The sequence below is a fragment of the Bradyrhizobium oligotrophicum genome (assembly GCF_051168495.1).
Classification (GTDB): domain Bacteria; phylum Pseudomonadota; class Alphaproteobacteria; order Rhizobiales; family Xanthobacteraceae; genus Bradyrhizobium; species Bradyrhizobium oligotrophicum_A.
The window spans coordinates 1-56819 of the sequence record NZ_JBNPVB010000006.1 but is presented as its reverse complement, the minus strand read 5'-3'; the positions used below and the strand labels follow the sequence as shown (position 1 = coordinate 56819).

52 protein-coding genes and 1 tRNA gene (1 of these 53 running past the window's edge) are annotated in these 56819 nt (G+C 66.1%); 34 read left to right on the top strand and 19 right to left on the bottom strand.

What is annotated here, in order from left to right; genetic code table 11:
* The 6 genes from ACQR1B_RS13795 to ACQR1B_RS13770 all read left to right on the top strand — a co-directional run.
* Positions 1-691: the 3' portion of an ROK family protein gene (locus ACQR1B_RS13795; protein WP_434832949.1), read on the top strand. The gene continues 443 nt to the left of window position 1, outside the view; only the last 691 of its 1134 coding nucleotides appear in the window; its start codon lies off the left edge, out of view; its stop codon occupies positions 689-691.
* Between the two features lie 456 nt (positions 692-1147).
* Positions 1148-1237, top strand: a tRNA-Ser gene (locus tag ACQR1B_RS13790).
* 84 nt (positions 1238-1321) lie between these two features.
* Entirely contained in the window at positions 1322-1600 is a 279-nt protein-coding gene (locus tag ACQR1B_RS13785) for a hypothetical protein (protein WP_434832948.1), read from the top strand.
* 10 nt (positions 1601-1610) lie between these two features.
* Entirely contained in the window at positions 1611-2354 is a 744-nt protein-coding gene (locus ACQR1B_RS13780; RefSeq protein ID WP_434832947.1) for a DUF7168 domain-containing protein, read from the top strand.
* A gap of 419 nt (positions 2355-2773) precedes the next feature.
* On the top strand, positions 2774-3223 hold the full coding sequence (locus tag ACQR1B_RS13775) for a hypothetical protein (protein WP_434832946.1): 450 nt from the start codon (positions 2774-2776) through the stop codon (positions 3221-3223).
* A 55-nt stretch (positions 3224-3278) separates the two neighbouring features.
* Positions 3279-4229, top strand: a complete 951-nt coding sequence (locus tag ACQR1B_RS13770; protein ID WP_434832945.1) for a hypothetical protein — start codon at positions 3279-3281, stop codon at positions 4227-4229.
* A gap of 246 nt (positions 4230-4475) precedes the next feature.
* On the opposite strand, the gene ACQR1B_RS13765 is transcribed toward ACQR1B_RS13770, so the two are convergent.
* Positions 4476-5084 carry a hypothetical protein gene (locus tag ACQR1B_RS13765; RefSeq protein WP_434832944.1) on the bottom strand — a complete coding sequence of 203 codons (609 nt, stop codon included), beginning with the start codon at positions 5082-5084 and terminating at the stop codon, positions 4476-4478.
* A 361-nt stretch (positions 5085-5445) separates the two neighbouring features.
* On the opposite strand from ACQR1B_RS13765, the gene ACQR1B_RS13760 reads away from it, so the two are divergent.
* A complete protein-coding gene (locus ACQR1B_RS13760; RefSeq protein WP_434832943.1) occupies positions 5446-5760 on the top strand; it encodes an MmcQ/YjbR family DNA-binding protein in 315 nt (104 codons plus the stop codon).
* A gap of 34 nt (positions 5761-5794) precedes the next feature.
* On the opposite strand, the gene ACQR1B_RS13755 is transcribed toward ACQR1B_RS13760, so the two are convergent.
* Positions 5795-6817: a hypothetical protein gene (locus tag ACQR1B_RS13755; protein WP_434832942.1), complete on the bottom strand. Its 1023-nt coding sequence runs from the start codon at positions 6815-6817 to the stop codon at positions 5795-5797.
* Between the two features lie 497 nt (positions 6818-7314).
* On the opposite strand from ACQR1B_RS13755, the gene ACQR1B_RS13750 reads away from it, so the two are divergent.
* The 3 genes from ACQR1B_RS13750 (at position 7315) to ACQR1B_RS13740 (ending at position 11656) form a co-directional block, all read left to right on the top strand.
* Complete coding sequence (locus tag ACQR1B_RS13750) at positions 7315-7809, top strand: YchJ family protein (RefSeq protein WP_434832941.1); 495 nt, start codon at positions 7315-7317, stop codon at positions 7807-7809.
* 323 nt (positions 7810-8132) lie between these two features.
* Complete coding sequence (locus ACQR1B_RS13745) at positions 8133-9641, top strand: glycosyltransferase (RefSeq protein WP_434832940.1); 1509 nt, start codon at positions 8133-8135, stop codon at positions 9639-9641.
* A gap of 416 nt (positions 9642-10057) precedes the next feature.
* On the top strand, positions 10058-11656 hold the full coding sequence (locus tag ACQR1B_RS13740) for a hypothetical protein (RefSeq protein WP_434832939.1): 1599 nt from the start codon (positions 10058-10060) through the stop codon (positions 11654-11656).
* A gap of 19 nt (positions 11657-11675) precedes the next feature.
* Here the strand turns inward: ACQR1B_RS13740 and ACQR1B_RS13735 are convergent, their stop codons facing one another.
* Complete coding sequence (locus ACQR1B_RS13735; RefSeq protein ID WP_434832938.1) at positions 11676-12410, bottom strand: GntR family transcriptional regulator; 735 nt, start codon at positions 12408-12410, stop codon at positions 11676-11678.
* Between the two features lie 199 nt (positions 12411-12609).
* Between ACQR1B_RS13735 and ACQR1B_RS13730 the strand changes: the two genes are divergently transcribed.
* The 6 genes from ACQR1B_RS13730 to ACQR1B_RS13705 are packed head-to-tail and all read left to right on the top strand — an operon-like array spanning position 12610 to position 18161.
* Entirely contained in the window at positions 12610-13644 is a 1035-nt protein-coding gene (locus ACQR1B_RS13730) for an extracellular solute-binding protein (RefSeq protein ID WP_434832937.1), read from the top strand.
* Positions 13641-14714: an ABC transporter ATP-binding protein gene (locus ACQR1B_RS13725; protein WP_434832936.1), complete on the top strand. Its 1074-nt coding sequence runs from the start codon at positions 13641-13643 to the stop codon at positions 14712-14714. The genes ACQR1B_RS13730 and ACQR1B_RS13725 overlap by 4 nt, the downstream gene beginning before the upstream one ends.
* Complete coding sequence (locus ACQR1B_RS13720) at positions 14711-15589, top strand: ABC transporter permease (protein ID WP_434832935.1); 879 nt, start codon at positions 14711-14713, stop codon at positions 15587-15589. Before ACQR1B_RS13725 ends, ACQR1B_RS13720 begins: the two co-directional genes overlap by 4 nt.
* On the top strand, positions 15586-16386 hold the full coding sequence (locus tag ACQR1B_RS13715) for an ABC transporter permease (protein ID WP_434832934.1): 801 nt from the start codon (positions 15586-15588) through the stop codon (positions 16384-16386). The genes ACQR1B_RS13720 and ACQR1B_RS13715 overlap by 4 nt, the downstream gene beginning before the upstream one ends.
* Before the next feature lie 4 nt (positions 16387-16390).
* Positions 16391-17296, top strand: coding sequence for a polysaccharide deacetylase family protein (locus tag ACQR1B_RS13710; protein ID WP_434832933.1), 906 nt, complete (start codon positions 16391-16393; stop codon positions 17294-17296).
* Positions 17297-17336: 40 nt separating this feature from the next.
* The gene (locus ACQR1B_RS13705) at positions 17337-18161 is read left to right on the top strand and encodes an NAD-dependent protein deacetylase (protein WP_434833128.1); all 825 of its coding nucleotides are present in this window, start codon (positions 17337-17339) and stop codon (positions 18159-18161) included.
* A gap of 261 nt (positions 18162-18422) precedes the next feature.
* Here the strand turns inward: ACQR1B_RS13705 and ACQR1B_RS13700 are convergent, their stop codons facing one another.
* Complete coding sequence (locus ACQR1B_RS13700) at positions 18423-18596, bottom strand: hypothetical protein (protein WP_434832932.1); 174 nt, start codon at positions 18594-18596, stop codon at positions 18423-18425.
* Between the two features lie 182 nt (positions 18597-18778).
* On the opposite strand from ACQR1B_RS13700, the gene ACQR1B_RS13695 reads away from it, so the two are divergent.
* Positions 18779-19024, top strand: a complete 246-nt coding sequence (locus tag ACQR1B_RS13695; protein ID WP_434832931.1) for a hypothetical protein — start codon at positions 18779-18781, stop codon at positions 19022-19024.
* Positions 19025-19081: 57 nt separating this feature from the next.
* On the opposite strand, the gene ACQR1B_RS13690 is transcribed toward ACQR1B_RS13695, so the two are convergent.
* The 6 genes from ACQR1B_RS13690 to ACQR1B_RS13665 form a co-directional block, all read right to left on the bottom strand.
* Positions 19082-20386, bottom strand: a complete 1305-nt coding sequence (locus ACQR1B_RS13690) for a PQQ-dependent sugar dehydrogenase (protein WP_434832930.1) — start codon at positions 20384-20386, stop codon at positions 19082-19084.
* A gap of 140 nt (positions 20387-20526) precedes the next feature.
* Positions 20527-20964, bottom strand: a complete 438-nt coding sequence (locus ACQR1B_RS13685) for a type II toxin-antitoxin system VapC family toxin (protein WP_434832929.1) — start codon at positions 20962-20964, stop codon at positions 20527-20529.
* Positions 20961-21245: a type II toxin-antitoxin system Phd/YefM family antitoxin gene (locus tag ACQR1B_RS13680; protein WP_434832928.1), complete on the bottom strand. Its 285-nt coding sequence runs from the start codon at positions 21243-21245 to the stop codon at positions 20961-20963. The genes ACQR1B_RS13685 and ACQR1B_RS13680 overlap by 4 nt, the downstream gene beginning before the upstream one ends.
* 72 nt (positions 21246-21317) lie before the next feature.
* Entirely contained in the window at positions 21318-22082 is a 765-nt protein-coding gene (locus tag ACQR1B_RS13675) for a substrate-binding periplasmic protein (protein WP_434832927.1), read from the bottom strand.
* Between the two features lie 228 nt (positions 22083-22310).
* On the bottom strand, positions 22311-22712 hold the full coding sequence (locus tag ACQR1B_RS13670) for a c-type cytochrome (RefSeq protein WP_434832926.1): 402 nt from the start codon (positions 22710-22712) through the stop codon (positions 22311-22313).
* 305 nt (positions 22713-23017) lie between these two features.
* A complete protein-coding gene (locus ACQR1B_RS13665) occupies positions 23018-24739 on the bottom strand; it encodes a pyrroloquinoline quinone-dependent dehydrogenase (RefSeq protein WP_434832925.1) in 1722 nt (573 codons plus the stop codon).
* Positions 24740-26554: 1815 nt separating this feature from the next.
* Between ACQR1B_RS13665 and ACQR1B_RS13660 the strand changes: the two genes are divergently transcribed.
* From ACQR1B_RS13660 to ACQR1B_RS13625, 8 genes are all read left to right on the top strand, one after another.
* Entirely contained in the window at positions 26555-27880 is a 1326-nt protein-coding gene (locus ACQR1B_RS13660; protein ID WP_434832924.1) for a DUF3422 domain-containing protein, read from the top strand.
* A gap of 277 nt (positions 27881-28157) precedes the next feature.
* Positions 28158-28850, top strand: a complete 693-nt coding sequence (locus ACQR1B_RS13655; RefSeq protein ID WP_434832923.1) for a DUF2848 domain-containing protein — start codon at positions 28158-28160, stop codon at positions 28848-28850.
* A 328-nt stretch (positions 28851-29178) separates the two neighbouring features.
* Positions 29179-30333 carry a glycosyltransferase gene (locus tag ACQR1B_RS13650; protein ID WP_434832922.1) on the top strand — a complete coding sequence of 385 codons (1155 nt, stop codon included), beginning with the start codon at positions 29179-29181 and terminating at the stop codon, positions 30331-30333.
* Positions 30334-30360: 27 nt separating this feature from the next.
* Positions 30361-32658, top strand: a complete 2298-nt coding sequence (locus tag ACQR1B_RS13645) for an exopolysaccharide transport family protein (protein WP_434832921.1) — start codon at positions 30361-30363, stop codon at positions 32656-32658.
* Positions 32655-33812, top strand: a complete 1158-nt coding sequence (locus ACQR1B_RS13640) for a glycosyltransferase family 4 protein (protein ID WP_434832920.1) — start codon at positions 32655-32657, stop codon at positions 33810-33812. The genes ACQR1B_RS13645 and ACQR1B_RS13640 overlap by 4 nt, the downstream gene beginning before the upstream one ends.
* Before the next feature lie 64 nt (positions 33813-33876).
* Positions 33877-35397 carry a lipid II flippase MurJ gene (locus tag ACQR1B_RS13635; RefSeq protein ID WP_434832919.1) on the top strand — a complete coding sequence of 507 codons (1521 nt, stop codon included), beginning with the start codon at positions 33877-33879 and terminating at the stop codon, positions 35395-35397.
* Positions 35394-36416 (top strand): polysaccharide deacetylase family protein, encoded by a 1023-nt coding sequence (locus tag ACQR1B_RS13630; protein WP_434832918.1) that lies wholly within the window; start codon positions 35394-35396, stop codon positions 36414-36416. The genes ACQR1B_RS13635 and ACQR1B_RS13630 overlap by 4 nt, the downstream gene beginning before the upstream one ends.
* Positions 36409-37590 (top strand): glycosyltransferase, encoded by a 1182-nt coding sequence (locus ACQR1B_RS13625; RefSeq protein WP_434832917.1) that lies wholly within the window; start codon positions 36409-36411, stop codon positions 37588-37590. Before ACQR1B_RS13630 ends, ACQR1B_RS13625 begins: the two co-directional genes overlap by 8 nt.
* 3 nt (positions 37591-37593) lie before the next feature.
* On the opposite strand, the gene ACQR1B_RS13620 is transcribed toward ACQR1B_RS13625, so the two are convergent.
* A complete protein-coding gene (locus ACQR1B_RS13620; protein ID WP_434832916.1) occupies positions 37594-38778 on the bottom strand; it encodes a glycosyltransferase family 4 protein in 1185 nt (394 codons plus the stop codon).
* A gap of 132 nt (positions 38779-38910) precedes the next feature.
* Here ACQR1B_RS13620 and ACQR1B_RS13615 point away from each other — a divergent pair, with 132 nt between their 5' ends.
* The gene (locus tag ACQR1B_RS13615) at positions 38911-40131 is read left to right on the top strand and encodes a hypothetical protein (protein WP_434833127.1); all 1221 of its coding nucleotides are present in this window, start codon (positions 38911-38913) and stop codon (positions 40129-40131) included.
* Positions 40132-40297: 166 nt separating this feature from the next.
* Entirely contained in the window at positions 40298-41206 is a 909-nt protein-coding gene (locus ACQR1B_RS13610; protein WP_434832915.1) for an acyl-CoA acyltransferase, read from the top strand.
* Positions 41207-41251: 45 nt separating this feature from the next.
* Here ACQR1B_RS13610 and gmd read toward each other — a convergent pair whose 3' ends face one another.
* On the bottom strand, positions 41252-42343 hold the full coding sequence (gmd, locus tag ACQR1B_RS13605) for a GDP-mannose 4,6-dehydratase (RefSeq protein WP_434832914.1): 1092 nt from the start codon (positions 42341-42343) through the stop codon (positions 41252-41254).
* A gap of 222 nt (positions 42344-42565) precedes the next feature.
* On the opposite strand from gmd, the gene ACQR1B_RS13600 reads away from it, so the two are divergent.
* Together ACQR1B_RS13600 and ipdC are read left to right on the top strand one after the other, a co-directional pair.
* Positions 42566-42766 (top strand): hypothetical protein, encoded by a 201-nt coding sequence (locus ACQR1B_RS13600; RefSeq protein ID WP_434832913.1) that lies wholly within the window; start codon positions 42566-42568, stop codon positions 42764-42766.
* A gap of 139 nt (positions 42767-42905) precedes the next feature.
* Positions 42906-44543 (top strand): indolepyruvate/phenylpyruvate decarboxylase, encoded by a 1638-nt coding sequence (ipdC, locus tag ACQR1B_RS13595; protein WP_434832912.1) that lies wholly within the window; start codon positions 42906-42908, stop codon positions 44541-44543.
* Between the two features lie 11 nt (positions 44544-44554).
* Here ipdC and ACQR1B_RS13590 read toward each other — a convergent pair whose 3' ends face one another.
* Together ACQR1B_RS13590 and ACQR1B_RS13585 are read right to left on the bottom strand one after the other, a co-directional pair.
* Positions 44555-44959 (bottom strand): hypothetical protein, encoded by a 405-nt coding sequence (locus ACQR1B_RS13590; protein WP_434832911.1) that lies wholly within the window; start codon positions 44957-44959, stop codon positions 44555-44557.
* 153 nt (positions 44960-45112) lie between these two features.
* Positions 45113-46261, bottom strand: a complete 1149-nt coding sequence (locus ACQR1B_RS13585; RefSeq protein ID WP_434832910.1) for a hypothetical protein — start codon at positions 46259-46261, stop codon at positions 45113-45115.
* 313 nt (positions 46262-46574) lie between these two features.
* Between ACQR1B_RS13585 and ACQR1B_RS13580 the strand changes: the two genes are divergently transcribed.
* On the top strand, positions 46575-47153 hold the full coding sequence (locus ACQR1B_RS13580; RefSeq protein WP_434832909.1) for a response regulator transcription factor: 579 nt from the start codon (positions 46575-46577) through the stop codon (positions 47151-47153).
* Positions 47154-47274: 121 nt separating this feature from the next.
* Here ACQR1B_RS13580 and ACQR1B_RS13575 read toward each other — a convergent pair whose 3' ends face one another.
* The 5 genes from ACQR1B_RS13575 to ACQR1B_RS13555 all read right to left on the bottom strand — a co-directional run bounded on the left by ACQR1B_RS13575 (position 47275) and on the right by ACQR1B_RS13555 (position 52057).
* Entirely contained in the window at positions 47275-47520 is a 246-nt protein-coding gene (locus tag ACQR1B_RS13575; RefSeq protein WP_012030458.1) for a hypothetical protein, read from the bottom strand.
* A 259-nt stretch (positions 47521-47779) separates the two neighbouring features.
* Positions 47780-50332 (bottom strand): ATP-binding protein, encoded by a 2553-nt coding sequence (locus ACQR1B_RS13570; protein WP_434832908.1) that lies wholly within the window; start codon positions 50330-50332, stop codon positions 47780-47782.
* Between the two features lie 6 nt (positions 50333-50338).
* Positions 50339-50494, bottom strand: a complete 156-nt coding sequence (locus ACQR1B_RS13565; RefSeq protein ID WP_434871319.1) for a hypothetical protein — start codon at positions 50492-50494, stop codon at positions 50339-50341.
* 187 nt (positions 50495-50681) lie between these two features.
* Positions 50682-51071 (bottom strand): response regulator, encoded by a 390-nt coding sequence (locus tag ACQR1B_RS13560; RefSeq protein WP_434832907.1) that lies wholly within the window; start codon positions 51069-51071, stop codon positions 50682-50684.
* A gap of 263 nt (positions 51072-51334) precedes the next feature.
* Positions 51335-52057 (bottom strand): Crp/Fnr family transcriptional regulator, encoded by a 723-nt coding sequence (locus ACQR1B_RS13555; protein ID WP_434833126.1) that lies wholly within the window; start codon positions 52055-52057, stop codon positions 51335-51337.
* Between the two features lie 737 nt (positions 52058-52794).
* Here ACQR1B_RS13555 and ACQR1B_RS13550 point away from each other — a divergent pair.
* From ACQR1B_RS13550 to ACQR1B_RS13535, 4 genes are all read left to right on the top strand, one after another.
* On the top strand, positions 52795-53583 hold the full coding sequence (locus ACQR1B_RS13550) for a histidine kinase dimerization/phospho-acceptor domain-containing protein (protein ID WP_434832906.1): 789 nt from the start codon (positions 52795-52797) through the stop codon (positions 53581-53583).
* Between the two features lie 278 nt (positions 53584-53861).
* Positions 53862-55412, top strand: a complete 1551-nt coding sequence (locus ACQR1B_RS13545) for a flagellin (protein WP_434832905.1) — start codon at positions 53862-53864, stop codon at positions 55410-55412.
* Positions 55413-55623: 211 nt separating this feature from the next.
* A complete protein-coding gene (gene flbT / locus ACQR1B_RS13540; RefSeq protein WP_434832904.1) occupies positions 55624-56019 on the top strand; it encodes a flagellar biosynthesis repressor FlbT in 396 nt (131 codons plus the stop codon).
* A 243-nt stretch (positions 56020-56262) separates the two neighbouring features.
* Positions 56263-56819 (top strand): Hpt domain-containing protein (locus ACQR1B_RS13535; RefSeq protein ID WP_434875130.1); only part of this gene is annotated, 557 nt, incomplete at its 3' end.

Here is a 56819-nt window from a genome sequence, read left to right as displayed (position 1 = left end):
GGACGAGGGCTTTGCCGTCGAACTGGAGCCGATCCGCTACCACCCGGACGATGCCGGCCTGATCGGCGCGTTGCATCTGGCGCCGTCCTGGATCTTCGAGGCGCATGACAGCATTCTGGCGGTCGACATCGGCGGCACCAACATCCGCTGCGGGGTGGTCGAGACCGCGCGCAAGAAGGCGCCGGACCTGTCGAAGGCGTCGGTCTGGAAGTCCGAGCTGTGGCGGCATGCCGATGACGAGCCGACACGGGAAGGGGCCGTCAAGCGGCTCGCCAAAATGCTCAAGGGTCTGATCGAGGAGGCCGACAGCGAGGGCCTCAAGCTTGCACCGTTCATCGGCATCGCCTGCCCGGGCGTGATCAATGAGGACGGCTCGATCGAAAAGGGCGCGCAGAACCTGCCGGGCAATTGGGAGAGCAGCAAGTTCAACCTGCCCGCCAGCCTGGTCGAGGCGATCCCGGTGATCGGCGACCACGACACGGCAGTGCTGATGCACAATGACGGCGTCGTGCAGGGTCTGTCCGAGGTGCCGTTCATGCAGGAGTACGAGCGCTGGGGCGTGCTGACGATCGGCACCGGACTCGGCAATGCCCGGTTCACCAATCGCCGGCGGGACACCGGCCGCAAGGACAAGGCTGACAAGGACGAAAAGGCCGATGACAAGAAGGCCGCGAAGAAGAAGAAGGATTAAACGGCCGTATCTGCCGGCGGGGTGCGCTGCGGCGTCACAGTTTCGCTCGACATGCTGCTGGCACCATCGTTGCCGGCGGCGCCTCCGCCATCCGAGGAGGGCCGAAACCGCCGTGCAACCAGTCGGATGCGCCTGGAATACGGTAACCTTGACCGGTTAGGTTAAGGAATGGTTTGCATTGCGGTGCACGTTAGGATGCACCAGGGTCATCCGCGTCGCTCAGGCCGGCCGGATTGACCCCCGTCTCTTCCGTCGGCTTCCCCAAGATGTAGCGACACGGGACCGCCGGCATGTGTCAGCGTACGGCGGTCCCACCTTTTGGGAACCCGCGTGCCGGTCCCGGCACATTTCCGCCGCCGCATTTCGGTGGGAAATATCGATCCCTACGCCTTGTCACTCCCGGCCTCGTGCCCTAGAACACGCCCCGACCACGGGGCCTGCCCCTGATTTGCGCCTGGAGAGGTGGCAGAGTGGTTGAATGCACCGCACTCGAAATGCGGCATAGGTGCAAGCCTATCGGGGGTTCGAATCCCTCCCTCTCCGCCACTACACTGGTCCCTCCGTATCTGATCTGTTCGATTTGACCGCCCGTACAACGGCTTTGCGCTGCGCCGGGGAGAGAAACAGCTCGTGGAGCGCCGCGTCGCCGCGCTGTCTCCGATTGCCGTGGTCTATTCGATCACGCCTCTCGGGCGGGCGCTCGACCACCAGGGCGATCTGAGCGAGGCACAGCGGCGGTTCGATATCCATCCATGCGTCATCGGCGGGCGGGGCCATGACGAATGGGAGCGGCCCCTGACATCCGTGGCGTGCTGCTCCGAGGTCGTGTACGCAACGGGCGACGTCGATCGGATTCATCGAAGGCGCTGCTTTCGGCAAGCTGCGCTCCTGGCGTCGGACCATTCATGAGCAATGATCTATGAATCAGACGTTCGATCCCGTCGCCCTGGACAAGCTGAAGTCCCGCATCCAGGCGCTGCGCGCCAAGACCATCGCCAATGGCTGCACCGAGGACGAGGCGCTGTCCGCGGCCGCCAAGGTTGCCGAACTGCTCGACCGTCACGATCTGTCGCTGTCGGACGTCGAGCTCAAGGCGTCGTCCTGCGAGCGCAAGGTCTACGAGACCCGCCGCAAGAAGCGCATTCCGCTCGACGACTGCATCGGCGCCATCGCCCAGTTCTGCGATTGCCGGGTGTGGCGCGAGAAGAACGCGGCCGGCGAGACCAGCTACGTATTCTTCGGCCTCTCCGCGGATATCGAGGTGGCGCATTATCTGGCCGAACTGATTGACGGCGCGGTGCGTGCCGAGCTCGGCCGTTTCAAGACCTCGGTCGACTACGCCCGTTTCCGGCACCAGGAGCGGCATCTCGCCAACGCCTCCTTCGCGTTGGGAATGGTGACGTCGATTGCCCGTCGGCTGGTGGCGATCAAGGCCGGCCGCGATCAGGCGAACGAACGCAACGGGCGGGGCCTGGTCGTGCTCAAGACCTCGGTCGTCGATGCCGAATTCGACAAGCTCGACCTCAACCTGCGGGCGCAGCGCAGCACCAGCCGGATGGTGTCGAAGGTGGCCTACGAGGCCGGCGGTGCCGCCGGCGCAATCCTCGCCATCAATCCCGGCCTCGGCGGCACGCCGCCGCGGAGCAATCCGAAGAGCGGCTGATGCCTTGCGGGTTTGATGTCGCCCGCCAACGAAACGCTGGCGCATAGGCGCACCAGGACGTCCCTTGACCGGCACATCGCGAGCGCCTGTGCAGCGACCTCGACGCAAGGCGGCTGCTGCGCTCCTGGGCATTGCAGCATGAATTTCCATTTCAAGTTGACGAATTATCGGTCATACTACCTCCCACGGTCTGGTTCCCAGCCTTCATGATATTGCTGTCCGCCATTGACGAAATTTCGAGAACGACCACCATCACCAGACCTCTGATTGCGTGCGATTGATTTCATTTCGAGAATGGATGCGCGGCGCGATTGATCGGGTTTTCCGGTCCGCTGCACCCGCCGCCGATCTGAACGACACCCAACCTGAACGATGCCGATCCGAATGGCGCCCGATCCGAACGACATGGAGAGATCCAGATGTGCAGCCTGCCGCGCCGGTGCCGACTGCTGCTTTTGCTGATCGCCCTTGCGGCGCCGATGGCCGCACGGCCCGCCGGTGCCCAGAGCGGGGATCGATCGGGCGTCGCCGACGCGTTCCTCGTGCGCCAGGACAATTCGGATTGCACCAATTCCGACGTGAAGGCCGATGATCCCTCGCGGATCGGCGGCACGGTTCAGGTGACGCGGCAGGCCGATGGCAAATTGCGCGTCAAAATCGCGATCACGGCGGCGCCGGACACGACCTATCATTTCTTTCTGAAGTGCGTGAGGTCGCTCGGCGACGTCAAGACCGAAGATGAAGGCCAGGGAGCGGCCGAATTCGAGCTCTCGGCCGACGGTGCGCCGCCGGTCCTGGCTTTCGACATGTATCCGGAAGGTGCGCCATCCGGCCAGAAATTCCAGAGCACGTCGGTCAAGTTGCCTTGATCACTCCCCCGGTTCTTTTCGATTGGTTCACTTCGATCAAACGCGAGGATACGCCGTGAAGACAGTCCATGTTGTCATGATGATGGTTTGTGCGATCTGGCTGGCGCTCGGATCGGGGGAGGCAAAGGCGCAGGCGACGCGCACCTGGGTCTCCGGCGTCGGTGACGACGCCAATCCGTGCAGCCGCACGGCGCCGTGCAAGACGTTTGCCGGCGCCATCTCGAAGACCGCTGCGGGTGGTGAGATCAACACCTTGGACGCCGGCGGCTTCGGCGCGGTGACCATCACCAAGTCGATCCGCATCATCGCCCAGTCCGGCGTCGCCGGGGTCCTGGTCTCCGGCACCAACGGCATCATCGTCTCAGCGGCGGCCGCCGATAGCGTCTATCTCGAAGGGCTCGTCATCGATGGCGTCGGCGCCGGTATCAACGGCATCCTGTTCAACAGCGGCGGCTCACTCGTCGTGCAGAACTGCAAGATTTTCGGCTTCACCCAATGGGGCGTGCTGTTCACGCCGACCACGCCCGGCAGGCTTTCGATCTCCAACTCCGTCATTACCAGCAACGGCAACTCGGCGAGCTTCGGCGGTGTGAAGGTGCTGGGCCGCGCCGGCGCCACGACGATTTCCGGCGTGATCGACCGCACCCTGCTCGCCAACAACGCGAACGGATTCCTGATCGACGGCACCGGGGGAGGGGGGACCGCGGAGGTAACCGTGCGGGACAGCGTGGCGACCGGAAACAGTGGCAACGGCATTGCCACGGTCTCGTCGGGCGCGGTCTCGTCAGTCGTCTTCGTCGACCGCACGGCGTCGTCGCACAATGGCGCGGGCGGCATCGCCGCATCCGGCGTGGCCCAGGCGGCGGCCATCGTCAACAATTCCAGCGTTCACAACAACGCCACCGGTCTGCTCGTGAGCGGCGGCCAGATCGGCTCCTTCAAGAACAACGCCATCTCGTCGAACACCACGGACGGCGCACCGACGGTCATCCTGCCGCTGAACTGACCGCTTGATACAGCCTCGGTAAGATGGAGCGGGGGGAGTGCGGCGCCGCTGCCCTCCCGTTCGGTGGCGCGCATGGCGCCATCCCAGGGGCATTCGAGGTGACGCGCATCAGTGCGCCACCTCTGCCGATGGAGTGCGCCGCCGTGCACCTGCAGGTCATCCCGCGACGACCATGGTGTGCATCGACGCGTGGACCACGGTGCTGGTTTGCCCAGCTTGCGTGCCGAAGGCCCGTCCCGCGCCGCCTCAGCTCTTCGCGCCGGAGCCCTTCAATGCGTCCCAGGCTGCCCGATTGGCCCGGTCGAACGCCTTGCGGGAGTCGCTCAGGGCGGCGCTCAGCACCGACCAGGATTCGTCGCCGGTCTGTTTCAGCTTCTCGAGATGGGCTCCTGCCTGTGCCGCGTCGGATTTGAGCTGGTCGAGAACGGCGTCGAAATTGCGCGACCCGGCAGTGGTCACCTTGGCGGCCGCCTCGCGAAACCTGTCGGTCGACTCGCGCCATGCGCTGGCCTGTGCTGCGGCGATGCCCTTGAAGGTCGCCTGCTGCTGCTCGGCATGCTGGCCGGCCGCGTCGAAATAGGCCTTCACCTGAGTTTCGAATCCGGCCCAGTGCCGCTCCAGTTCGGCCTTCGCGCCGGCCAGCGCGGCTTCACCAGCGTCCATCTGCGTCTTGAGCAGCGCCTCGAATTCACCGCGCCGCTTGGTCAGGTCGACGATGATCTCGTCGGCCTTGATCTTGGACTGCGCCCTGGCCCCGGTGGCCTTGGCCTCGAGCGAGGCCAGTGCGGCATCCATCTCGTCGATCCGCTCCTTGGCCCAGGTCAGGTAGAAATGCATCGTGCTCTGCGTCGGCATTGCTGCTCTCCTTCGATCGGTTCGGCAGCGGAAGCGTATAAAAACAATACCGTTTAGTTTTGATCTGCATCAAGCCCGTTGATATCGGGGTTTCACGTTCCCGTGCAGGACGCGATCTGCCGTTTCTCCGGCCACGGTGCGGCCGAGTCCGATGCTTCGCGTAGCGGAATACTGAAGACCGTGATGGCAGGAGCGCGGCGACGCAGAAGTGCGGGCACCTCTTCGGCTGCGCCGGCAGCCGCGCTAGAGTGGTCCTGTGTCCCCGGGGTTTGGCGCCCGGTCCATCGAGGCCGATCCTATCGTCCGACGATCAGCACGAGAGACAGTCGAAATGACCCCTGACGAGTTTCGAGCCCTTGCCTTGTCGTTCCCAGGAACGACCGAAGCGCCTCACTTCGACCGCAGATCTTTCAAGGCCAAGCGGATCTTTGCGACCTTGGCGGCGGATGGACGATCAGCCAATCTCCTGCTCAGTCCGGAGGAGCAGGAGTTCTACATCGGGCTGCAGCCGGCGGGCTTCCGCCGGCTCGACAACAAATGGGGCGACCAGGGCTGGACCTGCGTCGCGCTCACCGATGTCGACGCCGGCCTGATGCGCGACGTGCTTGCCAAGGCCCGGCAGATGGCGGGCCCGTCGAAGCCGTCGCCCCAGCGCCGGAAGCGAGCCGGGTCGTAGGTTCGGTCAGCGCCCGCAGGGAGCGCCGACGTTCTCACACCTTGCGGCCGACCATCAGCAGGATGCCGCCGATCTGCGGCAGCAGCGCCAGCAGGATCAGGCGCAGCATCACGAAGTCGTCGGCCGACGGCTTCACCACGCCGCGCGACACCCAGGCCACCAGCTTGATCGCGGCCTCGGTCTGCGGATCGGCGGTCTGGCTCACGGTGGCCATCGCGGCATCGAGCGCCTGCCGGCGCTCGGCCACGGCGGCCTCGCGCTCCCGACAGAATTTTCCGACACCGCCTTTGCATTCGCGATCGCGCGCGACCATGGCATCGCTCAGCGCGGTCTGCGCGGCCTGCACCGCCGGCGTCACGCGCGAGGCGCGGGCGAGCGTCACGTCGCTGATGTTGGTCGAGGCGAAGCCGATGCCGGCGGTGACCGCGAACACGAAGGTCATCAGCCACACCGCCCAGCCGGTCAGCGCCGAGGCCCGGTGGCGCCCCTGCCACAGCCGCGCCGCGCAGGTCGGCATCACCAGCGCCACGAGGTCGGCGGTCACGCCGACCGCGAGAAACATAGTGCCGGCGGTGCTGTTCGAGCCGAGCGAATGCGCGAACCAGCCGTTCATCGCCATGCCGACCGCGGCCAGCGCCAGCGCGGCCAATTGCAGCAGGATCGACGAGGCGGTGAGCCCGGGACGATCGGCCTTGGCTGGCGCCATCGGCGTGCTCGTCGCGACGATCTCGCCGTCGAGCGCGGGGGCTGTCTCGCGCGGCGCCATCACGGCCGGCGGTGCTGCGGCCGGGATGGCGGCTGCTGCGGCGCTTGCGGCCGCCTCGGTGCGCGGCGGCTCGGCCACGGCCGAGGACTTCGTGGGCTCGTTCACATATTCCAGGAAGTCCGGCATGATCAGCGTCTCGGACGCCAGCATCTCGTCGTCCAGCGCTGCCTTCGCCTTCTTCGGCCTCGGACGCGGGCGCGGTTTGACAACGGCCGTGCGCTTCGGGCGCGGCTTCGCCGTCTTCGGCTGCTGCCAGGGAATGATCGACGCGACTACGGACTCATCAGCCATCGGGGCTGCTCCAATCGGTGGTGATGGGCGCAGACATGCGTTTGCACGCAACGCTGATCGCGCCGGCATCAGATGCACGTATGATCGGGAATCGGGTTCTGGCCCGCCTCGAGGCGGGCCTTCGTCTTGCGGCCGGGCTGGCGTCGCGCGAAGAAATCGTTGGCGTCTCACGCGCCCTGTCCGCCAATGGTGCGGAGGGCTGCGGTCACAGGCGCCACGTAATGAGGCGGCGCCCGGAAGGTTCTGGTCCGCGCGGGGCCGGGCCGGTCAGCCGTGCGCCCAACACCCTTGTTCTTACCCAATGGTTAACACGGATTCGCCGGTTTCGAAACCGCGCGGCGCGTGTAGCGGGAAGACAAGCGGTGAAGAGGGGCGAGCTGCGTCTTTGGAGTCACAACTGCCGAGTGTGAGGATTTTTCGTTCATTGATCGAACGCGGCGCCATGCGGCCTGTCGCCCGCGCTAGGATGCGCCGAGCAATCGGAGCTATCTCATCTCATGCAATGTCCCTGCGGATCAGGCCTTCCCTTGCAGCGCTGCTGCGGTCCCTATCTGGCTGGCGCGGCGTCGCCGCCGACGGCCGAGGCCTTGATGCGTTCGCGCTACACGGCCTACACGCGCGGCGACATCGGCTACATCGAGGCCACTCTCGCGTCCGACCGGCGCGGCGCGTTCGATGCCGTTGCGGCGAAGAGCTGGGCCACGCGCGCGACCTGGCTTGCCTTGCGCATCGTCTCGACGGTGCGCGGCCAGCCCGGCGATGCCGACGGTGTGGTCAGCTTCGTGGCCACCTATCGCGAGGACGGCAAGACCATCGAGCATCACGAGACGTCGCAATTTCGTCGCGACGACGGCGGCGCCTGGCGCTTCGTCGAGGGCGACACGCGGGCTGCCGTCGTGGAGCCGAAGCGGGCCGGCGCGGCCAAGGTCGGCCGCAACGATCCGTGCCCGTGCGGCAGCGGCAGGAAGTTCAAGTTCTGCTGCGGGCGGTGAGGACGAGGGGGCAACGCACATTGCGTTTCTCAGGAATTGAGAATCCCTCCTCACGCCGAGCAACGGACGTGCCGTCACGATGGCGGTGGTGAATGTATCGGCTGTTCTCGATCAGCCATGAGGCGGCGGGCCTACGCTCTCCCTGGTCCTTCTCGCTTTGCCCGTGCGAATGACTGGCAGAAGCTGGATCGGGCCGTGCGCGTGCGGACGATTGCGGCTGCCGCCTTTCCATTGCTGTTCGCAGCGAAGGTTTCCACCTTGCCTCAACTCCGCCCAACCGGACTGGCCTAGAAGGAGGTCGTTCCTAACAAGGATGGTATCAGGTGGCGGAGTTGGACGATCAGGTCCGGCAGGACGAGCGCGAGCGGCCAAGGCCTGTCGCGTTGGAAGCGCCCGCGCCAAAGCCCCTTTCGCCGCGCAAAGCTGCCATCGTCGATCACGCCGACCGTTTTGCCGATACCCGCGCCTTCTGGCGCGACAAGGCCGCGTTCTTCCATGGCGAGGACGAGCGCTATCTGCGCTTCCTGATTCCGGCGGGCAGCCGGGTGCTCGACATCGGCTGCGGCCTCGGCGACACCCTGGCGTCGCTGGTGCCGTCCTACGGCGTCGGCATCGACGTCAGCGAGCAGCAGATCGCGCTCGCGCGCACTCGTCATCCGAACCTCACCTTCGTGTCCGGCGATGCCGAGAATCCGGCGACGCTGGCCGCCGTCACCGGTCCGTTCGACGTCATCCTGGTGCTCGACACGATCGGCTCGCTCGACGACTGCCAGCAGTTCATCGAGCAACTGCATCCGCTGTGCACCCGCGAGACCCGGCTCGTCATCGGCTATTTCTCGCACCTCTGGTATCCGCTGCTGAAGGCCGCGGAAGCCATCGGCCTTCGCATGCCGCAGCCGGAGCAGAACGTGCTGTCGCCGGCTGACCTACGCAATCTCGCGCAGCTTGCGGATTTCGATCCCGTCAAATCCGAGCAGCGCGTTCTTTCACCGCTGCGGCTGTATGGACTTGGTCGCTTTGCCAACCGTTTCCTCAGTGTCCTGCCCGGCTTGCGCGCGCTGTCGCTGCGGCATTACCTCGTGGCGCGGTCGATGCGCTGCGTGACCGACGATGTCCGCTCGGCCACGGTCGTGATTCCCGCGCGCAACGAGCGCGGCAACATCGCGCCGGCCGTGCAGCGCATCGCGGCGTTCTGCAAGGATATCGAGATCATCTTCATCGAGGGCCACAGCAAGGACGGCACCTATGAGGAGATGGAGCGGGTGCGCCAGGCGTTCCCCGATCACGACATCAAGCTGATGCGCCAGCCTGGCAAGGGCAAGGCGGACGCGGTGTTCACGGCGTTCGACGCGGCGCGCGGCGACGTGCTGATGATCCTCGACGCCGACCTCACCATGCCGCCGGAGCAATTGCCAAAGTTCTTCGAGGCGCTGCGCTCGGGCAAGGGCGAGTTCATCAACGGCTCGCGCCTGGTCTATCCGATGGACGAGTGCGCAATGCGCTTCCTCAATTTGATCGCCAACAAGACCTTTTCCTATCTGTTCTCCTGGCTGCTCAACCAGCGCTACACGGATACGCTATGCGGCACCAAGGTGCTGCGCCGCAGCGACTATCTCAGGCTCAAGGCCGGCAAGGCGTATTTCGGCGATTTCGATCCGTTCGGCGATTTCGACCTGATCTTCGGCGCCTCGAAACTGAACCTGAAATCGATCGACCTGCCGATCCGCTACGCCGCGCGCAGCTACGGCGAGACCCAGATCTCCCGCTTCCGCCACGGCTGGATGCTGCTGAAGATGGTCGTGTTCGCGTTCTTCAAGATCAAGGCGATCTGACGGATGTGGGTGTGGGACCGAGGATCGAGCGCCGCTCGCGGTGCGCTCCCTCGCCCCGCTTGCGGGGAGAGGGTCGGGGTGAGGGGGACTCTCCACGTACTAAGCTCCTGGAGAGTCCCCCTCACCCAGATCGCATCTTCGATGCAGTCTGACCTCACAGCGCGAGCAGGCCGGCGTTCGCCTATCAGCATTTGGGGTTGCCGCAGCCAACAACCCGGCCAATGGGGTGCTCCGTCATGCCCGGGCTTGTCCCGGGCATCCACGTCGCTCCCAGCGTGCCGAACGACGTGGATGGCCGGGACAGGCCCGGCCATGACGACGTGGCGACAGGCTAGCGCAAAACCTCGATCGCCATATGCGACGGCCCTGCCGCAGGCGGCGCAAGGACGCAGTGCTATCACTTGCGTGGCCTCCGCATGACCAAGGATGGCGATCCGCTCGATCGCCTGACGCCGTTCGGCTGGCGCGGCGGCGTGGCGGTCGCGCTGCTGCTCTCATTCGTCTCGTTTCTGGCCGCCGGCTATTTCACCGTCTATTGGCGCAACGCCGACATGGACTTCATGGTGATCTACAACGCGCTTGCCATGAACGACGGCGGCGCGCAGGTGTTCTTCGATCACCCGGCCTATCTCACCATTCTCTCGGTCAAGACCTGGTTCGCGTTGCTGCATCGGCTTGGCCTGCTCGACGCCTCGAGTTTGTCGGCGCTCCCGCCAGCCGGCGATCCCGCGGCGTTCGACGCCGCGATGACCAGCGCGGTGCGCGCCGGCCGTATCGTTGCGCTGCTGACCGCGGGCGGCATCATGCTGACCTTTGCGTGGCTCGTGCGTCGCCTCGTGTCCGACCGGCGCATCGCCATGCTTGCCGTCGCCGCCTTCATATTTTCCGGCGGCGTGCAGGTTCATCTGCGCATCCTGCGCAGCGAGATGATCGCGGCGTCGCTCTGCGTTCTCGCCTTGATGATGCTGATCGCAGCGGCGCGCCGCGCCAGCCTCACGCGTCCGCTTGCGGTGGGGCTCGCTGCACTACTCTGCATGCTGGGCCTGGAGAACAAGGTGCATGCGATCCTGCTGATCGCCGCGATCCCGGTGCTCGTGCTGCCGTTCGGTCACGCGGCGAGCGCAAGCCTGCCGTTCTGGCGGACGCCGCGTGCCTGGGCGGCCGTGCTGATCGCGGCCATGGCCGCACTGGCCGCTGCGATCAGCGCGTCGCCCCTGATTGCGGCCGGCTTCGATTCCGCCAATGCGGCCGCCGCCGGCCTCGCGCCGCTGCTGTTCGGGCGCTTCGGCCTCTATCAGTTTGCGCTGCTCGGCGTCATCGCCGCCTGCATGCTTTTGTTTGCACGGCTGTGGCGCGTCAGCGCGGCCGAAACGCTGGCCGCCGTGCTGGCAGTTGTCACCGGTGCGAGCCTCGGCCTGCTGGCCCTGAAGCTGAGCTACGACATCAACGATGTCGTCGTCGTGCTCAATCCGCTGGAGAAGATGATCACCTATGTCGACGCGCCGGACGCAGCCGGCAACCTGACCCATGCGCTCGGCCTGTTGCTGTCCGGCGTGCTCGCGGTCATCGAGCGCTACACTTTCGTGCTGCACTCGTCGCCGCGGCCGACGGTGTTCCTGACCTGGTTGATCATCCCCGGCATCATCATTGCCGTCAGGCGCGGTGAGGGGCAGACCGCCCTTCAAGCGACGCTGCTAATGGCAGCCGCCATCGGCATCGACGCGATCGGCGTCCGTCGCGGCCTGAAGGTCGAGTACTTCGTCTTCACCGATCCCTTGATCATCCTTGCCGGCATGGCCCTGCTCGATCGTCTGATCGATCTGCGCTTCTCCCGCTTCGCCTATCCGATCGGCGCTGCGCTGCTGGTGCTGCATGTCGGCATCAGCCAGGCCGAGCCGGTCAAGACGGCGCTGAAGCGCAAGGGACCTGAGGACGTCTGCGCGTGGAAGGGCCACTATTTGCCGCGGATGGCGCTGCCCTGGTGCGATCAGCCGAACAGCCTGCCAAGGACGTGATCGTCAGCCGGCGCAGTCCTCACGACCGCGCCCTGCGCCGCAGCGGTTTGATCGACGTGAAGATCGCCGCGAGATCCTCGCTCTCCGAGGTCTCGTCCTCGTCGAGCCGCAGCCGGCCCTCGACATGCAGGAAGTGCTCGCGCGACACCGCGATGGCGCGCATCAGGTCACGGTCGCGCAGCGCGGCGACGATGGCGCCGTGCTCGTCGACCGCGCAGATCGACTGCGCCGCTGGCTCGTAGACCGAGACCATCACGGAGGAGCGGCTGAGCAGATCGCCGAGCATGCGCGACAATTCCGGATTGCCCAGCGCCTCGACGAGATGGACATGGAACGCGCCGGACAGCCGCACTGACGTCGCGCGATCGCCGCGCTGCGCGGCGGCACGCTCTTCCGCCAGATGCGCATCGAGCCGCGCCAGCAGGAGGTCATCGATCCGCAGCACCAGCTGGCTGAGCACGCCGGCCTCGAGCACGCGATGCGCCTCATAGACCCGTCTGATGTCGTCGAGCGTCGGCCGGGGCACCCGGGCGCCGCGGTTCGGGATCATCTCCAGCCGCCGCTCGGCGCCGAGCCGGTGCAGCACCTTGCGAATGCGCTCGCGCGACACGCCGAAGATATCAGCCAGCGGCGTCTCGGCGAGCTTGGTGCCGGCCTTCAGCTTGCCCTCCAGCAGCGCGCGCAAGACCGCCTGATACACCGCCTCGTCTTCGGCGGGATTGGCCTTCCCGATTCGCTGCGCTCGCATCGCCATGCCGACCTAGCTAGGCCCAAAGGCGCGGCACGTCACCTCCAAAAAATGTGCACATTCTGCCTGTGGTCGGGCGGGCTCGCAGCGGACGAAACGGCTCAAGATACGGAATTCATTGGTAAACATAAAAATGTGCACATTTGGCACGGCGCTTGCTGATCTGTCGTCCTACGCCACGCGACAGCTCACACGGGATCCTCCCATGAATGCCTTCTCCCGCCGCAGCCTCCTGAAGACCGGTGCGGCCTTTGCCGCCAGCTTCGCCGCGCCCGCGCTGGTGCGCGCCGCCCCGAAAGAGATCGTGATCGGCGGCCCCGCCGGCGCCGCGAAATACTTCAACGCCGATCTGTTTCCGGTGCTGGAGAAGAAGCTCGACTGCAAGGTGCTCTATGAGGGCACCAACTCGCTGACCAATCTGCAGAAGATGCAGGCCGACAAGGCGAGCCCGAAGATCTCGGTGGTGATCATGGACGATCCGGTGATGCTGCCGGCCGCGGCCGAAGGGCTGATCACCAAGATGTCGTCCACGGCTATTCCCAATCTCGGCAAGCTCGTCGACGACGCCGTGCATCAGGACGGCATGTGGGCCAACTACCAGAAGCCGTGGGTCGGCATCGCCTACTCCACCAAGCGCATGAAGACGCCGCCGAGCAGCTGGACCGAGCTGTGGGACGCGAAATACGAGTCCAAGATCGTCGTGCCGTCGCTGTCCAACACCGAAGGCTTCTGGACGCTGCTCGCGGCTGCGCATCTCGAGACCGGCAAGCCGTTCAAGGAGGCGCAATACGAGATCGACGCCGGCTTCAAGAAGATCAAGAGCCTGAAGGCCAATCTGCTGAACGTCTATACCAACGCGCCGCAGGCCATCAATCTGCTGGAGCAGGGCGAAGCTTGGATGATCGGCGGCCAGTTCTCGGCCTACACCTTGATCCGCAAGGCGGACGGCTCGCCGGTCGATCTCGCGATCCCGAAGGACGGCGGCTTCTCGATGCCCTCGGGCATCGCCAAGGTCGCGGGCGGCCCGGCCGGCGATCTCGCCGACGCGGTGATCGACTTCTATCTCAGCCCGGAGGCGCAGACCATTCTGGCCAAGACGGCCTTCATCGCACCGACCAGCAAGGCGACGCCGCTGCCGGCCGGCTATCCGGATCCGGCCGCGCTGTTCGCGCCGGACTGGGCCTTCATCGCCAAGAACCGCGCCGGCTGGGTCGATCGCTGGAGCAAGGAGATGACATGAGCGCCGCGCCGCATCTCGTCATCAGCGGAGTCTCCAAGCGCTTTGGTGCAACGACCGTGCTCGACCGCGTCGATCTGACGATCGGGCGCGGCGAGCTGGTCACCTTGCTTGGGCCCTCCGGCTGCGGCAAGACCACCTTGCTGCGCGCCATCGCCGGCCTCGCGCCGCCGGACACGGGAACGATTTCGCTCGCCGGGCGCGACGTCACCCAAGTGCCGCCGCACCGGCGCAATGTCGGCGTCGTGTTCCAGAGCTACGCGCTGTTTCCGCATCTCACCGTCGCCGGCAACGTCGCCTTCGGGCTCAAGGTGCGCGGCGCCGCGAAGGCCGAGATCGATCGCGCGGTGGAGCGGGCGCTGTCGCTGGTCAAGCTCGGCCATCTCGGCGGCCGCCGCATCTCGGCGCTGTCGGGCGGCCAGCAGCAGCGCGTCGCGCTGGCGCGCGCCATCGCGGTCGAGCCGGACGTGCTGCTGTTCGACGAGGCGCTGTCGGCGCTCGATCGCAAGCTGCGCGAAGAGATGCAGGTCGAGCTGCGCCGCCTGCTGCAGGAGGTCAAGGCAACCGCGATCTTCGTCACCCACGACCAGGACGAGGCGCTGACGATGTCGGACCGCGTCGCGGTCATGAACAAGGGCCGCATCGAGCAGCTCGCCGAACCGCGCGAGCTGTATGCGCGCCCTGCGAGCCTGTTCGCGCTCAACTTCGTCGGGCTGTCGACGCGCATCGCGGGACAGGTGGTCGGCGTGAGTGACGGCATGGTCGATGTCGTGACGCCGGTCGGCCGTCTCTCGGCGCGCGGCGCATTCCAGCCCGGCGCCTCGGTGATCGTCGCGACCCGGCCGGAGCAGCTGCGTCTCGGCACCGGCGACGGCGCCAACTCGGCGGCCGGCCGCGTCCGCTCGGTCGTGTTCCAGGGCTCGCGGACCCTGGTCGATGTCGACGCCGGCGCCGGCGCCAGCCTGCTCGCCGAATTGTCTGGGCGCGAGGCCGAGCTGCCGCGCGTGCACGACGAGGTCCGCTTCGCCTGGCCCGTCGCCGAAACCTTCGCCTTCGCTGCCGAGGCCTCATGACCGACGCCGTGCTGTCAGCGCCCATCGTCAAGCCCGCGCCGGATCGCGAGCGGCTCGCTGCGTTCGGCTTCGTCGCGCCGTCGCTGCTGATAACAGCGCTGGTGTTCGTGCTGCCGCTCGCGCTGCTGCTCGGCGTCAGCGTGCTCGACCCCAAGGAAGGCATCAAGGGCGGCGTTACGTCAGCGCATTACGTCCGGCTGCTCGGCACGCCCTATTATCTCGGCGTCATCTGGAACTCGCTGCGGCTCGGCCTGCTGACGACCTTGATCGCCTTCCTGATCTCCTATCCCGCCGCCTTCGCGCTGGCCCGCGCCCGCGGCGCGTTGCGGTCGATCCTGCTGGCAACGCTGTTCCTGCCGCTGGCGGCCTCCGTCATCGTCAAGGCCTTCGCCTGGACCATCCTGCTGCGCAGCGACGGCCTCATCAACACCGTGCTGATCGCGCTCGGGATCATCGAGGATCCGATCCGGATGATCTTCACCCAGACCGCGCTGATCGTCGGCGCCGTCAACATCTTCCTGCCGTTCATGGTGCTGCCGATCTACGCCGTCGTCGCGCAACTGGACGGCCGCTATGCGGAAGCTGCGGCGACGCTCGGCGCCTCGCCGTTGGTCGTGTTCTTTCGCGTCATCCTGCCGCTGACGCTTCCCGGCGTCATCGCCGGCGTCGCGCTGGTGTTCTCGCTGTCGGTGTCGGCCTATGTGGTGCCGACGCTCCTGATCGGCGAGAAGTATCCGACGCTCGCCACCACCATCGCCAAGGCCCATCTGCTGGCGCGCGAGCCCGGCTTCGGCGCCGCCGCCGGCGTCGTGCTGCTGGCGATCGCCATCATCGTCGTCGCGCTCAGCGCGATGCTGTCGCGGGAGCCGAAATGATGTCGCGCCTGGCCGTCATCATCTGCTGGGTGCTCGCGATCGGGCTCGCGCTTTTCCTGCTGCTGCCGCTGGTCGTCATCGCGGCGGCCAGTTTCTCGCCGACGCCGGTGTTCGACCTGCCGCTCTCCGGCGCGTCGACGCGCTGGTATGGCCGCATCGGCCGGCTCGACGGCTTCTGGCCGTCGCTGTCGCTGTCATTGCAGATCGCGGTGCTGTCGACCGCGCTGTCGCTGGTCGCGGGCACGCTCGCCGCCATTGCGATTGCGCGCGGCAGACTACCCGGCGCCTCCGCGCTGGGCACCTTGCTGGTCTCGCCTCTGATGATGCCCGGCCTCGTGCTCGGCATCGCGCTCTTGCAATATTTCCGCATGATCGGCTTCACCGCGACCTGGAGCGCGCTGCTGGTGGCGCATCTCGTGGTGACGCTTCCTTACGTTGCGCGCACCATGATTGCCGGCCTGTCGCGCTTCGACTTCACCCTGATCGAGGCCGCGCGCACGCTGGGCTGCACCTATGCCGGCAGCGTGCTCCGGGTGATGGTGCCGGCGCTGGCGCCGTCGTTCCTGATCGCGGGCCTGTTCAGCCTGCTCGCCTCGTTCGACAATTATCCGGTCTCGATCTTCCTCACCGACGTGCGCTCCAAGACGCTGCCGATCCGCATGCTGCAATATATCGAGGAGGCGCCCGATCCGACGCTCGCCGCACTCTCCACCCTCATTCTCGCCGGCACCTTGGTGCTGCTCTTGATCAGCGATCGCCTGGTCGGACTGCATCGCATGGCCGGAACCGCGGACTGACGTCATGAGCTCACAACCTGCCTTCCGCCGTGATCTCGTCGGCTATGCCGGCAAGCCGCCGCATCCGCGCTGGCCGCACGGCGCCCGCGTCGCGGTGTCGGTGGTGGTGAATTTCGAGGAGGGCTCGGAATTTTCCGTGGCCGATGGCGACGCCACCAACGAGGCGATCTACGAGGTCGTGCATCGGCTCGACGGCCCCGATCCCTGCATCGACAGCCATTTCGAATATGGCACGCGCGCCGCATGGTGGCGCATCATGGATCTGTTCGATGCCCATGGCGTCAAGGTCACGGTCAGCGCCTGCGGCCGTGCCGTCGAGCGCTCGCCGGATCTCGCGCGCGATGCCGTCGCGCGCGGCCATGAGGTGTCGGCGCATGGCTGGCGCTGGCAGAGTCATGCCGGCATGAGCGAGACCGAGGAACGGCGGGTGATCGCCCGCACCGCGGAGACGATCCAGCGCGTCACCGGCAGGCCGCCGCTCGGCTGGCACACGCGCTCGGCGAGCTCGCCCAACACCCGCCGGCTGCTGGCCGAGCACGGCGGCTTCCTCTACGACAGCGACGCCTACAATGACGACCTGCCGTACTACGTCGATGTCGCCGGCCGTGCGCATCTGGTGCTGCCCTACGCCTTCGACAGCAACGACATGCAGTTCCTCAACGGCTCGCGCTTCCGCGGCGCCGACTTCGCCGACTACGTCATCGACGCCTTCGACTGGCTCGGGCGCGAGGGCGCGACGACGCCGAAAATGCTCTCGATCGGGCTGCATCTGCGCATGATCGGCCGCCCCGGCCGGATCGGGGCGCTGGAGCGCATCCTGAAGCATGTGACGTCGAGCGGGGCCGCCTGGATTGCGCCGCGCGCCGACATCGCGCGGCATTGGCTGGCGACGGTGCCGCCGGCGCGTTGAGCCGGCATCGGCCCTGGCAATCGCCGGCGCCGCTGCCTACATCTGCGCCATGGCCGATCCGTCAGCGCTGAAATCCTTCATCGACAGCCACAGCCGCCTCGTCGTCCTCACCGGCGCCGGTTGCAGCACCAATTCCGGCATTCCGGACTATCGCGACACCGACGGGCAATGGAAGCGCACCCCGCCGGTGACCTTCCAGGCCTTCATGGCCACCGAGGACACGCGCCGCCGCTATTGGGCGCGCAGCATGGTCGGCTGGCGCCGCTTCGGCCGCGCCCAGCCGAACGGCGCGCATCACGCGCTGGCGCGATTGGAGGCGCAGGGCCGCAGCTCGCTGCTGGTGACGCAGAATGTCGACCGGCTGCACCAGGCCGCGGGCAACAGCAACGTGATCGATCTGCACGGCCGGCTCGATCAGGTGCGCTGCCTCGGCTGCGGCGCGACGTTGTCGCGGGCCGCGTTCCAGGACGAGCTCAGCAGCGCCAATCCGCAATGGCTGGCGCATGACGCCGCCGATGCGCCAGATGGCGATGCGGATCTCGACGGTGTCGATTTTGCTGCGTTCATTGTGCCGGCGTGCCGGGCCTGCGGCGGCATCCTCAAGCCGGATGTCGTGTTTTTCGGCGAGACCGTGCCGCGCGACATCGTGGCGACGGCGCGCGATCATGTCGATCAGGCCGATGCCATGCTTGTGGTCGGCACATCGCTGATGGTCTATTCCGGCTTCCGCTTCGTCCGCGCCGCTGCCGACCGCCGCATTCCCATCGCCGCCGTCAATCTCGGCCGGACGCGTGCAGATGATCTGTTGTCGCTGAAGCTCGAGGCGCCCTGCGACGAGGCGCTGGCGTTTCTGCTGGAGGGGTAGGTTAGGTTCGCCAATCTTGTGTTCGTGAGACGCGACGGTCTCACCGCTCACTCAGTGCACCTCGCCCCGCCAGGGCGAAGCGAAGCTTCGCTAGGGCGGGGAGAGGTCGGATTGCATCGTCAGATGCAATCCGGGTGAGGGGGCTCTCAGCACGGTCGGTGGGTGTGGCTGCCCCTCACCCCAGCCCTCTCCCCGTGAAGAACGGGGAGAGGGAGCGCATTGCGCATGCGGCGATAGCTTGGCTCACACGAGCCAAACTCCTCACCGCGACGTCGGCGTCTCGCGGTTCTCGATGCGGTCCTTGTTGTTGACCTGCTCGCTCTCGGGCTTGCCGACCTCGACGGTCTTGCCGGCCTGGTTGCCCGGATTGTAGTGGAACTTGCCTTCCTGGTGCTCGCCCGGCTGCTTCTGATCGGGATTGACGTTGTCGGCCATGAAATTCTCCTATGCTATGTCGGACAACGTTGCGGGCGTGGTGCTTGTTCCGCGGCCGAGCGCCGCGGCTCCGCCCCGCTGCGTCACCGCAATGTGCGTCCCGTCACGGAAGCGGCGCGCCCGGCTCGTCATGATCCTCCATCAGCTGCACGGGGCAGCCTCGAGAACCAGGGGACAAAGTCATGACTTCCAGCATTCGTCTGTTCGCCGCCGCCATCGTCGCAACCGCCGGCCTGCTCGCGTCGGCATCGACCTCGCCGGCATCGGCCGGCTGGGAATGGCTCGGCAACAAGAACTACGTCAATTGTCTGCAGCTGTTTGCGAGCGGCAACTTCCTGATCCCGGCGAACGCCACCCCGGCGCAGCGCGCGGCGAAGCACGAAGCCGGCCGCCGCTACTGCAATCGCCAGTATTACGGCCACGACTGATCATGGCCGCTGATGCGCAAGGCCGAGGCCCGGTGTGGCCTCGGCCTTGCGCGAGCCTCATGCCGCCGTCACGCGCCAGATGCAATTGCCGACATCGTCGGCGACCAGCAGCGAGCCATCCGGCCCCAGCGTGACGCCGACCGGGCGGCCATAGGAGAACGTCTCGTCCGGCGCCAGGAAGCCGGAGAGGATGTCGCGCGCCGGGCCCGACGGCTTGCCGTTCGTGAACGGGATGAACACGACCTTGTAGCCGGACAGCTTGCTGCGGTTCCACGAGCCGTGCTGGCCGATCACCATGCCCTCGGGGAAGCCGGGCAGGGTGCCCGCCGGCAGCCAGCACAGGCCGAGCGAGGCGGTGTGGCCGCCGAGCGCGTAGTCCGGCGTCAGCGCGGTCGCGACCAGCGCGGGATCCTGCGGCACGCGGTCGTCGACCGTCTTGCCCCAATAGCAATAGGGCCAGCCGTAGAAGCCGCCTTCGCGCACCGAGGTCAGATAGTCCGGCGGCGTCTCGTCGCCGAGCCCGTCGCGCTCGTTGACGACGGTCCACAGCACCTTCGTCGACGGCTCGAACGCCAGCCCGACCGCGTTGCGCAGGCCGGCTGCGAAGATGCGCGACTGTCCGCTGGCGATGTCCAGCTCATAGACGCAGGCCCGGCCCTCTTCGACCTCGAACCCCTGCTCGGCGATGTTGGTGAGCGAACCGACGCCGGCATAGAGCTTGGCGCCGTCGGGACTGACCAAGAGACTGCGCGTCCAGTGCCCGCCCGGTTTGAAAGTCGTCAGCCGCTTGCCGGCCGTGGCGATGCGCTCGGCTCCCGCGCTGTAAGGGAAAGCGACGATGCCGTCAGTGTTGCCGACATAGAAGGTGTCGCCGACCAGCGCCATGCCGAACGGCTGGCTGAGATTCTCCATGAACGCATTGCGGCGCTCCGCGGTGCCGTCGCCATCGGCATCGACCAGCCGCGTGATGCGGTTGGCGCTCTCGCCCAGCGCAGCGGCGCGGCGCATCGTCGCCTGCATCGCATAGCCGAACATGTTGCGCACCGGGCTCGGGATCTGCGTCGCCTCGGCGATCAGCACCGATCTGTCCGGCATCGTGTAGATCCAGCGCGGATGGTCGAGCCCGGTGGCGAACGCGTTGACCTTCAACCCGGGAGCGGCCACCGGTTTCTCGCCATCGCGCCAGCCGCGCGCCGTCGGCATCTTCAGGGTCGGCAGCATGCCTTGCGGCTTGGCTTGCGGAATCTGCGGCGCCGCGCCCCACGCCGGCTGCGGCGTGTCCCCCTGCAGCTTGCGCCATTGCAGTGCCGCATTGCCAACCAGCGCGACACCGCGCGCGACGATCGAGGAAAGCGTTGTCATGGGAGTCCTGTGGGGGCTGGGCAGACGGGGGGTGGGTAGGGCCATCACGGATGGCGGAAAGGCCGGGCATTTATGGTCTACCACGCGCAGCGTGACAACTGCGTGGGCTGCGGCCGGGGTCTGCGGAACCGGGGCTCGCGTCAACCGGCGTGCGATCCATCCGTCCAGGGATTGAACAGGCGTGTGCCGGTGGCCACGAAGTCCTTCACGTTGCGCGTGACCAGCGTCAGGTCATGCACGAGGGCCGTCGCAGCGAAGAAGCCGTCCATCACCGAAAGCGCGACGCCGCTTCGGTGGCTCGCGGCCATCAACTCGCCCCAGCGCTCCGCCACGGCCAGGTCGATCGTAAGAATGCGATCAGCAAAACGCATTGGAAGATCGTGATTCAGCCAAGCTGCCAGCGCCGTGCGCCGTCGGCCTGGATCCATCAGCTCGATGCCACGCTTGAGTTCGGCGATTGAAGCCGCACTGATGAAAACCCGGTCTTCATCCACCGCATCGAGCCAACCGATCACGCGTGTATCAGGTGCGGGACGCCGAATCTCGGATAACACGTTGGTGTCGAGCAGCAAGCTCACAGCTCAACGTCGCGCGGCTTGTCGTGCGTGCGATCAAGATCGACATCAGCGCCACGGAGCGGCGATGCCAGCAGGAATTCGGCGAGTGTCCCCTTGCGGGCGGTCTTGCGCGACCATTCCTCTGCCGAAACCACCACGACCGCCGGCTTGCCGTTGCGGGTGATGACTTGTGGACCGGACTGAGCGCGGTCGACGAGTTCAGACAGCCGCGCCTTGGCGCCGGCAAGCGTCCAGGCCCCCTTCTCGGGAGGTGCAGCGGTCGGCGATTTGGGGGCTTTCATAGGCGCCCTTATGACTAGAATGACTAATTTGACTATATAGGGGCCATTGCGTTCCGAGCAAGTTAATGCCGGCTATTTCGGCGCCTGCAGCACCACGCCGTAGCGGCCGTAGATGCGCGCCACGGTGCCGTCGGCGCGCAGGCGCGCCAGCGCCGCCTCCATGGCCTCGCGCAGGGCGTCGTCGGGCCGGACCATGCCGATAGCGACGTTCCAGTTGAGATTCGGCTCGGCGTCGCTGGCTGCGATGAGGCGGACCGCCTTGTCGGGATGGGTCTGGTTGTAATAGGCGGCATTCGCCGGCGTCACCGCCGCGGCATCGATCTCGTGATTGGCCAGTGCGTCGAGGCTGTCGATCTCGAAGCCGAAGGTCGACGTCGGCACCCGACGCTGGCTGATCAGCATCGCCGCGACAGACCCGACCTGCACGCCGACCTTGGTCGTGCGGTCGAGGCCGGCGAAGGAGGTGAGCGGGCTCGCCGCCGGCACCGCCAGCGCCACCCCCGTGTGATAATACGGCCTGGTCGTCTTCAGCCGGGTTTCGCCCACCGCCTCCGGATCGGCAATGACATCCATCACGATGTCGCAGCCGGCGGCGCGGAGCTGGTACATGGTGATGATCCAGTCGAGCCGCAGCGAAACGCCGAGCTCGCGCGCCAGCGCCTGGCCCATCTCGACCTGGAAACCGGGCGGGTCGCCGGCCTTGCTGGCGAACGGCAGCGAATTGGGATGGGCGCACAGCCCGATCTGGCCGAGCGAGCGGATCGCGTCGAGCGAGCGCGCCTCCGCAGCGCCGATCAGGCCGGCCATGGCGACGAGCAGCGCGAGCAGTCGTGTCATGTGGTGCTCCCCAACAGGATGACTCTCATCTCAGTCTTCGCCTCGACGCGGCCTGCCCCGCCCACGGCAACCGCATGTGATGATCCAAGCTCGAGCCAGTCTCCCTCCGCGCGGTCATGGCCGGGACGGAGCCCGGGCATGACGATGTGGAGACGGTGAGACGAATAACTCAGGTTGGTCATATGCGAAGCCCCGGAGCCGCACACGACGGCTTGTGACGCTGTAGGACTAATCCGGCTTCAAGGCGCGGATGTAGACGATGATCGCGTCGATCTGCGCGTCGGTGAAGGCTTCGCCGAATGCCGGCATCGCGCCGGGCTTGCCGAGCTTGATGCGGTTGCGCAGGAAGTCGTCGCTGCGTGGCGAATCCATCAGCTGCGGGCCCTTGCCGGCGACACGTCCGGCGTCGGAGTGGCACCAGCCGCAGGTCGATGCGAATAATTGCTGGACGTCGAGCGGCTCGGTGTCCGACGCCGCTGCGGCAGGCTGCGCAAAGGCCAGTGCGGCGCCGGCCAGCACGGCGGCCATGATCGTCGGCCGCAGCGCCGCGGGCATGCCGGTTCGCGGCACCATTCCGATCGCCGCCCCCGCCATTGTCGTCAACGCCACTCCGAACAATTCGAACCTCATCAAAGCCAATCTCATCAAGCAGATCCGATTCAGTTGCACCCAACGTGCAGGGCAGAGGGCACCAGGGCTATCGCATGTGACGATCGGAGTGGTGCGCCCGATCGCCCCGCATCGTCATGGCCGGGCTTGTCCCGGCCATCCACGTCGTTCAGTACGCTGAGAAGCACGTGGATGCCCGGGACAAGCCCGGGCATGACGGAATAACTAACTGCCAGGATTGTTCGTCGCGACAGCCCGTATCTCCATATGCGCTAGCCCGGCGAAAGCCACGGGGACCGGCATGGCCGGCCCCCGCGATCCCATGCCTATTTCAGGCTGTAGACGATCAGCGCGCCGTCATCCCTGGGCATGCTCTTGTAGACGCCGCCGAAGGTCGGCGCGTAGTCGTCGGCCGCCATGCCGCCGAAGCCGGCGGTGATGGCGATGTACTGCTTGCCGTTGACCGCGTAGCTGATGATGCCGCCCTGGTGGCCGGTGCCGTCGGAGTGGTTCCACAGCTCGGTGCCGCTCTCGGCGTCATAGGCGTGCACGGTGCCGCGCGAATCCGGCACGAACACGAGATTGCCGCCGGTCGAGAGCACGCTGGCGAGCGGCGGCTCGGGGAAGCGCACCTCCCATTTCTTGGCGCCGGTGACGGGATCGCGGGCGTCGAGATGGCCGTAGATCTCGCCGCTCGGCGGTTTCGCGATCGCGAAGTTGGCGCCGATGTTGAGCTGCGCCTGCGGCGCCACCACCGGCGTCGTCTTGACGATGTCGAGCGTCATGCACCATTCCTGGCCGAGCTTGTAGTACAGGCCCGTCTTCGGATTATACGAGCCGGCGTTCCAGCTCACGCCGCCGGAGATGTGCGGGCAGAGCGGCTCTGAGACCTTGCCGGCGGTGAAGTCGCGGCGTCCGATCAGCTCGCCGGTCTTGGGATCGATATTCTTGACGAAGTTGCTGTTCTCGGTGATGCGCCAGACGTTCTGCACCTTGGCTTCGCGGTCGTAGACGAAGATGTAGCCGCTCTTGTTGGGGTGCACCGTCAGCTTCTTGCCGTCGCGATCGAGCATCAGGAATTCGCCGACCGCGCTGTCGAAGTCCCAGGCGTCGTGCGGCAGCTCCTGGTGATGGAATTTCAGCTTGCCGCTGTCGACGTCGAGGCCGATCACCGACGACGTGTAGAGATTGTCGCCGGGGCGCGCGCCTTGCGTCTTCCAGTCGCCGCCCGACCAGTCGTAGAGCGGCGCCGGGTTGGCGGTGCCCCACCAGATCGTCGAGGTCTCGCTGTCATAGGTGCCGGGCATCCAGCCGCCGCCACCGCCGGTGCGCCAGGAATCGTTGCCCCAGGTCTTCTGCGCGTCGTCGGTGCCCGCGACCGTCAGGAACTCCCATTTCTTGGCGCCGGTCGCAGCGTTGACGCCGAAGATCGGGCCGCGGCCAGGCCATTCGCCGCCCTGCGCGCCGATCACGACGTTGCCGTTGGCGTAAAGGGGAGCGCCGGTGAAGCCGACCGTCAGCTTCTGGCTGTCGAGCAGCTTGGTTTCCCAGGCGAGCTTGCCGGTCTTCATGTCGAGCGCGATCAGCCGCCCGTCCATGGTGCCGACGAACACCTTGCCCTCGCCGATCGCGACGCCGCGATTGTAGGGCGAGTGGGTCTGGCGCGCGACCAGCGCCTCGTCCAGCTCCGGGAAGTACGACCAGATCACCTCGCCGGTGGCGCCGTTCAGCGCGAACACGCGGCTGTAGGAGCCGGTGTAGTAGAGCACGCCGTCGGCCGCCAGCGGCATCGACTGCAGGCCGCGGGTGGAGCGTCCGGGAATGTGGATCCAGGCGACGCCGAGATTGCCGACATTGCTGGCGTTGATCTGGGCCAGCGGGCTGTAGTGATAGGATTTGTAGGAGCCGTGGTAGGTCAGCCAGTCGTTCTGGCCGCCGGATTCGATGCGCGCCGTATCCACCGTCTGCGCCAGCGCCGCCGACGCTGCGAGCGTCGTCGTGATGGCGAGCGCGATCGGCGCAGCCAGCCGTTTCGGTTGCTTCATCATGGCACTTTCCTCCGCTTCGTTTTTGATTTTTGGCGACTGCATTGCCGCAGTTCCCCTCGGCCGGCCCGTCTTGCTGCGACCTACGCGCCGCGTTTCGGCATGACGAGCGACCCGCTCAGCCTAACGTCGATTTCTCCGGCTGTGAATGCACGGGCGGGAAGTTCTCCCGACCCCGGCGGGCACTCGTCCCGCATCCGCATCGGCACTGCAGCAAGCCGGATTGCGCCAGCAGAGGCCGCCCAGCGCCGCTTCGCATGGCGGGAAACCGAGCAGTGCGATGCGATCGCCGGCATTTGCCGCGCTTGCAGGCGGGCTCTGCCGCCGCCTGGTGTGCAGCAGCGCTGCTTCCGGCGATGCTGCCTGATCGCAGGCGCAAGACAAAAAATGAGACTGCGCGTCAAGGTGCGGTGCGGCGGCGCTCAGCATCAATTCGGTCGTCCTGCGCGCATGATCCCTGGCGCCACTATGCGTGGTCGATGACGTCATCCAGAAGATCAGGGACCGCACCATCACAGGCTATGTCTCCGATCCCTAGAGATAGCCTCGCTCGCGCGCCGCTTGAGCGTGCTGCTTGGAGTGAGAGCGCTGCGTAGTTCGTATGGTCGCGACGGACGAACCTGCCAATCAGTTGTGCGTCATGCCCGGGCTTGTCCCGGGCATCCATGTCCACCCGGGCCCGCTGACCGACGTGGATGGCCGGGACAGGCCCGGCCATGACGGCGCGGAGAGAGATGGCAACACCACGCGCCTCTGCGTAGCTGCGATATCCTCGCAAGTCCTCGGACTCCTAAAAAATTCCCCTTGCTCTTTTTCCGAAATCATGCTCTACTCCCCGCCATCCCGTCCTCATGCAGAGGGGCGTACGCGTCGTCACGATACGTTGAGGCGGGGAGCGGTGGCCGCGGGCTTGTCAGGTGCTGATGCGCTGGACGATTGGCAGTTCGCGGACGTTCAAGCCGTGTGGTCCTGGCGCCCCGATGCTGGCGCCAAGTTCGTTGCGATGCGAGCCGTGACAGGCCGTGTAGCAACTGACGACGGGGGCAAACAAGCCCGGTCCCCGGGGAGAGCGCGGAGCAGACGTTAGACCCATCGCGCAGGGAGGGCCGGGTCGTCCGGCTGACCTGTGGTACCTGCCGCCTGCAATTTTTTCCGCAGGCGGGCCACAGGCCTCGGTCGAGGCCTGGCCTTCCCTGCGCCCTCGGCATTGCCGGAGGGTTTTGGTGCAGATGATCTCGGGTGCAGCAGCGCCGCGGGAGGTTTTGGCGTGTCTGTTCGTGGTCGGAGGAGGCGTTACGCGTGAGTATCCGAACGGATGATGCGAGTCCAAGGCTGTGAGTCGATCCGTTGCGCCATCGGCGGTGCGCTCCCTCGCCCCGCTCTTGCGGGGAGAGGGTCGGGGTGAGGGCCGCCGCACGGGTGGTGCATGTGAGGGAGCTGACCTGCGAGTCCGATGGAGCTGCGATGTGGCCTCGTCTGTGCCATCCCACCCGGATTGCTGCGCAATCCGACCTCTCAGCGAGAGCGAAGCTCGTCGCGCCCCCCGCAGAAGAGCGGGGAGAGGTGCACCGCCCGCGCCGCGTGATTTGGGCCAAAGCGACACCCGGAACGGAGGACCCTGCGACATCGCTTGCTGCCCACCGCCGCAGCCGTGGCGCCGTCATCGAATCGCGCTACAGTGGCGTCACACACTCACAGCCGCGGGTCGGCAGAGCGGCAACGGACGTCAGGGGGGATGCACGGCATGGCGGGAGTGATCAATTCGGGCGCAGCGCGATCATCTGCGCCGGGTCGCGCTCTCGCCGGCGGACGCTGCCGATGACCGCGCTCGACCTCTCCGCCTTCACGCAACACGGCCTGCGCGAGAGCGTGCTCAACGAGGTGCATGCGCGGCCGTTCACGCCGCTGACGCAGCCGGTGCTGGTGATTCGCTTCGCCTTCATGGCCAAGGATGATAGCCCGGCGGCCGATCGCGCCAGCCTCGCCGCGTTCTGCGCCCAGCATGGCGCGCCGCCGCCGGAGCTGGGCGCCAAGCATCACCAGGTCGATCTCGGCCCTGTCAGGCTGCGCTTCGAGCAGCATTCGGAATTCGCCACCCTGACCTGGATCTGGAGCCCGCCCGCGGATTCAGGCCCGCGCCGCTTCGGCACCGTTGCGCCCGAGTTGCAGGCGCTGATCGCGGCGCTGCCGCAGGCCGGCGAGCTGCTGGTCGCGGTCAAGCTCGAGGTCGAGGCCGTGCCCGATGCGGTGGCGCGCGCCGAGGAGATCTTCGACAAGAGCAGCCTCGCCGTGGTGTCGATCAAGGGCGGCAGCGGCGCGGTCGCCTCCGACTTCCGCCTCGACGACGACGGCTTCACCCGCATCCTGGTCTGCGCCGACGGTGCGACGCCGGAGCGGCTCGGCGCGCTGGTGCAGCGCGTGCTGGAGCTCGAGACCTACCGCACTCTGGCGCTGCTCGGCCTGCCGGCGGCGCTGGCGCTGGCGCCGTCGGTCGACAGCAGCGAGCGCCGGCTCGGCGAGGTGCTGGCGGAGATGCAGGGCGCCGCGACGCTCACGCTCAACAATCATCTGCTCACCGAACTCACCGAGCTCGCCGCCATGCTGGAGCGCGGCGCCACCCGCACCCTGTTCCGCTTCGGCGCCAGCCGTGCCTATTGGGATCTGGTCCAGGCGCGGCTCAGCGTGATCGAGGGCGAGCCGATCGCGCCCTATTCGAGCTGGTCGTCGTTCCTCGCCCGCCGCATCGCGCCGGCGATGCGCACGCTGAATGCGCTGGAGCGCCGCCAGTCGGAGCTGTCGCGCCGGCTCGCGCGCGCCGCCGATCTGCTGCGCACCCGCGTCGACGTCGAGCTGGAGGAGCAGAACCGCGACCTGCTGCGCTCGATGAACGAACGCACCAAGCTGCAGCTGCGGCTGCAGAGCACGGTCGAGGGCCTGTCGGTGGCCGCGATCGGCTATTACGTCGTCAGCCTGTTCGGCTATCTCGCCAAGGGCGCCCACGACACCGGGCTGCCGGTCGAGCCGACGCTGGCCACCGCCGCCTTCGTGCCGGTCGCGATCGCGCTGATCTGGTTCACCACCCACCAGATCCGCAAGCGGCACCTCAAGGAGGACCATGAGGCGGAGAAGGCGGCCGAGGAGTGAGCGCGACGCGCGGCCGTGCGTCGAGACCCCCGCCCGCGGCAAGCCCTCAGCACGGGGACTTGCTTTGCCTCTCCATGAGCACGCGGCTGATGACCAACCTGCTGTGCCGATCTCGGAACCCGAACCTCATGGTGAGGAGCGCCGCGCCCATTCTGTCAATTCGAGGTAGCGTCGTCGATCGCGGCGCGTCTCGAACCATGAGGCCCCAATTCGCCGGCTTGCCAGCGCGCTCCGAGGCGGCTAAGCGGCGCGCTGGTCATGAAGAGGTGATGCGACGATGAGCGGCACTCGAATCGAATTCCTGGTTCACACTGACGGCACAGCGGCGCGGCAGCAGGTCACGCTGAACCGCCTCGTGATCGCCGGCTGGACCGGGCGCGATCCGGTCGCCCGCGACAAGCACATCGCCGAGCTGGAAGAGCTCGGCATTGCCCGTCCGGCGACGACGCCGATCTACTACGAGGTCGCGGCCAGCCGGCTGACGACAGCCGACCGCATCGAGGTCAGCGGCGGGGAATCCTCCGGCGAGGTCGAGTTCGTGCTGGTGAAGGCGGGCGGCCGGCTCTACGTCGGCGTCGGCTCCGACCATACCGACCGCAAGGTCGAGACCTACAACATCACCGTGTCCAAGCAGATGTGCGACAAGCCGGTGGCGCCGGAGCTGTGGCTGGTCGACGACGTCGCCGCGCATTGGGACCAGCTGATGCTGCGCGCCTATGCGACCATCAAGGGCGAGCGCGTGCTGTACCAGGAAGGCGTGCTGAGCGGCATGCTGGCGCCGTCCGACCTGATCGCGCGCCGTTACGGCGAAGCCGGCCTGCCCGAAGGCACCGCGATGTTCGGCGGCACCTTTGCAGCCCTGGGCGGCATCCGCCCCGCCGACCGCTTCGACTTCGAGCTGGTCGATCCGGTGCTGAACCGTGTCATCCGCCACGGCTATGCGGTCGAGCGGTTGCTGATCGCCGGCTGACCGGGGCCTCGCGCGATCACGATCCCGTGCGGCGAGGGCGTCGCGCGTGAGCGTCGCCGCGGCAAGGGCCTGTTAAGCAAGACGGCCTAGGGTGTCGGAGTGTGCCGAAGCGGGACCACCGCGCCTCGGGCGTTCGCGTCCGGCACGATGATGTCGCGACATGAGACGCCGAGCGGCTGGCAAATCCTTAACCGATCCCTACTTGATCATGAATTATTCGACGGGTCGGAGGACAAGGGCGATTAACTAGAAGTTTAGGAATTGGTTTGTGCGCGTGGATACCTCCCTTAAGGGTTTTATTAAATACCCCGGGAATTGGGAGAGCACGATGCGCGTCGCGATCGTCCACGATTGGCTTTACGTTCTGGGCGGCGCCGAGAAGGTTTTGCAGGAGGTCTTGCGCTGCTATCCCGGCGCCGACGTGTTCACGCTGTTCGACCTGCTCCGCCCCGAGGATCGCGCCAGGCTGGGTTTCGAGACGTCGACCACCAGCTTCCTGCAGAACATGCCTTTGCTGCGGAAGTATCACCGCTCCTACCTGCCGCTGATGCCGCTCGCGGTCGAGCAGTTCGATCTGTCGAGCTATGATCTCGTGATCTCGTCGAGCTGCGCGGTCGCCAAGGGCGTGCTGACCGGGCCGGAGCAGGTCCACATCGCCTATGTGCATTCGCCGATGCGCTATGCCTGGGACCTGCAGCACCAATATCTCAACGAGAGCGGCTACGCGACCGGCCTCAAGGGCCTCGTCGCCCGCGCGTTGCTGCACAAGATGCGGATCTGGGATGCACGCACCGCGCACGGCCCCGACGCCATCTTCACCAATTCGCAGTTCGTCGCCCGCCGCATCAAGAAGATCTACGGCCGCGACGCCAAGGTGATCTATCCGCCGGTGACGATCGCGCAGCGCGACGCCATTCTCCCGGTCGGCAACCACTTCCTCGCCGCCAGCCGGCTCGTTCCCTACAAGCGCATCGAGCCGATCGTCCGCGCCTTCAACACCATGCCGGATCTCGAACTGGTCGTGGCCGGCGACGGCCCGGAAGCCGCCAAGCTCAAGGCCATCGCAGGACCCAACGTCAGATTCGCCGGCTTCGTGCCGGACAAGCAATTGCGTGATCTCATGACCACCGCCCGCGCCTTCGTGTTCGCAGCCGAAGAGGATTTCGGTATCGTCCCGGTGGAGGCGCAGTCCGAAGGCGCCCCGGTTCTGGCGTTGGGCCGCGGCGGCGCGCGCGAGTCGATCCTCACGACGGGGCCGCGCCCGACCGGCATGTTCTTCGATACGCCCGAGCCCGCGGCGATCGCCGCCTGCGTGCGCGCGTTCGTGGCCAGGGAAAAGTCGATCTCGCGTCTCGATTGCCGCCAGCGCGCCGGCTTCTTCTCGGCCGATCGCTTCCGCAGCCAGTTCGTCGCGGCGGTCAACGAGGAACTCGACCATTTCCGTGCCGGCCATCAGGGCCGCGCGACACGTTTGATTGCGTAGTGTTCATATGTGGTGTGAGTGCTGATCATGAGGCAGGCGGTCTTCAACGAGGCCTTGTCCGGCTTTGACGCCGTCGCCCGAATCTGGCGCCGCCGCGGCGTGTTCGCCATCGTGGCCGGTGCTGTGCTCGCGCTCGCCGTCATCGCGTTTGTCGTGCTGCCGGTGCGCTATCTCGCCACGGCCTCCGTCATCATCGCCGAGCAGGAACCCGGCGCCAACACGTCGGCGGCGTGGGCGCAGAAGATCGGTGATCCCGCCGACATGGAAAGCCAGCTGCTGGTGATCCGCTCGCCGCGCCTGTTGCGGCAGATCATGTCGTCACCGGGCGTCGTGGACGCCGTGGTCGGCGAATGCGAGCGCGGCCGTCTGCTTGGTTCGGCGGAGGCGTGCCAGCGCCTCAAGACCGATGTCGGCGCGTTCATCGATCATGTCGAAGGCCGCTTCAGCGTCGCCTCCGCGGGCCGCTCGCGCGTCATCAACATCTCCTATCAGTCGAGCAGTCCGGAGGCGGCGCAAACGCTGGCCAATGCGCTGACGCAGACCTTCCTCGAAGACCAGCGCACCGAAGGCGCCAACAGCCGCGAGGTCGCGAGCTCCTGGCTGTGGCAGGAATTGAAACAGCTCGACCAGCAGCTGCGCGAGGCCGACGACAAGATCCAGAAGTTCCGCCGCACCAAGGGCCTGATGCGCGGCGCCAATGCGCCGATCTCGTCGGAGCGGCTGACCAGCATCGGCCAGCAATTGTCGCAGGCGGAGGCCGCGCGCGCCGACGCCGCGGCGCGGCTGCAGGAGATCAAGTCCGAGCAGGAGCGCGGGCCGACCGACGCGCCCTCGGTGCTGCAGAGCCGCACCATCGCCGACCTCAAACAGCAGCTGACGATGGTCAGCGCGCAGCTCGCCAGCGCGGCCGGCGTGCTCGGGCCGAAACATCCCTCGATCCTGGCGCTGACGCGCGAGCAGACGATCATCCAGCAGCGGCTGGTCGACGAGATGCAGTCGATCGCGGCGAGCGCGCAGAAGACCTTCGACGCCAACACGGCATTGGTGAATTCGCTCAAGAAGCAGATGGACACCGCCAAGGCCGAGGCCGGCTCGGCCACCTTGGACGAGGCGTCGATCGAAAGCATGGTGCGCGACACCGAGATCAAGCGCCAGCAATACGCCGAGCTCTACAAGAAGGCGAGCGACCTCGAGACCGAGCGGCGCGTCCTGCGCGGCAGCACGCGTCTCGTCAGCCTCGCCGAACTGCCGAGCCGGCCGTTCTTCCCGAAGAAGATTCCGTTCCTCGCCGCCGGCGTGACGCTCGCGATCATCTTCGGCGTCGGCGCTGCGCTGCTGGCTGATCAGTTCGGTTCGCCCGCGATCAAACCGTCCGCCACGTTCGGTCCTCCGCAGCCGGCGCCGCCGCCGGTCGTGGCCCCGGCCGTCCGTGACGAGATTGCGCCCGACATCGATGATGCGCCGGCGAGCGTTCCCGATCTGCCGGAACAGGCGGAACAGCCAACCGTGTCGGACGAACCGCCGGCACCGCCCGAACGCAGATCTCATCTGCCCAGCGTCGCGGATGTCTCGATTCTCGCCTGCCTGCCGCGGTTGAAGACGCTGCGGCAGATGTCGGCGCTCGGCGCCATCCTGCAGGGCCATCAGCCGCTCGCGATTCCCCAGTTGTTGCGCCTCGCGTCGGAGGACGGTGAATTCCAGCATACGCTGCACGATCTCGTTCAGGAACTCGGACTCGATCGGGCCGCGCGGCCACAGCGCATCGCCGTGACCTCGCCAGAGTCGGGCGACGGTAAGACGGCGACCCTCTGCGCGCTCGCCGAGCATCTCACAGCCGCGGGATCTCGCGTGCTGCTCGTCGAGTGCGATCTCGCGCATCCGGCGTTCGCGCAGGTGATGGCGCTGCCGCCCGACCGAGGATGGCTGCGTGCGCTCGAACACGGCGCGTTGCCGCGTGAGGAAGTGCTGACCACCGAGCATCCGCATCTGGACGTACTGCCGATCGGCGAAGCGACCGGCTCGGTCGGCGACATTCTCGAAGCGATCAATCTCGATACGCTGCTCTCCGGCCTCGGTGACTACGACGTCATCCTGGTCGATACGCCGCTGCCGGCGAGGGACGATTTCCTGGCAGGCATCGACTGGGCGATCGTCTGCGTGCGCAGTGATCGCTCGCTGATCGAGCCGGCGGTTGCCACGGTGAACAAGAGCAGGTCGCTCGGAGCGGCCGGCGTCGGCATCGTCGTCACCATGGCCGAGGCCGAGCCGCGCTCCACGAGCGTGGGGCATGTGCAGACCGTCGCAGTCTATGCCGAGGCCGGATGATGCCGCGCGAACGCGTTCTGTTCGTTGATCACACCGGACAGATCGGCGGCGCCGAACTGATCCTGCTCGACGTCGTGCAGGGCCGCAATGATTCATCGGCCTTCCTGTTCGAGCAGGGGCCGCTCGCCAAGGCGCTGGCCGAGCGCGGCTTGTCCGTGATCACCTCGCGCTGGGGCCTTGGCCTGTCGCAGTTCCGCCGTGACAGCTCGTGGCTCAAGGCCTTGCCGCTGGCCGGTGGCCTGGCCGCGATCACCGTCGAACTGGCGCGCGTCGCGCGCCGGCACGACGTCGTCTACGCCAATTCGCAGAAGGCCTTCGTGCTGGCCGCGGTCGCCAACCTCTTCGCGCGCAAGCCGCTGATCTGGCATCTGCACGATATCATCAGCCCGGCCCATTTCGGCGCGCTGCAGCGCCGGACGCAGGTGTTTCTCGCCAACCGCTTCGCGGCGAAGGTGATCGTTCCGTCCGAAGCGGCGGCTGCGGCCTTCATCGATGCCGGCGGCCGGCGCTCGCTCATCGAAGTCGTGCCCAATGGCCTCGCCGTCGAGCCGGTGCCGATGTCACGGCACGAACTGCGGCAGCGTCTCGGCTTGCCGCCGGGAGCGTTGGTCGGCGTGTTCAGCCGGCTCGCGCAGTGGAAGGGACAGCACGTCCTGATCGAGGCACTGGCCCGATTGCCGAATGTCCACGGCCTCATCGTCGGCGATGCGCTGTTCGGCGAGCAGGACTATGCGGCTGAGCTGCGACGGCAGGTCGCCGATCTCGGCCTCGGCGATCGCGTTCACTTCCTCGGCCATCGCGGCGACGTGCCGCTGCTGATGCAGGCGGTGGACGTGATGGTTCATCCTTCGATCGATCCGGAGCCGTTCGGCCGGACTTTGGTGGAAGCGATGCTGGCCAGGGTGCCCGTGATCGCGACGGATGCGGGCGCTGCACCGGACATTCTGGAGCACGGCCGCGCCGGCATGCTCGTGCCGCCCGGTGACGCACGCGCCCTGGCGGAAGCGCTGGACGCCGTCCTGACCGAGCCTGCGATCCTGGAGCCGCAGCTCGCCTATGCGTCGCGTCGCGCACGCGCGCATTACAGCCTCGGGCGTATGCTGGAATCGATCGGACTGTTGATCCGCAATGTTCGCGCGGGAGCGGCGGTGTGAGCACGATCCTCACATCTGCGCCGACCGAGCGGACGGGAAGCTTGTCCCGCCTGGAGGATGCGGCATGAGCGCCTCCGGACCTTCCCTCCGGCGCTTCAGCGCCCTTCTGATCAGCGGCGCACTCGCCAGCAAGATGCTTGGCTTCGGGCGCGAAGTACTGATGGCGCATGTGCTCGGCGCCTCGCTCATCGCCGACGGCTTCCGTGGCGCCATGGCGGCCGTGCTCATTCCGCTCGCGTTCCTGCAGAACGAGAGCGTGCCGGCGATCATGATCCCGATGCATCGCGAGGCGCTGCAACGGTCGGATGCGGCGCGCAGCCTGGGCGCGCTGACGATCGTGATCGGCCTGGTGTCGCTGCTCGTGACCGCGATCATCCTGCTGCTCGGCGAGATCTGGGTGAACGCCGTCGTCGGCGGCTTCTCGGCCGAGGGGCGCGAGCTCACCTTGCATTTCGTGCGCATGATGGCGCTGGGCATGCCGGCCTCGGCGGTGCTCAACGTGCTGGCCGCCGGCGAGATCGCGCTCGGACGGACGCGGCTGACCAATGTCCGCGCCAGCCTGCTGAACGTCGCGGTGATCGGCGGCATCGGCCTGCTGGTGCTGACCGGCGATGCCTACATGCTCGCCTGCGCCTTCACCGTTGCCTTCAACGGCCTTGCCGCCTGGGGCCTGTTGTCGCTATGGCGCGAGGGCGAGCTGAGCTTCTCCGGTCTGACCGCCCGCATGGTGGCCGACAAGGGCATCGAATTCTTCCGTCGGCTGCGCGTGCTGCTCGCCTTGCCGCTGGCCGAGCAGGGCAATGTCTGGATCGAGCGCTTCACCGCGTCACGGCTGACCACGGGCGCCGTCGCCTCGCTTGACTACGCACGGTCGCTGACGGAAAGCGCGCTGCTCCTGATCAGCCAGCCGCTCGGCATGGCCGTGCTGTCGCAGCACGCCCCGAGCGATCCGCGCGCCCAGACCGAGGCACTGTTGCGGCCGCTGCTGGCCTTGACCCTGCCGGCCTCCGCGTTCCTGCTGGTGTTCTCGACGGATATCGTCCGTCTGATCTATTTCCGTGGCGCGTTCGGCGATGAGGCGCTGCTGCTGACGTCGCATGCCTTGAAAGGCATCGCCTGCGGCGTCTGGGCCGCGACGCTCGGCTGGATTCTGATCCGCCTTCTCAACGGTGCCGGCCGCAACGGCGTCGCGGCGCTGATCATCGTATCGGCCTATCTCGCCAACATGGGCTTCAATCTGCTGATCCCGCTGTTCGATCCATCGCCGGCGGCCGGCATGCAACTGCTCGGGATCGGCGAGGCGATCCGCAGCGCCGTGCTGCTGTTCGGCGTGGTCGTCGTGCTCGGCGACGCGCGCAAGCTGCTGTTCGTGATCGGTCTGGCCCTGCTGCCGGCGGCGCTGATGGCCATGCTCGGCCTTATGATCCAGAGCTCGGTGCCGGGCCTGCTCCCGCGGCTGTTTGCGGGCGGGATGGCCTATCTGCTCTGCCTGGCCTTTGCGATCGGGATTCTGCTGCCGGCCTTCGTCGGCACGGCGCTGCGGCAGGTCCGTCGCACGTTCAACATGAAGGGAGAGCTGAGTTGACCCTGTTGGCCGTCGCTGCAGCCAAGGCCATGATGGCCTCCAGTGCATTCGTCCTGCCATTCGCCAAGGCCGCCGACCGCGTGCTCGGTCCGCGCGGATGCTGTCTGACGTTTCATCGCACGGCGCCGGCCGAGCTGTGGGAGCGTCTGCCGAACCGCGACTTCTATGTCGACGCCGATTTTCTCGATCGGTTTCTCGGTTATATCCTCGACCAGGGTTGGGATGTCGTGACCATCAGCGAGGCCCTGCGCCGGACGACGAGCGGCCAGCCGTCCGGCCGCTACGTGAATTTCTCGATCGATGATTGCTATCGCGACACGTTCGAACTGCTGGTGCCGGTGTTCCGCAAGCACGATCTGCCGGTGACGCTGTTCGTGACCACGGGCATCCCCGACGGCACACTGCCATTGTGGGCGGCGGGCCTGGAAGATGCGCTGCTGCACAGGGATCAGATCGCGGTCGATGGCGAGACGGTCGCATTGACGAGCCTGGAGCAACGCCGCGCGGTTTTTGCGCAGATCGCATCCCGGTGGGATGGTCCGCAGGCGGCCGGCTGCTACGCTTCTTTCTGCGCGGCCAACGACATCGATATCGACGCGATGCATTGGAAGCATGCGATCTCCTGGGAGATGCTCGAAGCGCTGGCGCCTGATCCGCTGGTCGAGATCGGTGCGCACACCGTGTCGCATGCACGTATCTCGTCGTTGTCGCCCGGAGCTGCGCTGCATGAGCTGGCTGACGCGCGGCTCCGTCTGAACCAGCGGCTCGGGCTCGATGTCCAGCACTTCGCCTTTCCGTATGGACGGGCGGCCGATTGCGGCCCGCGTGACTTTGCACTGGCGCGGCAGGCGGGATTTGCCAGTGCTGCGACCACGCGCAAGGGTCTGGTCAACACTGGCCAGGATGCATTCTCGATCCCCCGCAACACCATGAATGGCGCGCATCGCAGCTTCGCTGCGATGGAGCTGCATCTCACCGGCCTGAGCGGCGCTGCAGCCAAGGTGATGGGCCGTGTCTAGCCGCCGGCGTTTGCGGATCGTTTCGATTGCGCATCCGGCGACCAGCAGCGAGGCCGGCCGGCTGCGCTACCGCCATCTCGCGTCGCGGCCCGACGTCGATCTGCATCTCGTTGTGCCCGAGGTGTGGAAGGAGTTCGGCCGCACCATCGTTGCTCCGCCGTCGGACGAAAGCTTTGCCGTCCATCGGCTCCCGATCCGGCTCGCCGAGGCCGGGCCGATGAAATGGTATCTGCATTTCTATCCGGCGCTGCGCCGGCTGCTGCGCGAGCTCGACCCCGACGTCATCCATCTCTGGGAAGAGCCGTGGAGCATCGTGGCGCTGCAGGCGCAGCTGCTGCGCGGCCGGGCGGCTGTCGTGCTCGAGGTCGATCAGAACATCCTGAAGCGGTTGCCGCCGCCGTTCGAGACGATCCGTAAATTCGTCCTCGGCCGCACCGATCATGTGTTGTCGCGCAGTCCGGAAGCGACGCGGGTCGTGCAGGCGCGCGGCTACAGAGGTCCGGTGACGCCGATCGGCTATGGCGTCGATCTCGTGACCTTCACGCCGGCGGATGCGCAGCTGCCGAAGAATTCAAGCGCGCCTTTGCGGCTCGGCTATGTCGGCCGTCTCGTGGTCGAGAAGGGGCTGGACGATGCGCTGGAGGCGCTGGCACGCAGCAATTCGGCGGCCACGCTGAGCATCATGGGCGAGGGCCCGCACGAGGCGCAGTTGCGCCAGCGGGCGCAGGAGCTCGGCCTGCGCGATCGCGTCGATATCCAGGGCTGGGCTTCGCCCGCCGCGGTCGCAGCGTTCCTACGCAGCCTCGACGCGCTGCTGCTGCTGACGCGAACCACGAACGCAGTCCGCGAGCAGTTCGGCCGGGTGATCATCGAGGCGCAGGCCTGCGCCATTCCGGTGATCGGATCGACCTGCGGTGCTATCCCGGATGTGGTCGGAGACGGCGGCTGGATCGTGCCGGAGCGGGATCCCGAACGTCTGGGCGGGTTGTTCGACGATCTCACCGCCGATCGGGCCGAACTCCGGGTGCGATCACAGGCGGCGCGGGCGAATGCGCTCGAGCGGTTCACTTACGATGCGGTCGCAACGGCGATCGAAGCGGCCTGCCGGGCGGCCGACCAATCGAGGAATGCGTCAAGGACGCTTCGGCCGCAACGACTGCAGGCGAGCCGGTAGAGCCTAAGCCTTCGCCGACAGCGCCACGGCCGATTGGCGCGGCTCGCGCTTGGCGGCATCGATGCGCCTGAGCAACTCGATGTATTTCAGCCCGACCTGATCCCAGCCATAGGCTTGCGCGGTCGTGTGCGCTCCCTCCCCGAGCCGCTGCATCAGCGCAGGATCGGCGAAGGCCGCAGTGATCTTTACTGCAATGTCCGAGGCATCCATCTGGATGCGGAAGCCGTTGATGCCGTCGTGGAGATAGTCCTCGATGCCGCCGACCGGCGTCGCGAACACCGGCACCGCGCAGGCCATCGCCTCCATGCACACCAGCGAGAACGTCTCATAGCTCGTCGGCAGCACGAACGCATCGGCGGCCGAGTAGAGCGCCGGCATGTCGGACCGCGAGCCGGCAAAGATCAGGCGATCCCGCGCCTTGCGCGCAAGCTTCCTGTAGGGGGCGGCGTTGTCCGAGCCCACGACCAGCAGCCATACGTCGTCGCCGAGCTTCTCCAGCGCGCCGACCGCATGCGCCAATCCCTTGCGGCCGAATTCGTGACCGACGAACAGCAGCACGCGCGCGCCGGCCGGAATGCCGAATTCATGCCGGATCGCCTGGCCGCCCGGCGCGTCATGTTTGAACCGGTCGAGATCGATGCCGTTGGAAATGACATGGATGCGCGCGGGCGGCACACGGTAGAAGCGCTGCAGCTCGGCGGTCACCCGCTCGGACACGGCCACGAACGCCCGATAGCGCAGGCCGCCGATCATGAAGCGGTCGCGCAAGGCGACCCAGAGATGCATGGGATTGAGCATCCAGCGCCAGCTGCCGGCGGCGCGCTTCTCGGCCAGGCTCTGCGCGTTGACGGCGTGCACGACCAGCATGTCGCCCTTGAGGCTGTCACCATGGCTGATGACGACGGCGTCGGGATGACGCGCGAGCGCCCGCGTCGCCGCCAGCGTGAACAGCGGCACCACGATCGCCCGGCCGATGTGACGGAAAAGTCCGCGGGTCGGGATGCGCGCGAGCCATGGCGCGACCCGCTCGACCCTGATCGATTGTTCGAGATTCTCCGCGACCGCGCTTGCGAGCACGACATTCGATAAACCATTCCGGCCGAAAACGCGCGCTAGCTCGATGGCGACGGTTTCCACGCCGCCAGCGTTGCTTATCTCCTGTACGACCTGGACGATCTCAAAACTCATTACGGAAATCTATGGGACCAGACATTGCGACTTCGTTCCAATCTGCTGTTCATTAGCATAGTGCTGTTAACGATTGGCTCGGCCCCGCCGGGCATTGCCGATGATGTGAACGGCGTCGCGATCCGCGAGCGGATGGGCGGCGGAAATCTCGTGACACATCTCGCCGGCAAGAGCGCCCAGCTCTACCAGGCGCTTCACGGCGTCGGCGCCAGGATGGGCCGGATGGATTCCTACGGCTGGCGGACGCTCGCGCGGGTGCCGACGCCGCGCGATTTCGACGCCGCCATGCTGGAGGCGCACAGGAACGGCATCACGCCGCTGATCCTGCTCGAATATGAAGGCAGCTATCAGACCCTGAACCCGCCGCAGCCGATCGGGTCCTATCAGGACTGGTTCGCCGCGGGGCAGGCGATGGCCAAGCGATTTCGCCCCGGCGGCGACTGGGGCCAGGAAAACGGCATTCCCGACTGGGGCGCGACGATCTTCACCGCGATCAACGAGCCCGACGTACAGGCCTCGATCCCGCACAAGGACTATCACGACGCGCTGGCCGGCCTTGCCGATGGCGTCCACAGCGTCGATCCCAGGCTGCGCGTCGTGCCCGGCGGTTTCGCCACCTGCAATTCGCATGGCGACGCGACCTTGCGCGGCTATGGGCCGGCGATCGCCGACCTGCTCGCGGACGGTCGCCTCGACGGCATCGACCTGCACACCTACTACAACGATCGATGGTATCCGATGACCAGGGGGCGCGCCTTCTCGGTGCAGACCTGCTTCGATCGCATCAAGCAGGCGATGGGCCTGAGCCGCAACGTCAACTTCTACACCACCGAGTTCAATGTCGCCCGAGCCGGCGCGTGGGAGAGCGAGCAGGTCGCGGCCAGATTGTTTCTGAATGCGATCTGGGATCAGCTCGCCGTGGTCGGGAAGGATGGCCGGTCGCCGGTCTCGGTCGTGGCCTTCCCCTGGAATCTCGGCGACACGCCTGATGTCGATGGCCTCGCCTATGCCATGGCGGCCGGCAAGAGCCCATGGGTGCCGGAGGCGCGCAGTCTCGTGATGAAGACGGTGCTGCAGCTTGCCGGCCACATGAGGATCGTGTCGATCGACCGGCGGCTCGCGCTGTACACGTTGAGCGGAGCGGATGCCGACCTGATCGTCTGGCAGAACATCGCCGGCTGGACCGAGTGGCCGGGCAGGGCCGTCGAGATCGAGTTGCCGGCGTGGGCGCGCAGCCTGGAGGTCTGGGGATGGGATGGCCTGCAGCGTCGCATCGACGTGACGCCGGGCCGCTTCTTCGTCGACGGACTCGCGGCCGACGAGACCTACATGTTTCGCGTGCCGAGACCGTGACGTCATCGCAAGACGGTGACGCACCAACGCGGGTCTCGTACATTTCGTTAACTGAAAAGTAAGGCCGGCACGACGTGGTTCACTGCCACCCGACCATTTTACGATAATTGCAGTCACGACGGATTTGTCAGGCGGCGCGCGCGGGGCCTCCCTTGGGTGATGTGGAATGCAGCCGATCAAGAAGGCTGAGGTAGTGACCGAACGGCCTGCGCAGGCCGCCACCGGCGTGCGCATTCGCGAAATCACGCCAGCGGACCTCGTGGCCGTCGCTGCGCTGCTGACGCGCGGATTTGACTTTCGCAGCGAAGCCTACTGGCTGCGCGGGCTCCGGCGCCATGCGGAGCGGCCGCGGCCGGCCGGCTTTCCGGCCTTCGGCTATTGTCTCGATCATGGCGGCATTCCGGTCGGCGTCATCCTGCTGCTGTTCTCGAACGTGCGAGCCGGTGACGGCGCGACGATCGTCAGGGCCAACGTTTCGAGCTGGTATGTCGAGCCGGCCTTCCGTGCCTTCAGCTCGATGCTGGTCCGCGCGGCGACGCGCAACAAGACCGTGACCTATTTCAACATCACGCCGGCGCCGCATACCTGGCCGCAGGTCGAAGCCCAGGGATTTTCGGTCTATTGCAAAGGTCAGATCTACGCCGCGCCGGTCCTGTCCCGGCCTCTGGCCGGCGCGACGGTCAGCGAATACGCCGAGAGCGAGACCGACGGACTATCTTCCTACGAAGCTGATCTGCTGCGGCAGCATGCCGATTGGGGCTGCCTGAGCGTGGTCGCGCGCGAGGCGGACGCGGCCCATCCGTTCGTGTTTCAGAAGCACCGCGTCAAGCGTGTCCTGCCGGTCTACCGTCTGCTGTATTGCCGCGACATGGCCGACGTCGCCCGGCTCGCAGGCAACATCGGGCGTTTCCTGCTCCGTCGCGGCGGCGTCCTGGCACGACTCGATGCAAACGGGCCGATGACAGGCCTCGTCGGCTGGTACTCGGACGAGCGCGGCCGGAAATACGTCAAGGGTCCGCACCCGCCGCGTCTCGGCGACCTCGCATTCACCGAGGCCGCGCTGTTCGATGCGTGAAGCACGGTCGCAGCAAGATCGCAGGTCTTCCCGGCGGGTGCCTGCTCATTCGTGGCGGGCGAAATAGCGGAAGCCGTGCTGCTTGATCAGCTCGTCGCGCTTGGCAGCTTCGAGATCCTCTCGGATCATTTCGCGCACCAGCTCCTCGAACGTCGTTTGCGGCACCCAGCCGAGCTTCCGCTTGGCCTTGGAAGGATCGCCGAGCAGGGTGGCGACCTCGGTGGGCCGGAAGTAGCGCGGGTCGATCGAGACGAGACATTTGCCGGTCGCGGTATCATAACCCTTCTCGTCGGCGCCACGGCCCTTCCACGCCAGCGTGAGACCGATTTCGGCAGCCGCGAGATTGACGAAATCGCGTACTGAGTGCTGCACGCCGGTGGCAATGACGTAGTCCTCGGCCTCGGCCTGCTGCAGCATCATCCACTGCATCTCGACATAATCGCGCGCGTGGCCCCAATCGCGCAGCGCATCGAGGTTGCCGAGGTAGAGATGGTCCTGCAGACCGAGGTGGATCCTGGCCAGCGCGCGCGTGATCTTGCGGGTGACGAAGGTCTCGCCTCTGACGGGTGACTCGTGGTTGAACAGGATGCCGTTGCAGGCGTAGAGGCCGTACGCCTCGCGATAGTTCACCGTGATCCAGTAGGCGTAGAGCTTGGCCACGGCATAGGGCGAGCGCGGGTAGAAGGGAGTGGTCTCCCGCTGCGGGAATTCCTGGACCAGCCCATAGAGCTCAGACGTCGAGGCCTGATAGAACCGGGTGTCCCTCTCGAGCCCGACGATGCGAATGGCTTCGAGCAGCCGCAACGGTCCGAGCGCGTCGGCATTGGCGGTGTACTCCGGCTCCTCGAACGACACGGCCACATGGCTCTGGGCGGCAAGATTGTAGATCTCGTGCGGACGGACCTCACCGACGATGCGGATCAGGCTGGACGAGTCCGTGAGGTCGCCATAGTGCAGGCGGAACGGCGGATCAGGCTCGTGCGGATCGAGATAGAGGTGGTCGATGCGATCGGTGTTGAACAGCGATGAACGCCGCTTGATGCCGTGGACCTCGTAGCCCTTGCTGAGCAACAATTCGGCGAGATAGGCACCGTCCTGACCCGTGACCCCGGTGATGAGTGCGCGCTTCCTGGCCATGAAAGATCAGAACTCCCGGCATGGTCTCTTTTCGTTCGGGGCTACTCCCGCTTGCGTCCGATTCGCTGATGTCTATCCGCGATGGACCAGCGCGACACCGACGAAGCGACACCGACGAAGGCATCGCGCGATGTCCGCTGCCGCCGGGCGTGCTCCGTGATCGCGGACACAGTCCCGGAGGCCTGGGATGGCGCATTCTCCTCGCCAACGGAGGAGGTAACCATGTCCTACATTCTCGATCTGGTGCTGGCGGCGGCGCTCCTGTTCTTTCTGTTTCTGCCGATCACGGACCGCAGGACTGTCATGATGAAGCTTGGCATGATGATGGCGGCCGTCATCCTGTTCGCCGTGGCGGTTGCGGTGCCGCACGCCGCCGAGCCGGCCCCTGCATCCGTCCACGCCGTGCTGCTGTCCCACGATTGATGTACCGATATCCATGCCGCGGCGCCCGGGACGGCCGGGCGCCGGCAGCCGGAATTCTCCGAGGAGCTTCGTGATTTGGCAGTATCTCCCTCATCGTGTAGCACCGGCGCAACGCCACGCTTCCCTCAGAGGGTTTCGGATGCCCGCTCTTGCCCATGTGCTGCTTGCCGCTCTGAAGGACCACGGTGCCCGCGAGATCTTCGGCATTCCCGGTGACTTCGTGCTGCCGCTGTACAAGGTCATCGAGGACAGCAAGATCCTGCCGAACGTCACGCTAAGCCATGAGCCGGCGGTCGGCTTCGCGGCCGATGCCGCCGCCCGCTATCATGGCGGCCTCGGCGTCGCCGTCGTCACCTATGGCGCCGGCGCCTTCAATATCGTCAATGCGGTGGCCGGCGCCTATGCCGAGCGCTCGCCGGTCGTGGTGATCGCCGGCGCGCCCGGCGCGCGCGAGCGGGTGTCCGGCTTCCTGCTGCATCACCAGGCCCGCACCGTCGACACCCAGCTCGCGGTGTTCAAGGAGATCACCTGCGATCAGGCCGTGCTCAGCGATCCCGCGACCGCGCCGGCCCAGATTGCCCGCGTGCTGCGCAGCGCCAAGGAAATGTCGCTGCCGGTCTATCTCGAATTCCCGCGCGACATGGTCGATGCCGAGGTCGAGCCGGTGGTGCCGCTGCCGCCGCGGCGTGCCGATCGCGAGGCGCTCGACGAATGCGTCGACGAGATCCTCGGCCGCATCGCGCGCGCGGAGCGTCCGGTGATCGTCGTCGACGTCGAAATCCGCCGCTACGGCGTCGAGGACAGGATCGCCGCGCTGGCACGCAAGCTCGGGCTGCCGCTGGTCACGACCTTCATGGGGCGCGGCCTGCTCGACAAGGCCGACGACGTCGTCGCCGGCACCTATCTTGGGGCGGCCGGCAATCCCGCGATCACGCAACTGGTCGAGGACGCCGATCTCGTGCTGATGCTCGGCGTCATTCTCTCGGATACCAATTTCGCGCTGTCAAACCGGGCGCCGGATCCGCGGCGCATGATCCTGGCGGCCAGCCGCGAGGTGCAGATCGGCCACCATGCCTATCGCGACATGCCGCTCGGCGATCTCATCGATGCGCTGGAGGCGCGTGCGGCGCCGCGGACGGCCGCTGCGGGCTTGCCGCGGCAGCGTTCTGTCTATCCACGCGGCCTCGCCGCCGATGGCGAGCCGATCGCACCTTCGGACATCGCGACCGCGATCAACGACATGTTCGACCGTCACGGCCGGATGCCGATGACGTCCGATATCGGCGACTGCCTGTTCACCGCGATGGAGATCGACAACACGGCGCTGGCGGCGCCGGGCTACTATGCCGGCATGGGGTTCGGCGTGCCGGCCGGCATCGGAGTGGCTGCGACCGGCCTGCGGCCGCTGATCCTGGTCGGCGACGGCGCGTTCCAGATGACCGGCTGGGAGCTCGGGAACTGCCGCCGCTACGGCCTCGATCCGATCGTCGTGGTGTTCAACAATTGCAGCTGGGAGATGCTGCGGGTGTTTCAGCCGGAGTCGCGTTTCAACGATCTCGACGACTGGCACTACGCCGACGTCGCCAACTCCATCGGCGGCGCCGGGGAGCGCGTCAGCACCCGCGCCGCGCTGGTGGCCGCGCTGGAGCGCGCCGTGCAGCGGCGTGGCCAGTTCTCGCTGATCGAGGTGATGCTGCCGCGTGGCAAGACCTCGGATACGCTGGCGCGCTTCGTGGCCGGGTTCAAATCGGCCCGCGAGCGCATGGCGCGGGGGTGAGTGTCGCCGGCCTACTGCATGGCCTTGTCGTGATTGGCCAGCCCGACGGCCTTGTAGTCATAGGTCGGATAGAATTCGGTACGGTACGGCCCCCAGGCCGTGCTTTCGAAGATGCGGTTGACCTCGCGCAGGCGCGACGCGGGCAGGCGCAGCGTCACGACCTGACCGATCCCCATCATCACGTACCAGCTCACCACCTCGATGCCGGCCGGCGGAAACGCCTTGTAGAAGCCCTGACGCTCGAGCTGCGCGTTCAGTTCGCCGAGCGGCCGCGATTGATCGTGTTTCAGGAAGACGGTCAGCAGCACGGTATCGTCCGCCGTCGCGACCCGGGCCGGTGAGTCGGCCGCACTCTGTGCGCCTCCGTCCGAACTGACCAGCGCGGCGCACGCCATCGCCAGTGCAACAAGCACCATCCTGCTCGCTCTCACGTCAGCCTCCGTCGTTCCATCGATCGAGATACGATCGCATCATCGGCGGTATGGCCGGCGCTGTAAATTCACGACCGCGAATCGAACGATGGGACATCGTCCGCGTGAGCGGAGGCCTGCACCCGAAGGGCGCCGCTGTTAGCCGGTGGCTGAGCGCAACGCCGTCTTGATGGCGTCGCGGCCTTTCCAGGCGATGTAGCTGAGGCGATCGCTGAGCGAGCGATGGCTGCGCAGCCGGTTGGAGCCGAGCACGTGGCCGACTTCGTCGGGGAAGCGCTTGATCTCGGCCTGGACCATCTTTGCCGTACTGGTCATGATCGCGTTCAGGCGATTGCCCCATTCCGACTCTTCGATCCGGTCGATGCGGACCTGGATCGCATATTCGATGTCGTAGATGCCGGTCAGGATCTCCTTGGCGGTCACGACGCGGTTGTTCTTCAATGCGACCCGGAGAGCGAGCCGCTTGTCCTCCAACTGGTCGAGCACCATGGGCACGGTCATGGCGTAGGGCGTCGACATGACGTCGGCGACGTTCTTGGTTCGTGCGGCCTTGGTTGCGAGACGCATCACCTGCCACGGCTCCTTCAGTCGCTTGGCGACGTGCGTCAATGCAAAGGGGATGGCCTCCGGCTGCTTCTTGCGGAGGCCGTCGAGCAGCAGCACCATCTTCTTGACCTGCGGGTCGTCGAACTCCGCGATCCGGTCGGGCAGCGAGTCGGCGAACTTCGCCAGTTCGTCGCGGGCGCGCAACGCCTTCATCAGCTTGACGACGTCGTCGAACACGGACGGAGATGCCGTATAGGCCTTGAGCTTGCCGCGGACCTGCTCGATGCCGTCGGCACGGGACAGGACGCCTTCCAGGGACTTCGTCACCTTGGTCTGGAAAGCGCTTGCCGCCTGGCGAATCTCGCGCTGCTTGTCCGCGGCGATCAGATCCTTCATCTGCGCGTTGTAGTCGCGGGCCATGGTCGGCAACAGATCGCGCGAAATCCATTCCCAGATCGGCGTCAGCGAGCCGCGGGCAATGCGGCCGTCATTGGCGTGCTCGGGCGAGCCGTCGACGAGGAGCTGCTCGACCGGCATGAAGAAATGGCGCGACGGATTGATCGTCCGGTTGCCGCTGGCGCCGTCCTTGCGGATTTCGGCGCGCAGCAGGGCCTGCAGGTCGGACGAACCGGGCATGTCGACCCCGCTCAGCTCCAGCCGTTCGAGCTCGCTGAGCAGACAGCTCCGCGTCAACGGCGACAACCGCTGCAGGAATTCCCAGATCCGGTCGACGGGGCCCATTGTCGTGTCTGGCTGTCAGCTCGAGGTCTCAACGGCTCGTCTCGGGGACGAGAACCGCCGCATCGAACCACGAAACAGTTGGTACCGAATTAATATCGGTAAACAATCCTAGCAATGCGCGATGAAGTCGCTCGTGCAGCCGGGCCTGTGGTCTCGGCGCACCGGCGCGGCACCTCTCTGGACGAGATCAATACTCGGGATATTCAACTTGTAAGAGAAATCGTCGACTCTTGAGCGAGTTACAGGAATATCCCGTATTGTTACGGGTTCCAATATTAACCATGTTGAACCCCGGGCTGCGCCATCCTGGGGCATGGCACAGCTCGGCAACAGCCTTTCGGACGATCGCGCCGGATCCATCGCGGCCGACGCGAAGGTTAACGACCATGACCTCGCAGGGGTCCGCGACAGCGGGCTCGCAGCCGAGGATCAGGACATGCTGGCCCTCGCACGTCAGCTCAACGGGTCGCTCACGGCGCTGATGCTCTACATGGGCGAGATCAAGCAGCGCAGCGATGAGATCGCCAGGAGCTCCGGCGAGCGCCGCCACGTCCAGATCGTGGTGGACAACGCGCTGCTGCAGACCGAGCGCGTCTGTGCTCTCGTGAGCAGGATCTCCGGGGCGAAGGGACAGATGGGTTCGTTGTCGCAGGCGGCTGCGGTTGGCGAGCAGGAGCCGGTGCGCTCCGGCCGTGCCGCCAAGTTGCTCACGCCGCGCGAACGAGAGGTTCTCAAGCTGATCAGCGAAGGCCATTCCAACAAGGAAGGCGCCTTGCGCATGGGCATCAGCCCCCGCACGTTCGAGAGCCATCGGGCCGAGGCCATGCGCAAGCTGGGCGCGCGCAACACCGCCGAGCTGGTGCGCGCCACACTTCTCAACCAGATCGGATGATCCGCGATGCGCGCATGCCGTGCTCGCGCTTTCGGGTCTGGGGTGTGAGCATGAGGCCGCGCTGTCCAGGCGCCTCATCCGATCCGTCGGACGACGGATGGTGACGCCCGCCGACGAACGGTCAGAAGTAGTCCTCCGCGAACGGACGGACACGGGAGGCCGGCCGCAGCGGCGCCTGGGCCTTGGGCGGCGTCGGTACGATGGTGATCGTCCAACGCGGCGGTACGCTCGCTTCCTTTTCCATGACTGAACGCACGTGACCGGTGATCGTCGCTCCGCCGGATTTCACGGTCGCGGTCCGGCCGTTGAACTGCGCAATTCGGAAACGCCTGACTTCCTTCTGGTCGGCGGTTTCAAACGTAAACATGGGACACATCTCCTATGTGTCCGGAGTGTCGCAGCTCATGATTAGTTGATCGTGAAAATCGTGAGCCGTAGAAGTACGGCGTCAACCCATTGTAAGGGAATACGAAAATCGCATTCTGCGGATCCCTGCCGTGAACGTCTCGTTTGCCTTCTCGGACCGATGCTGTCGGGGCTGAGTGGGCGGCGGCAGGCAGCGATGCCGTGCCACCGGCAGCGGCCGTCGTCACTCAGCGACGAGCGGCATGCCGGTCGCGCGCGCTTCAGTATTGCAGTTCCTGGGCCCGGGCCGCCGTGTAGGCCGCATCGATGTTGTCGAGCAGTTCGGAATACTCTTCGGCCGACAGCCGGGGCGCGCTCTTTTCCAGCGCCAGCGCATGGGTCGCGAGCCGCCTGTAGCCGAAGGTCCCGGCCGCGCTCTTGAGCGAATGCGCCTCGCGGCCGATCTTGATGCGCTCGCCGTCGAGCGACAGTTTGCGGAACAGCTTCAGCCGCGCGTCGGTCTCGCTGAAGAACACATCGCGGATCTCCTGCGCCGCATCATCTCCGATCTCGCCGACCAGTTCCGCATAGGCTTCGCGATCGAGCGCCGGCTCGAGAGCCACCTCCGCCTCCGCGGAGATGGCGGCCGGCCTGGCGTCCTGTGCAGCCGGAACCAGTGGGGCGACGTCGGATGCTACGGTCTCCACGATCGGCGTCGGGGCGGGCAGCACGCGCAGGATGGCTTCCACGAGCGCCTTCTTGCGTGCTGGCTTGACGACGAAGTCGTCCATTCCCGCCTCGCGGCAGGCGCGGATGTCTTCCATGAAGGCATTCGCGGTAAAGGCGATGATCGGCACGTTGGAGCGGCGTTCGCCGCGCGCGCGGATCGTCCGCGTCGCCTGGAAGCCGTCCATTTCCGGCATCCGGACATCCATCAGGATCAGGTCGTAGTTGAAGCGGCTGGCGGCCGTGACGGCCTCGGTGCCGTCGCAGGCGGTATCGGTCTGGATATCGAAATCCTTGAGCATCTTGGTCGCGACGAGGCGGTTGGTCGGATTGTCGTCGACCACCAGCACACGCAGGGGCCGGCCGTACGCCGCGATCCGGCTCTGCAGCGAGGCGTAGATGCTGTCGTCGTTCTGCTCGGGCACCGCGACGGTCTCGGCGATCGGCAGCGTCAGGTGGAAGGAGAAGGTCGAGCCGCTGCCCAGCGCCGAAGTGACCTTGATCTCGCCGCCCATCTGTTCGGTGAGGCGCTTGCAGATCGCAAGCCCGAGCCCCGAGCCGCCGAAGCGGCGGCTGATCGAGTTGTCGGCCTGCACGAAGTTCGCGAACAGCGAGCCGATCTTGTCGGCCGCGATGCCGATGCCGGTGTCGGTCACCGACCATTCCACGGTCGCCTTCTCGTCATCCTTGCGGATGCAGCGCGTCGTGACGACGATTTCGCCCGACGATGTGAACTTGACCGCGTTGGAGACGAGGTTGAGCAGGATCTGCCGGATGCGGCCGGCGTCACCGACCAGCGCGGGCGGGACGGTCGGATCGCCGACATTGCGCAGTTTCAGATCCTTGGCCGAGGCCCGCGGCCCGATGATGCTCAGCGTGTTGTGGACCAGGGCTTCCGCGGAGAACGCGATGTCCTCCAGCGACAGCTGGCCGGATTCGAGCTTGGAGAAGTCGAGAATGTCGTTGAGGATTTCGAGCAGATTGTCGCCGGCGTTGTGGATCGCGACCACCGAACGGCGCTGTTCCGGATCGAGATTGGTCTCGAGCAGCGTGGTGGCGAGGCCGAGCACCGCATTCATGGGCGTGCGGATCTCGTGGCTCATCATGGCGACGAAGGTCGACTTCGCGGCATTGGCGGCCTCGGCCGCCTCGATCAGGTGCTCGTGGCGTTCCCACCAGCGCGAGATCAGGACCGCGGCTGCGAGCACCGCGATCGCGCTCATCAGCGACGTGATGACCAGCAGCGTCGCCATCGCGCGCCAGGCCTTCAGCACATGCTGTTCGGGCACCGAGACGACGATCATCGCAGGATAGTTCGGCAGCATCTTTGCCGCCCGCAACCGCATCTCGCCGGTTCGGCCGGAAAGCTCGCGCAGGACGCCGCCCGCCGACAGCGCGCGCTGTCCGAAGCCCGAAGTCGGCTTGCCGATCTCGCTGGTGGGCGGGAAATGCGCGAGCAGCATGCCGTCCTCGCGGATCAGCGACACGGCCGCCTCCAGCCCCAGCGAGGTCGAGCCGAAGAAGTTCTCCAGATAGGGCACGGACATGGCGCCGAGCATCATGCCCATGAAGTCGCCATTCGAATCGTCGAGCCGTCGGGCGAAATAGATGTTCCAGGTGCCGTCGCCGCGGTTCTGAACCGGCGTGCTGACATAGGTCTTCATCGTCGGGTCGGCCTTGAGCGCCTTGTAGTAGTCGCGGTCGGCGATGTTGACGTCGGGGATCGGCCAATAGCGTGAGAAATTCAGGAGCTTGCCGCGGCTGTCGATCAGCGTCACCGCATCGATCTGCGGCAGGCCCGCGATCTTTTCCTTGAGCAGCAGATGGGTCTGGCGGTCGGAGGCGATCTTGCGATAGGCGTCCTCGTCGAAGGCGCCGCCCCGCGCAAGATAGTCGCGGACGCTCGAGAGGATGAGGTCGACGGATTTCAACGAGCGATCGGCGTTCTCGGCCAGTGTGAGGCTGTGGCGGCCGAGGTCCTCCTCGGCATGCTGAAGCGCGTTTTCGCGCAGGTTGCCGAGGAAGAACAGGTTGCTGCCGGCGATCACGCAAATGAGGACGAGCGCGATCGCGGCAGGCGCTCCCAGGAAGCGTTTCTTGTTGCTCATTGGCCGCTACCAGCCCGCCGCTCTGGCGTGAGAGGCGGCCTCGCCGAAGCCGGCCGGGGCCTGCGGTACGATGGATAGATGCACGTGGTCATCTTCGATCACGAGGAGGTCGTTGCGCATGAAATCCCTGTCCCGTTGCCAGCCCGGCGCGGTCATCGGCAAGCAGGGTCTTGTCTAGCGATCGGCTCTGACCCCCTCGTAAATTTTGGTTTCCGTACAACTACGGAAGCGAGGGGCCGGTGACGGAGCGCCGCCGTCCCGGCGGCCGCCCAGGTGGGTGCCGGCCGCGCACGACGCAACGGCCGGACCCCGGTCCGGCCGTTACACGCAACGCGCCCGAAAATGGCGCTCAATCGGCGGGGCCGAACACGGCTTCCATCTTGGTCTTGAGGGTCGCTGCGTTGAACGGCTTGACGATGTAGTTGCTCACGCCAGCCTTCTTGGCGGCGATGACGTTCTCGGTCTTGGATTCGGCCGTGATCATGATGAACGGCGTCTTCGACAGCTCCGGGCTGGCGCGCACCTCGCGCAGCAGATCGTAGCCGGTCATCGGCTCCATGTTCCAGTCGGAAATCACGAGACCATACTTCTTCGCCTGCATCTTGGAGAGCGCGGCCGATCCATCGCTGGCGTCGTCGACGTTCTCGAAACCGAGCTGCTTCAGCAGGTTGCGGATGATCCGAATCATAGTGGCGTAGTCATCGACCACCAGGATCGGCATCGACAGATCAAAGGCCATGTCATTACTCCGCGCGTTTCGCCAAAAGCCGAACACGGGCGAGATAGATCAGCACGAACATTATTCGACGCTTCTTGGAACTCGCGCTCGTCAGCACGTCGACAATTATCAGCGCCCGTTGAACAGCGCGTTAATTCCGTGCGGGCGGAGGGGACTGATCATGCCATGGGCCGTAGTTGTACGGAACCGTGTCCGAACGGCGAACCGCAACCGACGAGCGCCCCATGAGGGCCCGGATCTTGGCTGTTCGCAGACCGGGCAGCTCACGGCAGGCTGCGGGGACGCACCAGCTTTTCGTATTGTGCCTTGACCGCGCCGTAGCATTCGCAGGCCGTTTTCTTCAGCCCCTCCAGGTCGATGATCTCGATGTGGCCGCGGCTGTAGTGGATGAAGTCCGCCTGTTGCAGGGTGCTCGCCACCAGCGACACGCTGTTGCGCCGCGCGCCGATCATCTGAGCCAGCGATTCCTGGGTGATGTAGAGCTTGTTACCGCCCGACAGGTCATGCGTCTGCAGCAGGCAGCGAGCGAGCCGGGACTCCACCGTGTGAGCCGCATTGCAGCCGGCGGTCTGCTGGCTCTGAACATAGATGGCGAGCGCGTGCCGCAGCATCAGTGCGCGGAAGGTCGGGCTCTGCTCGGCGGCCGTCCGCACCCGTTCGATGTCGATGACCGAGGCGGCGCCAGGCACGAGCACGGCGGCGCTGTTGATCACCACGGGATCGCCGCCGGCCAGCAGCGACATGCTGCCGAAGAAACTGTCCCGGCCGATCATGGCAACCTGCACGCGTTCTCCCCGCGCCAGGTTCACGACCAGAGAGATGACGCCGCGATGAGGGAAGTAGATGCGCGCGAGCTTCTCCCCGAATTCGGCGAGCACCGAGTCCTGCACCAGATCGACGGTCCGCAGATAGGGGCGGATCAGTTCGAAATCATCGTCGGCCAGCGACGACAGGAAGCCGTTCGGAGAACGCAAGCCAGGGTCCAATGCCATCTCCTGCATTGCAGTATCGGAAGCCTCTCGGAGCTCAATGCACTCATGGTTCCATAGAACTGCGTCCGGCCCGCTGACAAGAAAAATAACCAGGTAAGATTCCCAGTCGTCGTCATTGGCTCGTGCTGTGCTCGTTGTCGTGCAGACGTGCGCACGAGTGGCGCCGACCCATCCACCGTCGCGCCTCCCCCACCGGGCGATTTCGCTTGAGCGCAGCCTGTATACAGGCCGCGCATCGCCTCATCGGCGCTGATGCCAGGTCGCTCTGCACGTGAGCCGTTCGGCGTGCGGACTCATCGCAATCTCTTGCAGCTCTCTCGCAGGCTTCGAATGTCGCCGCTCGGATGCGCGCCATGGCGCAGCGGTCTGCGGCCGCGATTGACAGCCGACGTCTTGAGGCCAAAATCGCTAACAAGCGCGCTGATTCGTTGACGGATCCTTCTCCGTCGGGGTGCATACTCTGTATCGGATAGAAGGCTTCGGCCCGCCTCCTGCTTTCGGTGGTGACGATCTGGTCGTCGTTGCCGGAGCGAGGTCTTCAGGCTGATGATGCATCCAGCTGGAGCGCGATCAGTGGTCAGCCAGTCAATGGTCAGCCAGTCAATGGTCAGCCAAGCAATGGTCAGCGATGACGTTGAGCGTCATGACGAAGCTGAACAGCGTAGCGGCGTCCGCCCGTATGCGTTGTCCCGGCAATACCGCCGTTTCCCTCAACAGGTAGCTTAGGACTCATGGCGCTTCCCCATCATCAAGTGGCCGACCATTCGTCATCAGGCGAGAGTGCAGAATCCCCAGAGCCGGACATGCAGGACGTCAATCCGGGACTGGCGATCGTCGGCCAGGTCGCCGGCGGCCTTCTGCATGACTTCAACAACATTCTCACGGTGATTACCGGTACCATCGACATTCTCGCCGAAGCCGTCGAAGACAGACCCGAGCTCGCGGCGGTGGCGCGTCTGATCGACGAGGCTGCGACGCGCGGAGCACGATTGACGTCGCAGCTGCTGTCGTTTGCGCGAGGGCGCCCGCCGCGTCCATGCATGGTCGAGTTGTCCGAACTGCTGACCGACGTCGGACGACTGCTTCGGCCGACGCTCGGCACGGACGTCGAGGTCACGACGTCGGTGGCGGAGGATGTGCCGGCCGTCTTCGTCGATCCGGGCCAACTGATGGCGGCCTTGCTGTGCCTCGCGATCACCGCGCGCAACGGCATGAGCACCGGTGGCAAGATCGACATCGCGGCGGCGCGTGCCGGATCGCTCGCAGCAGATGGCCTCGCCGACCGCGAGGGTCAGGATCGCGATGTCCTGATCGTGTTGCGGGCCTCGGCATCTGAAGAAGGCGCGGCGCGCCACGATCCCATGTTTCACGACATCCGGATGGTCGAGGATTTCGTCAGGCGCTCGAATGGCCGTCTCACGCTCCGGGAGCCGCGCGGCCCGGCTGCGAGCGTCGAGATCGCTCTGCCGCGGATGGCGTCCGATCCGGATGAGCGCACGGGCCACGGCGCTCATCGTTAGCAACGCCCTAACGACGAACAATGCGCGTCCGCGCGATGGCACGGTGGCGATGGTCGTGGTCGCCGTCACCTGACAAAAACAGGTGAAATGCGGCCGATATCAGCACATTTGTTCGAATTGATTAGCGGCCGATTAGGATTAACGACGGCCGCGAGACCGCTGCACGGCCGTTCAGAACTCAATTTAACGAACGGGTAGGATTCCGAGGACCAGTCTGCCCCGTCGCCGACAGAACGGTTCGGCGATCACTACTCTTGTTCATCCAGAAGGGAATGACAATGTCAGGTATCGTACTCTCGGCGTCGGTCCGCCAGAATCTGCTCTCGCTGCAGTCGACGGCTCAACTCCTCGCCACCACCCAGAACAACCTCTCCACGGGCAAGAAGGTCAACTCGGCTCTCGACAATCCGACCAACTTCTTCACCGCGCAGGGTCTCGACAACCGCGCTTCCGACATCTCCAATCTGCTCGACGGCATCGGCAACGGCGTGCAGGTGCTGCAGTCTGCCAACACCGGCATCACCTCGCTGCAGAAGCTCGTCGACAGCGCCAAGTCGATCGCCAACCAGGTTCTGCAGAGCGCGGTGGGCTACTCCACCAAGTCGAGCGTGACCTCTGCCGCTCTCACCGGCGGTACGGCGACCAGCCTGATCGGAGCGAGCTCGACCGCTGCTACCGGTACGGCCGTGCTGAACGACAACACCTCGACTGCGGTGGCGATCACCGGCTCGACCAAACTGTCGGGTACGGCGGGCACCGCCTCGAACAACCTGGCCACCGGCATCACCTCCGGTGAGACGCTGGTCGTCAACGGCACCACCTTCAGCTTCGTCACCGGCACGTCCTCGTCGGGCACCAGCATCGGCATCGGCGACAGCGTGACCAACCTGCTGTCGGCGATCCAGACGGCGACCGGCGTGACCGCGTCGATCACCGCGGGCGCGATCACCCTGACGCCGCCAGCGGCAGGACTGACGCTTTCAGGCAGCAGCGGCACCTTGGCCAAGCTCGGTCTCAGCGCGGTCGGCGACGGCCTCTCGGGGCAGACATTGACGATCGGTGCCACAGGAGGTGGGACGGCGACGAGTATCACCTTCGGCCTGGGAACAGGGCAGGTCAACTCGTTGAACGATCTCAACGCGAAGCTTGCCACGAACAACCTGCAGGCGACCGTCGACTCGTCGACCGGCAAGATCAGCATCACCACCACGAACGACGCGGCCTCCGCCACGATCGGCACGATCGGTGGCACCGCGGCAGCGTCCAGCCAGGCCTTCAACGGTCTGACGGCTGCGGCTCCGGTGGCTGATACGACCGCCCAGACGCAGCGGGCGAGCCTGGTCTCTCAGTACAACAACGTGCTGGCGCAGATCAACACGACCGCGGCGGACGCCTCGTTCAACGGCATCAACCTGCTGAACGGCGATACGCTGAAGCTGACCTTCAACGAAACCGGCAAGTCGACGCTGTCGATCACCGGCGTGACGTTCAACTCGGCCGGTCTCGGCCTGGCGAGCCTCACCTCGGGCACCGACTTCCTCGACAACAACTCGGCGAACAAGGTGATCGGCGTGCTCAACTCGGCGAGCTCCACGCTGCGCAACGAGGCGTCGACGCTGGGTTCGAACCTGTCGGTCGTGCAGGTCCGTCAGGACTTCAACAAGAACCTGATCAACGTGCTGCAGACCGGCTCGTCGAACCTGACCTTGGCCGACACCAACGAGGAAGCGGCCAACAGCCAGGCGCTGTCGACCCGCCAGTCGATCGCGGTGTCCGCGCTGTCGCTCGCCAACCAGTCGCAGGCGAGCGTGCTGCAGCTCCTGCGCTAAGGCGCAGCGGCACCATCATCAACGGAGGCGGCGGGGCTGGCCCCGCCGCTTTCGGCTCGAATGTCCGGGACTAACACCGGTCTGGTTCGACGTCGACGGATTCCGCGAGCAAGCGCGAGAATTGCGCGCAAGGGCAGCGTCGTTTCGACGAGAACGCAGCCCGCCGGCGATGCCGCTCCCGAAAGGAGACTCCCGAGAGGAGATCTGGGCCATGCCCCTGCGGGTCGAACTGAAGCCGTTCGAACGTATCGTGATCGGCGACAGCGTGATCATCAACTCGAACACGCGTGCGCGATTCATCGTCGAAGGCGATGCGCCAATTCTTCGTGAGCGCGACACGGTCACCGCTGAAACAGCTGATACGCCGGCAAAGCGCCTGTATTTCTGCATCCAGACCATGTATCTGAAGAACGACGCGATCCGTCATCGCGCGTCCTACCTGGCCTGCATGAACGAATTGCGGACGACGATGCCGGGTACAGCGCAGCTTGCCGAGGCCGTGGATCGTCATGTCGCGGCCGGCGCTCTCTACAAGGCGTTGAAGGAGATCAGGGCGCTGATCCAATGCGAGGGCCCTGCAATGGCGCCCGACGAAGTGGTGCCTTGAGGTCCGGTTCGACCAGCTCAGCTCTCGAAACGAACGGCAATTCCGTATTTGCACGGACGTTAAAATTAACGGGACGGAGAAAAGCTCCGCCTAACGATGGCACCAAGGAAAGTCCGTTGAGCCGAACCGAGCGACGGGTGGTTTGATCCGCACGTCGTGGTGAAACTACTGGACCGACCATCGCTCTGACAGGATCAGCGGTCGCCCTGCGATCGCAACGCCACCTCTTGGAAGGCCAGTTTCATGGACGATCTGTTGCGTGAGTTCCTGACGGAGACCAGCGAGAGCCTGGATACCGTCGACAATCAATTGGTGCGGTTCGAGCAGGAGCCGAACAACGCCAAGATCCTCGATAACATCTTCCGCCTGGTGCACACGATCAAGGGGACCTGCGGCTTCCTGGGCCTGCCGCGGCTCGAAGCGCTGGCGCACGCCGCCGAAACCCTGATGGGCAAATTCCGCGACGGCATGCCGGTGACCGGCGAGGCCGTGACGCTGATCCTGACCACGATCGACCGCATCAAGGACATCCTGGGCCAGCTCGAGGCCAACGAGGCCGAGCCCGAAGGCGAGGACCGCGACCTCATCAGCGAGCTCGAGGCGATGGTCGAGCGCGGCATGGCGGCGATGGCAGCAGGGGCGGCGGCGCCCGCACCCGCCGCAGCGCCAGAAGCGGCCGCACCGGCTGCGGCGCCGGCCAAGCCCATGACGCAGGGCAGCCTGATCGACCAGACGCTGGAACGGCCGCTGCGCCCCGGCGAAGTGTCGCTCGACGAACTGGAGCGCGCCTTCCGCGAGAC

Excerpts from the sequence above, each read along its gene's own strand:
- ACQR1B_RS13600 (WP_434832913.1), top strand. The coding sequence starts at position 42,566 with ATGTCCTACATTCTCGATCTGGTGCTGGCGGCGGCGCTCCTGTTCTTT.
- ACQR1B_RS13730 (WP_434832937.1), top strand. The coding sequence starts at position 12,610 with ATGAATGCCTTCTCCCGCCGCAGCCTCCTGAAGACCGGTGCGGCCTTT.
- ACQR1B_RS13545 (WP_434832905.1), top strand. The coding sequence starts at position 53,862 with ATGTCAGGTATCGTACTCTCGGCGTCGGTCCGCCAGAATCTGCTCTCG.
- ACQR1B_RS13610 (WP_434832915.1), top strand. The coding sequence starts at position 40,298 with ATGCAGCCGATCAAGAAGGCTGAGGTAGTGACCGAACGGCCTGCGCAG.
- ACQR1B_RS13715 (WP_434832934.1), top strand. The coding sequence starts at position 15,586 with ATGATGTCGCGCCTGGCCGTCATCATCTGCTGGGTGCTCGCGATCGGG.
- ACQR1B_RS13585 (WP_434832910.1), bottom strand. The coding sequence starts at position 46,261 with ATGGGCCCCGTCGACCGGATCTGGGAATTCCTGCAGCGGTTGTCGCCG.
- ACQR1B_RS13575 (WP_012030458.1), bottom strand. The coding sequence starts at position 47,520 with ATGTTTACGTTTGAAACCGCCGACCAGAAGGAAGTCAGGCGTTTCCGA.
- ACQR1B_RS13755 (WP_434832942.1), bottom strand. The coding sequence starts at position 6,817 with ATGGCTGATGAGTCCGTAGTCGCGTCGATCATTCCCTGGCAGCAGCCG.
- ACQR1B_RS13725 (WP_434832936.1), top strand. The coding sequence starts at position 13,641 with ATGAGCGCCGCGCCGCATCTCGTCATCAGCGGAGTCTCCAAGCGCTTT.
- ACQR1B_RS13750 (WP_434832941.1), top strand. The coding sequence starts at position 7,315 with ATGCAATGTCCCTGCGGATCAGGCCTTCCCTTGCAGCGCTGCTGCGGT.
- ACQR1B_RS13695 (WP_434832931.1), top strand. The coding sequence starts at position 18,779 with ATGACTTCCAGCATTCGTCTGTTCGCCGCCGCCATCGTCGCAACCGCC.
- ACQR1B_RS13650 (WP_434832922.1), top strand. The coding sequence starts at position 29,179 with ATGCGCGTCGCGATCGTCCACGATTGGCTTTACGTTCTGGGCGGCGCC.
- ACQR1B_RS13615 (WP_434833127.1), top strand. The coding sequence starts at position 38,911 with ATGGGCGGCGGAAATCTCGTGACACATCTCGCCGGCAAGAGCGCCCAG.
- ACQR1B_RS13580 (WP_434832909.1), top strand. The coding sequence starts at position 46,575 with ATGGCACAGCTCGGCAACAGCCTTTCGGACGATCGCGCCGGATCCATC.
- ACQR1B_RS13635 (WP_434832919.1), top strand. The coding sequence starts at position 33,877 with ATGAGCGCCTCCGGACCTTCCCTCCGGCGCTTCAGCGCCCTTCTGATC.
- ACQR1B_RS13570 (WP_434832908.1), bottom strand. The coding sequence starts at position 50,332 with ATGAGCAACAAGAAACGCTTCCTGGGAGCGCCTGCCGCGATCGCGCTC.
- ACQR1B_RS13665 (WP_434832925.1), bottom strand. The coding sequence starts at position 24,739 with ATGATGAAGCAACCGAAACGGCTGGCTGCGCCGATCGCGCTCGCCATC.
- ACQR1B_RS13655 (WP_434832923.1), top strand. The coding sequence starts at position 28,158 with ATGAGCGGCACTCGAATCGAATTCCTGGTTCACACTGACGGCACAGCG.
- ACQR1B_RS13640 (WP_434832920.1), top strand. The coding sequence starts at position 32,655 with ATGATGCCGCGCGAACGCGTTCTGTTCGTTGATCACACCGGACAGATC.
- ACQR1B_RS13645 (WP_434832921.1), top strand. The coding sequence starts at position 30,361 with ATGAGGCAGGCGGTCTTCAACGAGGCCTTGTCCGGCTTTGACGCCGTC.
- ACQR1B_RS13775 (WP_434832946.1), top strand. The coding sequence starts at position 2,774 with ATGTGCAGCCTGCCGCGCCGGTGCCGACTGCTGCTTTTGCTGATCGCC.
- ACQR1B_RS13720 (WP_434832935.1), top strand. The coding sequence starts at position 14,711 with ATGACCGACGCCGTGCTGTCAGCGCCCATCGTCAAGCCCGCGCCGGAT.
- ipdC (WP_434832912.1), top strand. The coding sequence starts at position 42,906 with ATGCCCGCTCTTGCCCATGTGCTGCTTGCCGCTCTGAAGGACCACGGT.
- gmd (WP_434832914.1), bottom strand. The coding sequence starts at position 42,343 with ATGGCCAGGAAGCGCGCACTCATCACCGGGGTCACGGGTCAGGACGGT.
- ACQR1B_RS13710 (WP_434832933.1), top strand. The coding sequence starts at position 16,391 with ATGAGCTCACAACCTGCCTTCCGCCGTGATCTCGTCGGCTATGCCGGC.
- ACQR1B_RS13670 (WP_434832926.1), bottom strand. The coding sequence starts at position 22,712 with ATGAGGTTCGAATTGTTCGGAGTGGCGTTGACGACAATGGCGGGGGCG.
- ACQR1B_RS13680 (WP_434832928.1), bottom strand. The coding sequence starts at position 21,245 with ATGAAAGCCCCCAAATCGCCGACCGCTGCACCTCCCGAGAAGGGGGCC.
- ACQR1B_RS13740 (WP_434832939.1), top strand. The coding sequence starts at position 10,058 with ATGACCAAGGATGGCGATCCGCTCGATCGCCTGACGCCGTTCGGCTGG.
- ACQR1B_RS13550 (WP_434832906.1), top strand. The coding sequence starts at position 52,795 with ATGGCGCTTCCCCATCATCAAGTGGCCGACCATTCGTCATCAGGCGAG.
- ACQR1B_RS13560 (WP_434832907.1), bottom strand. The coding sequence starts at position 51,071 with ATGGCCTTTGATCTGTCGATGCCGATCCTGGTGGTCGATGACTACGCC.
- ACQR1B_RS13735 (WP_434832938.1), bottom strand. The coding sequence starts at position 12,410 with ATGGCGATGCGAGCGCAGCGAATCGGGAAGGCCAATCCCGCCGAAGAC.
- ACQR1B_RS13620 (WP_434832916.1), bottom strand. The coding sequence starts at position 38,778 with ATGAGTTTTGAGATCGTCCAGGTCGTACAGGAGATAAGCAACGCTGGC.
- ACQR1B_RS13590 (WP_434832911.1), bottom strand. The coding sequence starts at position 44,959 with ATGGTGCTTGTTGCACTGGCGATGGCGTGCGCCGCGCTGGTCAGTTCG.
- ACQR1B_RS13700 (WP_434832932.1), bottom strand. The coding sequence starts at position 18,596 with ATGGCCGACAACGTCAATCCCGATCAGAAGCAGCCGGGCGAGCACCAG.
- ACQR1B_RS13675 (WP_434832927.1), bottom strand. The coding sequence starts at position 22,082 with ATGACACGACTGCTCGCGCTGCTCGTCGCCATGGCCGGCCTGATCGGC.
- flbT (WP_434832904.1), top strand. The coding sequence starts at position 55,624 with ATGCCCCTGCGGGTCGAACTGAAGCCGTTCGAACGTATCGTGATCGGC.
- ACQR1B_RS13690 (WP_434832930.1), bottom strand. The coding sequence starts at position 20,386 with ATGACAACGCTTTCCTCGATCGTCGCGCGCGGTGTCGCGCTGGTTGGC.
- ACQR1B_RS13780 (WP_434832947.1), top strand. The coding sequence starts at position 1,611 with ATGAATCAGACGTTCGATCCCGTCGCCCTGGACAAGCTGAAGTCCCGC.
- ACQR1B_RS13660 (WP_434832924.1), top strand. The coding sequence starts at position 26,555 with ATGACCGCGCTCGACCTCTCCGCCTTCACGCAACACGGCCTGCGCGAG.
- ACQR1B_RS13765 (WP_434832944.1), bottom strand. The coding sequence starts at position 5,084 with ATGCCGACGCAGAGCACGATGCATTTCTACCTGACCTGGGCCAAGGAG.